The organism is Hydrogenophaga sp. (assembly GCF_018780075.1).
GTDB lineage: Bacteria > Pseudomonadota > Gammaproteobacteria > Burkholderiales > Burkholderiaceae_C > Hydrogenophaga.
In genome coordinates this window covers 1-41612 of record NZ_JADMKB010000071.1, presented here as the reverse complement: position 1 = coordinate 41612, position 41612 = coordinate 1, and the positions used below count along the sequence as shown (strand labels likewise).

Sequence of the window (41612 nt, the reverse complement as noted above, 5' to 3'; positions counted from 1 at the left end):
TCCGGTTGAAGTGTTCCACCACGAAGTGGCTGGCGCTGGTCAGAACGAAATCGGCACCCGCTTCAGCACCTTGGTGCAGCGCGCCGACTGGACCATCCTGCAGAAATACGTGGTGCACAACGTCGCCAACGCCTACGGCAAGACCGCGACCTTCATGCCCAAGCCCTACGCCGGCGACAACGGTTCCGGCATGCACGTGCACCAGTCGGTCTGGAAAGACGGCAAGAACCTGTTCGCTGGCGACGGCTATGCCGGCCTGAGCGAATTCGCGCTGTACTACATCGGCGGCATCATCAAGCACGCCCGTGCCCTGAACGCCATCACCAACCCCGGCACGAACTCGTACAAGCGCCTGGTGCCCGGCTTCGAAGCCCCGGTGAAGCTGGCCTACTCGGCCAAGAACCGCTCGGCCTCGATCCGCATCCCTTACGTGCCGAACCCCAAGGGCCGTCGCGTGGAAGCCCGCTTCCCCGATCCCCTGATGAACCCCTACCTGGGTTTCGCCGCGCTGCTGATGGCCGGTCTGGACGGTGTGGAAAACAAGATCCACCCGGGCGAAGCCGCCACCAAGGACCTGTACCACCTGCCGCCGGAAGAAGACAAGTTGGTGCCCACCGTCTGCCACAGCCTCGACCAGGCGCTGGAGCATCTGGACAAGGACCGTGCTTTCCTGACCAAGGGTGGCGTGTTCACTGACTCCATGCTCGACGCCTACATCGAGCTGAAGATGGGCGAAGTCACCCGCGGCCGCATCGAAGTGGCCCCGGTCGAGTACGACATGTACTTCAGCCTGTGATGCACCGACCCGGCTCGGCCGGGTGGTGAAAATCACGAAAAGGGACGGCCCAAAGCCGTCCCTTTTTTCGTTTCTGCCCGGGTATTCTCCAGTGCCTGCCCGGGCACCGGAACCGCGGGGCACGTTTTCGGTCATACTGGAACGTGAACCGTCAAGCGCCCACTGGCGCATGGAGACTCTGCGTTGCTGAACATGACACCTGCTGCCTCGATTCGCTGGATCGCTCTGGCCACCACCTCTGCTTTTGTGCTGCCAGCGCTGGCTCAGGAGCGCATCTACCGGTGTGGCAACGAGTACACCAACAACGCGGTGGTGGCCAAAAGCCGCGGATGCAAGGTGATGGAAGGGGGCAACATCACCATTGTGCAAGGCACCGCGCCACAGGCCGGCGCCGCGCCCCGCACCAGCGCATCGCCCGCTGCGCCGCGAACGGCCCCCCGCAACGATTCCGCCGAGCAGCGTTCGCGCGACAGCGACGCGCGCCAGATCCTTGAATCCGAGCTGCGCAAAGCCGAAGACCGCCTGTCCCAATCCCAGAAGGCCTATGCCAACGGACAGCCGGAAAAAGAGGGCATCGAGTCGCGCAACCACCAGCGCTACCTCGATCGCGTGGCCGAACTCAAGGCCGCGGTGACGCGCGCCGAAAGCGATGTGAGCGGCCTGCGGCGAGAGCTGGGCCGGATGGGCGCTGTGCCTCCCGCCGGCCCGGGTGCCGCTGCGCCCGGCACACCGACCGCGCCCGAATCTGCCGCAAAATAGCGGCTTGAAAAACCCCAGCCCCAACCCCACTCCGTCTTCCGCCCGCGCACCGGCCCCGCCGGGCCACCCCGGCCTCCGCGCTGTGCCCGCCCACAGCCGTTTTCAGTCCCTCGATCTGCTCGCCACCCTGGTGGCGGTGGTGGCGTCCGACGGCGCCGTGCTGTACGCGAACGCCGCGCTGGAGGATGCGTTGGGCATGTCCCGCCGCAGCATCGCGGGTGCATTTCTGCAGGACTGTTTCACCGACCCGCAGCTGCTGCAGAACGCGCTGTCTGGTGCCCGTGGCAACGAGTTTGCGGCCCTGCGCTACGACGCCTGGCTCAAGCGTGTGACCCATGAGCCGCTGCCGGTGCACGTGGTCGTGGCGCAGACAGAAACGCTGGGCGAGGTCATCGTCGAGCTGCTGCCACTGGAGCAGCAGACACGGCAGGAGCGTGAGGAGCGGCTCATCGACCAGGCCCAGGCCAACAAGGAGCTGATCCGCAACCTCGCGCACGAGATCAAGAACCCGCTGGGGGGTATTCGTGGCGCAGCGCAGTTGCTCGAACTGGAGCTCGACAACAAGCAGCTGACCGAATACACGCAGGTGATCATCCACGAAGCCGATCGGCTGCAGTCGCTGGTGGACCGCCTGCTCGCGCCGCACCGCCGCCCGCACGTGGTCGGTGATGTGAACATCCACGAGGTGTGTGAGCGTGTGCGTTCCCTCATCGTGGCCGAGTTTCCGAAGGGGCTGCGCGTCGTTCGCGACTACGACACCTCGATTCCCGAGTTCCGTGGCGACCGCGAGCAGCTGATCCAGGCGGTGCTCAACATCGCGCACAACGCGGCACAGGCCCTGTCCGAGCGCATCGCCGCGGGCGACGCGCAGATCACCTTCAAGACCCGCGTCGGGCGACAGGTCACCTTCGGCAAGCAGCGCTATCGGCTGGCACTGGAATTGCATGTGATCGACAACGGGCCTGGCGTGCCCGACTCGATCAAGGACCGCATCTTTTTCCCGCTGGTGTCGGGGCGCGATGGCGGCTCAGGTCTGGGGCTCACACTGGCCCAGACCTTTGTGCAGCAACACCACGGATTGATCGAGTGTGAGAGCGCGCCTGGCCAGACGGATTTCAAACTGTTGATTCCGTTGCCTTGAAACCGAACGCCTCGATTGAGGAAGGGAAGACGCACACATGAAGCCCATCTGGATAGTGGATGACGACCAATCGATCCGCTTTGTGCTGGAGAAGGCGCTGCTGCGTGAAAACCTGCCCACCCGCAGTTTCATCAACCCCCAGGAAGTGCTCAAGGCGCTGGCCGAGACGCCCGAGCACGAAGGCCCGCAGGTGCTGGTGAGCGACATTCGCATGCCCGGCGGCTCCGGCCTCGATCTGCTGGAGAAGGTCAAGGAGAAGCTGCCCGGCCTGCCCGTGATCATCATGACGGCGTTCTCCGACCTGGACAGCGCGGTGTCGGCTTTTCAGGGCGGTGCGTTTGAATACCTGCCCAAGCCATTCGATCTGCCCAAGGCCATCGAGCTGATCCACCGCGCGGTTGAAGAGAGCCAGCGCGAAGAGGTCTCGCAAGAGTCGATCACCGATGCGCCCGAGATGCTGGGCCAGGCGCCCGCGATGCAGGATGTGTTCCGCGCCATCGGTCGGCTCTCGCAGAGCCAGGTCACGGTGCTGATCACCGGCGAGTCGGGGTCGGGCAAGGAGCTGGTGGCACGTGCCCTGCACAAACACTCGCCGCGCGCGGGCGGGCCGTTCGTGGCCATCAACACAGCGGCCATTCCGAAGGACCTGCTGGAGTCCGAGCTGTTCGGCCATGAGCGCGGCGCCTTCACCGGCGCGCAGACCATGCGCCGCGGCCGCTTCGAGCAGGCCGATGGCGGCACGCTGTTTCTCGACGAGATCGGCGACATGCCGTTCGATCTGCAGACGCGCCTGCTGCGTGTGCTGTCCGACGGGCACTTCTACCGTGTCGGTGGCCACAGCGCGGTGCGCGCCAACGTGCGCGTGATCGCCGCCACCCACCAGAACCTGGAACAGCGCGTCAAGGAAGGCGTGTTCCGCGAGGACTTGTTTCACCGTCTCAACGTGATCCGCCTGCGCCTGCCCGCGCTGCGCGAGCGCCGCGAAGATGTGCCCATGCTCACGCGTTTTTTCCTGCAGCAGAGCGCCAAACAACTGGGCGTGGAGCCCAAGCGCATCTCCGATGGTGCGCTGCGCCTGCTGAGCGGTTTCGACTTTCCTGGCAACGTGCGCCAGCTGGAAAACGTGTGCCACTGGCTGACCGTCATGGCCCCGGCCCAGGTGATCGAGCTCAAGGACCTGCCGCCAGAGGTGCTCGCAGGAGCCGGTGCGCTGTCGGACGCGCTGGTGGAGGCTCCAGCCCCACTGGACGTGCCCCTGGTCGCCGCGCTGCCTGAAGCCATGGGGATGCCCGCGGTGTCCCCGGCGGTGCTGTCACCGGTGGCACTGCCTCTCGTGGCCGAGGCGCCGCTCCCGCTGGTGTCGGCCTGGGAGAGTGGTCTTCAGGCCGAAGCGCGTTCGTTGCTGGAAGCGGGCCGCACCGATGTGTGGGACGTGCTCACCCGCCGCTTCGAGACCGGGCTCATTCTCACAGCGCTGGCCAACACCCGGGGGCGCCGCATCGAGGCGGCGCACAAGCTGGGCATCGGGCGCAACACCATCACGCGGAAGATCCAGGAATTGAATCTCGAGTGATTAACCCCACCCCCGCCGCGCTGCGCGCGACCCCCTCAAGGGGGCAACGCGGTGCGGCCCGGCGAAGCCGGTTCCGCCGCGTTCCCGGATGGTGCAGATCCTCTCCTTCTCGATCTATCTGTATATCAGTTCAGCGTCAACACCACCGGCGCGTGATCGCTGGGGCGTTCGTTCTTGCGCGGCAGCTTGTCCACTGCGCAGGCCGTGGCGCGTGACTTCAAGGCTTCGCTGACCAGGATGTGGTCGATGCGCAGACCGCGGTTGCGGCGGAACGCGAACTCGCGGTAGTCCCACCAGCTGTAGTTCTTCTCGGGCTGCGGGAACAGTCGCACCGAGTCGGTCAGGCCCAGACCGATCAGCGCCTGCAGGTGGTTGCGCTCTTCGGTCGTGCAGTGGATCGTCTCGCGCAGGCCCACCGGGTCCCACACGTCGAGGTCGTCGAAGGTGATGTTGTAGTCGCCCATGAGCACGAGTTGCGGGTGCGCCGCCAACTCGGCACGGACCCACTCGCGCAACGCATCGAGCCAGCGCATCTTGTAGACGAACTTGTCGCTGTCGGGGGCCTGGCCGTTGGGGAAATAGGCGCCGATCACGCGCACGCCAGCGACGGTGGCACACAGCACGCGCGCCTGCTCGTCGGTGAAGCCGGGGATGTTCCTGACCACGTCCTCGGCCGGTGCCTTGCTCAGCAGCGCCACGCCGTTGTAGGTCTTCTGCCCGAACCACTGCGCGTGGTAGCCGATGTCGGTGAAGGCCTGCACGGGAAACTTGTCGTCGGTCAGCTTGAGCTCCTGCAGCGCGAGCACATCCACCGGATTCAAGGCAAGCCAGTCGAGCACCTGCGGCAGGCGCACGGTGAGGGAGTTGATGTTCCAGGTCGCAAGGCGCATGGGTGTGTCGCAGGGAGTGAAGGGGTCGGAGCATTCTAGGTTTTCCGCCCTGTGGCCGCGCCATAAGACTCACTTAATCTGGCCTGCCCACCATGCATTCCCATGCCGGCCTCATCGGGTCGGCGCTCAAGGAATCCGGATGCAACTGGCCATCGCCGCCCCGAACCCGGGGCCCCTCCTGCCCCAGCCCGAAGGCGCTCCCGCCGCGACGCTCTTTGGCTGGCATTCGCCCGTCGATCCGGATCGGGCCGAGGTCGAGCGCTTCGTTCAGCGCGTGTATGCCCGCCACTTTGGCGCGCAGGTGCGGCATTTTGCGCCGCAGCTGGTCAGCCTGCGTGATCGGGTCAGCGGTGAGATCGTGGCCGCGGCCGGTTACCGGCAGGCCAGCGTGGCGCCCCTGTTTCTGGAGCGCTACCTGGACCGACCGGTCGAGCAGTGCCTGTCTCAGCCTGGCGCGCAAGCGCCGTCGAGAAACGGCATCTTCGAGGTCGGGCACCTGGCCGCGGAGCGTGCGGGGGAAGGGCGGCGCCTGATACTGCTGATGGCCCGGCACCTCGCCGAACACGGAGCGCAATGGGTGGTCAGCACCTTGACCGAAGAGCTGCGACACCTGTTCGTGCGTCTGGGCATCACGCCCCTGGCGCTCGGGCGTGCCGACGCGGCGGCGCTCGGCGGCGATGCGGGCGAGTGGGGCAGCTACTACGAACACCACCCGGTGGTGCTGGCTGGGCAGGTGCAGCACGCCCTGCGGCTGTTCGAACGGCGCCGGCCGGCGCAGGGGCTGGGCCTGTGATGCCGCTGCCCGATGCCATCGCCCTGAGCGACGGCGAGCGCCGCCTCACCTACGCCGAGATGCAGGACGGCGTGGACACGCTCGCCGAGCGCCTGCGCGCACAAGGCACCCGCGTGCTCGCCACGCTGATGGACAACGCCATGGCCTGGGTGGTCGCGGATCGCGCGGCCGAACAGGTGGGTGTCGTGCATGTGCCGCTGCCGGTGTTTTTCACGCCGCAGCAGATCGCTCACGCGCTGCGGGCGGCCGGCGTGGACAGCCTGCTCACGGTTCCCGCTCTCGCCCAGCACTGGCCCCAGGCTGAGGCTCTCGACTGGGACGTCGTGGGCACGTCGCTGTGCTGCCTGCGTCTGCCGGCCGCTGGTCTGCCCATGCCCGCGGGCACCGCCAAGCTCACCTTCACCTCCGGCACCACCGGCACCCCCAAGGGCGTGTGCCTGAGCGCTCAAGCCATGCAACGGGTGACCGACGGGCTGGTGCAGGCGCTGGAGCCGCTGGACATCCGGCGCCACCTGTGTGCTCTGCCCCTGGCCGTGCTGCTGGAGAACATCGCCGGTGTCATGGCGCCGCTCGCCCGAGGAGCCGAGTGCATCGTGCCGCCGCTGGCCGAGCTGGGGCTGACCGGTTCGTCCGGCTTCGACCCGGCCCGTTTTCACGCCGCGGTCGAACGCTTCCAGCCCCACAGCCTCATCCTGCTGCCGCAGATGCTGCGCGCCTGGACCGGCTGGCTGCTGCAGCAGGGCCTGCGGGCGCCCGCCTGCTTGCGCATGGTGGCGGTGGGTGGGGCTGCGGTGGGTGCACCGCTGGTGCTCGCCGCGCGCCAGGTGGGCATCCCGGCCCACGAGGGCTATGGCCTGTCAGAGGGCGCTTCGGTGCAGACGCTGAACCTGCCGGGAGCGGACCGCCCGGGCAGCGCGGGCAAGGCCTTGCCGCACGCGCGGCTGCGCTTGAACGCACGCGGTGAGATCGAGATCGCGGGCAGCCTGTTTTCGGGCTACCTGGGTGAAGCGATATCCCCCGGCGAATGGTGGCCCACCGGCGACCTGGGCGAGATCGATCCGGACGGCTTCGTTCACGTGCGGGGGCGCATCAAACACGTGTTGATCACCGCCTTCGGCCGCAACGTGTCGCCCGAGTGGGTGGAGACGGCGCTGCGCAGCGGTCCGACGCTGGCCCAGGCGGTGGTGTTCGGCGACGGCGAACCGGCGCTCAGCGCGGTGGTGTGGCCGCTGGCGGCGGCGGTGACCGACGCCCAGATCCAGGCCGGCGTCGACGCCGCCAACCAGACGCTGCCCGACTACGCGCAGGTGCGGCACTGGGTCCGCGCCCAGGCCGCGTTCTCCGCCGACACGGGGCTGGCCACGGCCAACGGCCGTCCGCAACGCAGCGCCATTCTTCACCGGCATGCCGAGGCACTCGGCATCGCTTCGGCCACGGCCGCTGCCCTCTGATTCCTTGACGAAAGAACCCCATGTCGTTTCATGCCCAACTGCTGCAACTCACCGAATCGTCCCGCATGGGGCTGCTCTCCGCGCCCATCATCCAGGGCTGTTTGCGCGGCGAGGTGTCGCTGCCGAGCTACGTCGCCTTCCTCACCGAGGCCTACCACCATGTGAAGCACACCGTGCCGCTGCTGCAGGCTTGCAAGGCCGCGCTGCCGCCACACCACGCCTGGCTCAACGACGCGATGGACGAGTACGTGGAAGAGGAGCGGGGCCACGAGGCGTGGATCCTCGACGACATCCGCGCCTGCGGCGGCGACGCTGAGGCGGTGCGGCTGGGTCAGCCCGGCCATGCCGCCGAGGTGATGGTCGCCTACGCCTACGACACCATCCACCGCCGCAACCCGCTCGGCTTCTTCGGCATGGTGCACGTGCTCGAAGGCACCAGCGTGTCGCTCGCGCTGCTCGCGGCCGACAACATCCAGAAGCCGCTGCACCTGCCCGACGCCGCGTTCAGCTACCTGCGCTCGCACGGCACGCTGGACCAGGAGCACACGGCGCACTTCCAGTTGCTCATGGACCAGATCGAAGACCTGCAGGACCAGCGCGACATCGTGCACGGCGCACGCGCCTTCTTCCGCCTGTACGGCGACGTGTTTCGTGGCCTGCCCTTGCCCCAGGCGCCGGTGGCGTCGCCCGCGCTGGCCCCGGCCGGGGTGGTGGCATGAAGGCCCCGCAAGCACGGGTGGTGCTCACCGGTGCCAGCGGGGGCATCGGTCACGCCAGCGCCGCGGCGCTGCTCAAGGCCGGCGCGACGGTGATGCTGGTGGGGCGCTCGGCCCCCCGGCTGGCCGAGCAGGCGCGGCAACTGGTGCGGGAGACGGGCGTCGACGCCTCGCGCGTCGAACACCGCCTGGCCGATCTCTCGCGGCCTGAAGACCTCGCCAGCCTGGCGGTGATGGCCGCGGGCTGGGGCGGCAACGTGCTGGTGCACAACGCCGGCCTGGCCTCGTTCGGTCACCTGCAGGACCTGCGCCCAGCGGACGTGCAGGCGGTGCTGCACACCAACCTGATCGCGCCCATGCTGCTGACGCAGAGCCTGCTGCCCCACCTGCTCGCGCAGGCGCGGGCGCAGGTGATCTGCGTGGGGTCCGCGCTGGGGGCCATCGGCCTGCCGGGTTACAGCGTGTACAGCGCCAGCAAGTTCGGTCTGCGCGGTTTTGCCCAGGCCTTGCGCCGCGAGCTGTGCGAGACCGCGGTCCAGGTCCAGTACCTCGGGCCGCGCAGCACGCGCACCGCCTTCAACAGCGAGGCGGTCGAGGCCTACAACCGCGCCACCGGTTCGGCGATGGACCGCCCCGAACAGGTGGCGCTGGAGCTGCTCGCCCTGATGGAGAGCGAGGCGGCCGAACGTTTTGTGGGCTACCCCGAGAAGCTGGCCGTGCGCCTCAACGGCCTGGCGCCGTCCTGGCTCGATGGCAGTTTCAAGAAGCACAGCCGCAGCCTGCCGCCGGCGGCGCCGGCGCTGCTGGCCCATTCCTGAACCGTTTTTTTGGAGAAGATGTCATGCGTTTTGTTTCTGCCACGAACCCCTCGTCCATCGGCGCCACGCGCCGCCGTGCCACCCAGTGCCTGCTGGCGGCCGCCGTGCTGGCGCTGAGCCCGGCGGTCCGGGCCGCGACCGCCGACGAAGCGGTGGTCGACCTGCAGCAGGCCTGGGAGATGATCAATTACAGGACGCCCGCCGCGGAGCGTGAGAAGAAGTTTGAGGCGCTCGCCGGCCGCGCGCACAAGGTCAGCGAGTCGTTCGCCGGCAAACCCGAACCCATGGTCTGGGAAGGCATCATCCTGAGCTCCTGGGCGGGCGAGAAGGGCGGTCTGGGTGCGCTCTCGCTGGTCAAGCAGGCGAAGGCGCTGTACGAAGCGGCGATCCGGATCGACGGCAACGCGCTGGACGGCTCGGCCTACAACAGCCTGGGCGTGCTGTACTACAAGGTGCCCGGCTGGCCGCTGGGTTTTGGTGACCAGGCGAAGGCGCGCGAGATGCTGCAGAAGGCGCTGGCGATCAATCCCCAGGGCATCGATCCCAACTATTTCTACGCCGACTTTCTTGTGCAGACCGAGGAGCCGCAGAAGGCCGTGGCCCATCTCGAAAAAGCCTTGCAGGCACCGGCCCGGGCCGGCCGTGCGGTGGCCGACGAAGGCCGCCGCACCGAGGTGCGCCAGCTGCTCGACAAGGTCAAGGGCAAGTAAGCCCCCGGCGGGCATCAAGCGCGACGCGCGAAACGGTGCGGCCAAGGGCACCGCCGGGCCGGCTTTGCCGGACGGCCAGTGCGCCTTGCAGGCCGCAGCCTCACCAGAGGCGAGGCTTCTTCGGGCCGTCCAAGCCTGCGCAGGCAGGCTTGGAGCCGCGGCCCTCAGCCCCCTTGAGGGGGACGCGCGGAGCGCGGCAGGGGTGGGTCAAATCACCTGTCGGCGGTACGTGACGAAAGCCAACGGCAGGCCGCTGGCGGCCACGAGGCTTTCGCGCGCGGTTTCTTGCCACTCCGCGCCCAGCGCGGGCGCGAAGGCATCACCGTCGAAGTCCCGAGCGATCTCGGTCACCACCACCGTGTTGGCCAGCGGCAGGGCCTGCGCGTAGATCTGCGCGCCGCCGATCACCCAGGCGTCGCTGCCGGGTGGGCACAGGGCGCGCGCCGCGTCCAGCGAATGCGCCACCGCGGCGCCTTCGGCGTGCCAGCGCGCATCGCGCGTGACCACGATGTTCGGCCGACCCGGCAGCGGGCGAAATTTCGCCGGCAGCGAGTCCCAGGTCTTGCGACCCATGATCACCGGGCAGCCCAGGGTGGTCCGCTTGAAGTGCGCGAGGTCTTCGGGCAGGTGCCAGGGCAGGGCGTTGTCCTTGCCGATCACGCCGTTGGCGGCCCGGGCGTAGATGAGGTTCAGGCGGGCGGGTGCGAGGTCGTTCATGGGCATGTGGGCGGGTCAGAGCCAGGGATGGCGGTGAATCCAGTGCTGGAGCAGTCGGGCCTGTTCGTCGGCACGGACCGCGTGTTCATTCTGGCCGATGTGCAGGTGGTTGCCCGCCGGCGGTGTGGGGCCGGGGACGGGCAAGCTGCCCGGCAGGGTGAAGAGGCGGTCGTGGATGCACACCGAGTGCCGCACCAGCGGCCAGACACGGTCGCGCAGGAACCACTGGTCGATGTTGGGCGTCTCCAGCATCGCGCTCTGGTAGGTGTTCAGCATGGCGGCCATCGAGGGCAGCACCCCGGCGACGCCCCCCCAGAGGCCGGCGAGCATCAGGTCGGTGTGGGACCACCAGTCGCGGATCACGTGGAAATGCGCGCCGCCGTCCAGCCACGCGTTGACCGCGCCGGCCTCGCGTTCGCTGAGCACCGAGTCCGCATCACGCGCGAGAAAGTAGCCCACGGCGGGATCGTTCGCCACCTGAAAGCGCCAGCACAGGCGCTGGCGCTGGCTCGCCGCAGCGCCGGTGTGTTTCACCACCTGGGCACCGAGCTGGTCCAGCAGCGCGAGGAAGCCCGCGGGCACGCTGTCGTCCACGTAGAAGCGCAGCGTCCATCCCGGGAAGAGGCCGGGCGCCACCAGCACGTTGCGCAGCGCGCCGCGCAGGTAGCGCGGCTGGGCGCCCCACAGGCTGAAGGCGATCACGTTGGGTTTGTCGCCGATGCGGCGCTGGCCTGCGCTGGCGCGCATCGCGGGCAGGTGCCAGCCGGGGTGCGGCGCCGCCGCTTCCACCGAGCGGCGGTCCTTGACCACGAGCGACCGCGTGCCGGCCGCGCGGGCTTCGTCCAGCCGGTTCAGGTGGCGCAGCTCGGCGGCGAGCATGTCGCAGGCCACCGGGTCGTCCGGGGTGTGGCGCAGCACGGCCTGCGCGGCCTCGACGGCCTTGTCGTGAAGGCCCATGCGGCCGTACAGAACGCTCAGGTTGCGCCGCGATTCAGTGCGATCCGGGTCCAGCTGGCAGGCCCGTTCCTGCATGCGCAGCGCACCCTGCAGGTCTTTGCCGAGCCAGAGGTAGTAGCTCAGCTGTTCGTGGTGGCGGGGCGAGGGCCCTTGTGGCTCGGTCGCCGTGTTGAGCAGGCCCACGAGGGTCTGGATCGCTGCGGTGGGCTGGCCCGCTTCCCAGAGCCGGTGGCCCTCGGTGCTCCAGCCCTCGGGCAGCCTCATACCGCCACCGGGGCCTTGATCGGTGGGTGGCACTCGTAACCCATCACCTCGAAGTCTTCGTACTGGTAGTCAAAGATCGACTCGGGGCGGCGCTTGATGTTCAGCGTCGGGTAGGCGAAGGGCGCGCGGCTCAGTTGCAGTTGCACCTGCTCGTGGTGGTTGTCGTAGATGTGGCAGTCGCCGCCGGTCCAGATGAACTCGCCCACGTCGAGATCGCACTGCTGCGCCACCATGTGGGTGAGCAGCGCGTAACTGGCGATGTTGAAGGGCACACCGAGAAAAATGTCGGCGCTGCGCTGGTAGAGCTGGCAGCTGAGCCGGCCGCGTTCGCCCGGGTTCTGGGGCGGCGCCACGTAGAACTGGAAGAAGGCGTGGCAGGGCATGAGCGCCATCTTCGAGAGCTCGGCCACGTTCCAGGCGCTCACGATGATGCGGCGCGAATCGGGGTTGTTCTTGAGGGTGTGGATCACGTCGGTGATCTGGTCGATGTGGCCGCCGTCGGGCGTGGGCCAGCTGCGCCACTGCACGCCGTAGACCGGGCCGAGGTCGCCGTCGGCGCGTGCCCATTCGTCCCAGATGGTGCAGCCGCGTTCCTGCAGCCACTTCACGTTGCTGTCGCCGCGCAGGAACCAGAGCAGCTCGACGATGATGGCCTTCAGGAACACCTTTTTGGTGGTCACCAGCGGGAAGCCTTCGTTGAGGTCGAAGCGCATCTGGTGGCCGAACACGCTCTTGGTGCCGGTGCCGGTGCGGTCGCCCTTGTCCACGCCGTTCTCAAAGACGTGGCGCATGAAATCTTCGTATTGCGAGCGCACGGGGCGCTGGGGGCGGTGGTCGGTCATGGGGCAACTTCGATGGGCAACGGGTGGGCCAGACCCGGATTGTGCCCGCTCTGCATCGCCCCTGCGCCAGGGTGGACCGGCGCGGGCCAGCCGACTACGATGCGGCCTCGCGACACCCGCCAACAGGAGCACCGCCATGCCTTCACTCACGCTCTACACCAACCCCCAGTCCCGTGGCCGCATCGCGCACTGGATGATGGAAGAACTGGGTGAACCCTACGAGACCGTCTGGCTCGACTACGGCACCCCCATGAAGGCGCCGGACTACCTGGCGATCAACCCCATGGGCAAGGTGCCGGCGCTGCGCCATGGCGACACGGTGGTGACCGAGGCTGCGGCCATCTGCGCCTACCTGGGTGACCGGTTCCCGGAAAAAGGCCTGATCCCGCCGCCTGGCTCGCTGGCCCGGGCCGACTACTTCCGCTGGTTGTTCTTCGCCGCCGGGCCGCTGGAGCAGGCCGCTGTGGCGCGCTCGCTCGGCTGGGAAGTGCCCGCGGGCCGCAGCGTGATGGTGGGCTTCGGCAGTTACGCCGACACGATGAACGCGCTGGAGCTCGGGCTGTCGAAGGGGCCGTATGTGTGCGGTGAACAGTTCACCGTGGCCGATGTCTACGTGGGGTCCAGCCTGGTCTGGGGCCTGATGTTCGGCACCATCGAGAAGCGGCCGGTGTTTGAGGCCTATGCCGCGCGGGTGCAGGCGCGGCCGGCCTGGCAGCGCTCGGCCCAGATCAACGAAGCACGCAGCAAACCCGTTTGAGATCGCACCGTCTCAGGTCAGCCGGTCGAGCGCCCGGGTCGTCCACAGCAGGGCGATCAGCAGCAGCACCACCACCGGCATCACCGCACCGAGCCCGACCCAGGTGGCCAGCAGGCCGAACGCGGCCGGGATGACCGAGCCGCCCGCATAGGCGGCCATCATCTGCCGGCCGATCACGGTGCGCGCCACGTCCGCCGGAAAACGCCGCGCGGCCTCGTGCATCAGCGAGGGAAACACCGGCGCGCAGCCCAGGCCCATGAGCACCAGGCCGGCCAGCGACAGCGCCGGGGGCAGGCCGGGCAGGGCGAACAGCGTGGCGCCGGCCAGGGCCAGCGCGACCCCCAGGCCCACCAGCCGCCGGTTGCCCAGGCGGTTCGAGACCAGGCCCACGCCGAAGCGCCCCGCGGTGATGGAGCCGAAATACACCGAGACCCAGAAGCCCGCCTGGGCCAGGCTGCTGCCCCGGTCGTTCACCAGGATGCTGGCGGCCCACAGGCCGGTGCCCATCTCGGCCGCCACGTAGAGCAGGAAACACAGCGGTGCCAGCCACAGGGCGCGGGGCGCAACCGGTTTGAACACCACCGGTGCCTCGCCCGTTGCCTCGGCGCCGTTCGGGTGGCCATGTTCGCGCCGCCAGAGCGGCAGCGTGGCCCAGAGCAGCGCGGCCAGCGTGAGCTGGGCCAGGCCGAGGGCGAGCACGCCACGGGTCCAGCCCCCCGGGCTGGCCAGCGCCAGGCCCATCACGGCCGGGCCGGTGGTGGCGCCCACGCCCCAGAAGCCGTGCAGCCAGTTCATGTGGCGCGACGAGTAGTGCGCCGCGACGAAGTGGTTCAGGCTGGCATCGACCGCGCCACCGCCCGCGCCCAGCGGAATGCCCAGCAGCACCAACCAGGCAAACGAGGGCGCGACGGAGAAACCCACCAGGGCCAGCGCGGTCATCAGGCAGCTGGCCGCGACCACCACGCCGGTGCCCACCCGCGCCACGACGCGCCCGGCGAAGCCCGCGCTGAGCGCGGCGCACACCGTCATGGTGATGGTCAGCACGCCCACGGCGGCCAGCGGCTGGCCCATGTCGGCCCGCATGGCGGGCCAGACCACGCCCATGACGGCGTCGGGCAGCCCCAGGCTGACGAAGGACACGTAGACGATGGCGAGCAGGAGCAGGTGGGCCAAGCAGCGGATCTCGGTGGGTGGAGGGGCCGGCGGGGGGCCGGCCCGGCTCAGCGCGTCAGCACGCGCCCGGGGTTCAGCAGGTTCTGCGGGTCCAGCGCCTGTTTGATGGAGCGCATCAGCGCCAGCGCCACCGGGTCTTTGTAGTGCGGCAGCTTGTCCACCTTGAGGCTGCCGATGCCGTGCTCGGCGCTGATCGAGCCCTCGAACCGCGCCACCGCGTCGAACACCAGGGTGTTCACGCGCGCTTCCTGCTCGCGCAGGAAGGCCTGGGGATCACCGTTTTCCGGCGCCTGCACGTTGTAGTGCAGGTTGCCGTCGCCCAGGTGGCCGAAGTTGACCAGGCGCACGCCGGGCATCTCGCGCTCCAGCAAGGCGTCGGTCTCTTCGCAGAACGCCGGGATGCGCGAGACCGGGATGCTGACGTCGTGTTTGATGTTCAGGCCTTCTTCGGCCTGCGCCAGCGGGATGCTCTCGCGGATGTGCCAGAGCGCGTGGGCCTGCTGCAGGCTCTCGGCGACCACGGCGTCGCTCACCACGTCCTGCTCGAACGCGGTTTCCAGCAGGCGCTCAAACTGCTCGCGGGCATGCGCTTCGGACTCGCTGTCGCTGTTTTCAAGCAGCACGCAATAGGGGCTGTGTTCCCAGAGCGGCACGCGCTGCTGCGGAAAATGTTTCGCCACCAGGCTCAGCGCGAACTGGCCCATGACCTCGAAGCCCGTGAGGCCTGCGCCGAGGTGCTGGTGCGCCAGACCGAGCAGGGTGACGGCCGACGCCAGGTCGGGCACGGCGGCCCAGGCCGTGAGCCGGGCGGCGGGCTCCGGGTAGAGCTTCATGGTGGCGGCGGTGATGATGCCCAGCGTGCCTTCGCTGCCCACGAACAGGTCGCGCAGGTCGTAGCCGGTGTTGTCCTTGCGCAGGCCCGAGAGGCCGTTCCAGACCTCGCCTTGCGCCGTCACCACCTCCAGCCCCAGGCAGAGGTCGCGCGCGTTGCCGTAGCGCACGACCTGCGTGCCGCCCGCGTTGGTGGCGAGGTTGCCACCGATGGTGCAGCTGCCCTCGGCCGCGAGCGACAGCGGGAACAGGAAGCCCGCTGTCTCGGCGGCGTCCTGCAGGTTCTGCAGCACGCAGCCCGCGTCCACCGTCATGGTGAGGTTGGCGCCGTCGATGGCGCGCACGCGGTTCATGCGCGTCAGCGAGAGCACGACCTGGGTGCCCGAGTCGTCGGGCACCGAGCCCACCACGAGGCCGGTGTTGCCGCCCTGCGGCACGATGGGCGCACCGGCCGCCACACAGGCCTTGACCACGGCCGCGACCTCGGCGGTGTTGCCCGGTCGCACCACGGCGAGCGCCCGTCCGCGCGAGCGTTTGCGCCAGTCCTGTTCCCAGGCGGCCAGGTCGGCGCCGGGGTCGTCGTGGGTCAGCACCTGGGCGGCGCCCACGATGTCTCGAAGGGAATGCAGCAGTTCGCTCATGGTCGGGCTTTGGGAGGGATCGGATCGCTGGCGTAGCCGGCCGCCGCGGCGCGCCTCGCCGTGTCGTCGGCCACGGCCGCCTTGCCGGCCGCGCGCAGGCGGGTGCGCACGTGCAGCGCGCAGGCCACGAAAAGCACCACGCACATCAGCACCTCGATGCCCGCGAGCGCGGCCGAGAGGCCGGTGTCGCTCCAGGCGCGCACCGCGCCTTCGGTGAAATACAGCCACACCAGCAGGCTCACCCAGCGGTAGGTGTACATGCGGTTTTTCAGCAGGCCCGCGAGCGGGATGGTGAGCGGCAGCACCTTGATCACCAGCCAGGAACCACCCGGGCGCAGCGGCGCCAGCCACAGTTCCCAGGCCAGGCCGAGCGCGATCAGGCCCAGCAGGCTGCCCACGGCGAGCGTGCGCGTCCAGCGCACGGCGGGGGAAAGGGGCGGCGAGGCGGGGGAGGGTGTCATGTCGGGGCGGGGGGAGATTCGGGGCACCAGGGCGCTTGCGCACGAAGGTGAGGGGCCCGGGGCACGGTTCTGGGATGATACCGGGATGACCCTGACCGACCGCTGGCGCCAACTGGAAACCCTGCTGGGCGAACTCTGGCGCGACACGCTGAATTTTCCCTGGCGCAACACCGCGCTCACGCTGCGCGAACGCTTCCGCGAAGACCAGCTGGGCGTGGCCGCGTCGAGCCTCACATTCACCACCACGATCTCGCTGGTGCCGCTGTTCACCGTGGCGCTGGCGATCTTCAGTGCCTTCCCCATGTTCGCGCGCCTGCAGACCACGCTGCAGCGCTGGCTGATCGAAAGCCTGGTGCCCGAGAACATCGCCAAGCAGGTGCTGAGCTACCTCAACCAGTTTGCGGCCAAGGCCGGGCAGATGGGCTGGGCCGGCGCGCTGATCCTGCTGGTGACGGCGCTGGCGCTGATCCTGACGATCGACCGCAAACTCAACGACATCTGGCGCGTGCGCCAGCCCCGGCCGCTGACGCAGCGCATCCTTGTTTACTGGGCGGTGCTCACGCTCGGGCCGCTGCTGCTCGCTGCCAGCCTGGCCGCGACTTCATACGCGGTGTCGGTGTCGAGCGACATGGTGTCGGGCCGTTCCGGGGGGCTGCGCCTGCTGCTCGACTCGCTGCAGTTCGCGCTGATGACCGGCGGCATGGCCGCGCTCTACCGCTTCGTGCCCAACACGCACGTGCGCTGGAGCCACGCGCTGGTGGGCGGGCTGTTCGTGGCCGGCGGCATCGAGCTGGCCAAGGGCGTGCTGACCTGGTACCTGGCCAAGGTACCCACCTACTCGGTGGTCTACGGCACCTTTGCCACGGTGCCGATCCTGCTGGTGTGGTTCTACGTGGCCTGGGTGATCGTGCTGCTGGGCGCGGTGGTGGCCGCCTACCTGCCCAGCCTGCTCTCGGGCATCGCGCGGCGCGGCAACTCCCCCGGCTGGCGCTTCCAGCTCGCGCTGGAAACGCTGGCGCAACTGCAGGCGCTGCGCGAGTCTCCGCAACGCGGCCTGAGCCTGCAAGCCCTGGCGCAGGCGCTGCGGGTGGACCCGCTGCACCTGGAAGAACCGGTGGGCGCCCTGGTCGCGCTCGACTGGCTGGGCCGGCTGGACGAAGCCGACGAGCGTTATGTGCTGCTGCAAGACCCGGTGAACCTGCCGCTGGCTCCGCTGGCGAAACGCCTGCTGCTGCCGCAGTCGGCCAGCACCGGGGCCTTCTGGGCGACCAGCGGCCTGGACACGATGACGGTGGCGCAGGCGCTGGAAGCGCCCTCCGTGCCCTGAACTTCAGCGGACGCTGAACGGCGCGCGCAGAAAGCCGCGAAAACGGGCCCGCCCGCCCCGGGTCGGCGCGGCGCTCAAGCTGAAATCCGGAAAGCGCTGCAGGAAGCGGCCGATGGCGATGCGGCCCTCCAGCCGCGCCAGGCTCAGACCCGCGCACTGGTGGATGCCGAAACCGAAGGCGAGGTGCTTGTTGCCCTCGCGTTGCAGGTCCAGCGCCTCGGGGTCGGCGTAGGGCATCGGGTCGCGGTTGGCCGCGCCGATGCACAGCGTGACCAGCGCACCGGCGGGCAGGTCCACGCCGCCCACCTGGGTGGCCACCAGCGCGCGCCGGTTGCCGAGCTGGTTGGACGATTCGAATCGCAGGCACTCGTCCACCGCCAGCGACAGCACCTGCTCTTCGGCGGCCGCGTCACCCGCCGTGGCCCGCAGGTCGGCCAGCAGCCGCGCGCGCGCCGCCGGGAACTCCTGCATCAAGATCAGGCCGTTGCCGATCAGGTTGGTGGTGGTTTCGTGGCCGGCGTTGAGCAGGAAGATGCAGTTCTGCAGCAGCTCGACCTCGCTGAGGCGGTCGCCACCGGTCTCGCCCTGGATCAGGCGCGTGAGCACGTCGCGCTCGGGGTCGCCCGGGGCCTTTCGGCGTTCAGCGACCAGACCGCGCAGGTAGGCCAGCATCTCGGTCACGCTGCGGTTGCCGGCGGCGTGCTGCTCCGGTGTGGGCACGGGTTCGAGCGCACCCAGGATGGCGAGCGACCAGTCGCGCAGCGGGCCGCGGTCGGCGTGCGGCACGCCCAGCAGGTTGCCGATGATTTCCACGGGAATGGCCGACGCGAAGTCCTCGATCAGGTCGCCGCCGCCCTGGGTGTCGATGCGGTCGAGCAGGCTGTCCACCAGCGTGATCAGGCCGGGCTCCATGTCGGCGATGGCGCGGCGCGTGAGGGCGCCCATGATGAGCTTGCGCACGCGGGTGTGCAGCGGCGGGTCGTTGAACACCAGGCTGGTGGTGTGGTGCTCGAAGAGCGGGGACTCGGCGCCGTATTTGGGCGCGAACTCCACGTGTTTGTCGGAGCTGAAGGTGGTGGCGTCTCGGTACACGCACACGAGGTCGGCGTGGCGCGTCAAAAAGTACGAGCCGTCGGGCATGCGCCGCACCGGCTCGGTCTCGCGCAGCAGCGCGTACACCGGGTAGGGGTTGGCCAGGAAGTCGACGGGCAGGGCGCGCAGGTCGAAGGTGGCGGCGATCTCGCGTGCGCGCCCGGGGCTCATGGCTGGAGTGATGATCTGTTCGTGCATGGTGCGGCCATTGTGGCCGCAGCGCCGGACAACGGCTGTCGTTCAGGCGCGCCGCAACAGGGGCGCGGCCGGCCCGGCGTCGGGTCGCTTCAGCATCTCGCCCGCGATCTCGCCGATGCGCGCCAGCGCCTGCATGCTGACAGGGTTCCAGGGGCCGGAGAAGTTCAGGCGCAGGCAATTCCGGTAGCGGTCAGTCGCAGTGAACAGTTCGCCCGGGCCGAAGGTGATGCCTTCGCTGGCGCAGCGTTTGAACAGCGCCATGCTGTGAATCACCGGGTCCAGCTCCAGCCAGAGCGTGTCGCCCGAGGGCGGGTTGCTCACCCGTGTGCCGGCAGGAAAGTGGTGGCCGATCAGGTGGCGGGCTTCGTGGCGGCGCTGGTGCATGTGGGCGGTGAGTCGCCGCAGGTGGGCCTCGTAGCTGCCCTGGGTCAGCAGATCGGCGAGCGCCTCTTCCAGCACCACATTGGTCGCCGCGCCTTGCAGCCTTTTGTGGGTGGCGATGGCGTCGCGCCAGCGGCCGGCCTCGACCCAGCCAAGGCGGATGCCCGGGGTGAGGGTCTTGGCAAACGAGCCGCAGACCATGACGTTGCCGTCGGTGTCCCAGGCTTTGGCGGCCTTGCGGCGTTCGTCGCCGGCCAGCAGGTCGTTGAACACCACGTCTTCGATCAGCGGCACGCGCCGCTGCGCCAGCAGCCGCACCAGCCGCTGCTTGGCGGCCAGCGGCATCACCGCGCCCAGCGGGTTGGACAACGTGGGCGCAGCCAGCACGGCCTTGATGGGCTGGGTGTCCAGCGCCAGCTCCAGCGCGGGCAACGAAAGACCGGTGGCCGGATGGGTGGGGATCTCCAGCACCCGCAGGCCCAGCGATTCGATCAGGTCGAGGTAGCCGAAGAAGGTGGGCGACTCCAGCGCCACCACGTCGCCCGGCTGCGTGACCGCGCGCAGGCACAGGCTCACAGCCTGGGTGCAGCTGGCGGTGATCACGATGTGGTTCGCGTCCAGCGAGCAGCCCAGGTGCAGGGCGCGCTGGGCCACCGCCTGGCGCAGCGCGGGCCGGCCGGCGTCGGCCTTGTTGTATTCGGTCAGGCTGCGGCGGTGCACGCGCGAGGCGCGGCCCACGGCCACGCGCAGGCGCCTGTCGTCAAACAGCTCGCTGCTCTGCGGCGAGAAACCACCGAAGCTGGCGCGGTCGCCGGGCTGGTGCAGCATGGCAAAGGCCTCGGAGCGGCTTTGCCGCTCCAGCAGGAAACTGCGCTGTGGCGGTGCGCTCAGGCTGGGCTGGGCGATGCGCTGGGCGCGTTTCACGAAGTAGCCGGCCTTGGGGCGCGCCTGCACCAGGCCCTGCTCTTCGAGCTGGCGGTAGGCCTGCATGGCGGTGGAGATGGACACGCCGCGCGTCAACGCCGTTTCGCGCACCGAGGGCAGGCGCTGGCCGGTCTTGAAGGTGCCGCCGTGGATCAGCTGCGCCAGCGCCTGCGCGATCTGCTGGTACAGCGGCAGGGTGGGGGGTGGTTCGGCCTTGGGTGCCGGACACAGCGCAAGGGTGGGTGGCGGGGCGGTCATGGCCTTTCCATGCTAACCGAGGGGCCGCGGTCCGGCGGCGCGGGTGGGGCGCGGCGACCGGTACAGATCGCCCCAAAACCGGGCACACAGATGGGGCCTGTGCCGCATCTGGTGGCGCGAACTGTGTGGTCTGTGTGTCTGTCGCGCCAGCGCCCGAAACGGAACAGTGGAACCTCATCCACAGGAGGCCCGCCATGCACCCCACCACCGCCCAGCCCACCCGTTTGTTGCCCCGCCAGACCCGCCTCATCCACGCCAGCCACGGCGTGCGGCTGCGGGTGGTCAGCGGCCGCCTCTGGCTGACGCAGCCGAACGTGGCGCAGGACCTGTTTCTCGGCCCCGGCGCCACCATCGATCTGCTGCAGGACTGGGTGGTGATCGGCGCGGACGCCGAGCCGCGCCGATCCGAGGACGAGCCATCGTGCTACAGCGAGTACCTGGTGACGCCGCTGGTGGCGCTCGCGCCCCGGCGCCATTGGGGTGCCGCCGTCTGGCGCGCGCTGCGCCGTTTGGCCGGTCGGGCCACGGCGACGACCCGCAGCGTGTGGGAGCGTTCGTTCGCCCGCTGAGCCTCACACGGGTTGGCCTTCAAACGCATCAATGCGTTGGTTTGCCTTGCCGTGCCAGAGCACGGTCTGCGGCTCCCGCCGTGTTCTGCGCTCGAATGCAAACCCGTCTCAGCGGCCCTGCAGGAAGTCCCGGATGGCAAACAGCGTGGCGTCCGGGGTTTCGGTCATCTGGTGGTGGCCGACCGGCAGGCTCACGACCCGCACCGCCCGGCCGGCCGCCTGCGCGGCCTTGATCAGACCCTGTGCGGCCTTGGGCGGTGTCATCTGGTCCTGGGCCCCGAGCAGGAACAGCACCGGGCCGGTGAGGGCCGCCATCGCGGCCTCGCCCCCCGTGTAGCTGTCGCAGGCCACGAAGCCCCGGTGAAACACGTTCACCTGGGTGTTGCTGGCCAGCACCCGTTGGCCCAGCGCCAGGCTGCTGCCGTAGACCCAGGTGCCCGGGCCGAGCGCCGAGGGCGGCGCGGCCAGCGTGCTGCGCGAGAACACGTTGACCATGGTCAGCGCCTTCAGGGGCTGATTCAGCGAAGCCTCGATCAGCGCGGGCGAGACCTTCATGGGGTAGGCCGTGCCCACCAGCACCAGGTGGCTCACGCGCTGCTTCAGCCGGGCAGCGGCCTCCATGGCGATCAGCGAGCCCCAGCTGTGGCCCACCAGCGCGGCGGTCTGCACACCCGCCGCGTCGAGCAGCGCGCCGATGAAGTCCGCCGCGGCTTCGACCGACGCTGGCGCTTCGCCGCCGCTCCGGCAATGACCCGGCAGGTCCACCGCCAGCACGTTGAAGCCGTGGTTCGCCAGGTAGCGGCTCTGCAGGGCCCAGACGCTGTGGTCGTGGACCACCCCATGGATGAACACCACGGTGGGTTTGGCGGCATCGAAGGCTTTGCCGCCGGTGTAGCAGTAGGTGGTTGCGCCGTTGACTTGGAGGTACATGGTCATGCCTCCCGCCGGGCCGCCCGAAGGGCGGCTTGCGCCCCCTCGGGGGGCTGCGAACACACGAAGTGATGAGCGTGGGGGTTCATGGTCATGCTCCTGCCTTTTCCGCGGCTTTCAGCGCGCGCTTCAGATCGTCGATCAGGTCGTCCGGGTCTTCCAGGCCGATGGACAGGCGGATCGTGCCGGGGCCGATGCCCGCGCCCGCCAGCGCCTCGTCGCTCATGCGGAAGTGGGTGGTGCTGGCCGGGTGGATCACCAGCGAGCGGCAGTCGCCCACGTTGGCCAGGTGGCTGAAGATTTTGAGCGCCTCGATGAAGACCTTGCCTTGTTCGCGCGAGCCTTTGATGTCGAAACTGAACACCGCCCCCGCGCCCTTGGCGCCATGCTTGAACAGCTTCTGCGCGAGCGCGTGGCTGGGGTGCGATTCGAGCAGCGGGTGGCCCACGCGGCCCACCAGCGGGTGGCTGGCGAGGAAGGCCACCACCTTCTCGGTGTTGCTCATGTGGCGCTCCATGCGCAGCGACAGCGTCTCCAGCCCCTGCAGGATCAGCCAGGCGCTGTGCGGCGAGAGGCAGGCACCGAAGTCGCGCAGGCCTTCGCGGCGCGCGCGCAGCAGGAAGGCGCCCACGGTGCTCTCTTCGCTGAAGGTCATGCCGTGGAAGCCGTCGTAGGGCTCGGTCAGCTCGGGAAATTTCCCCGAGGCGTCCCAGTCGAAGCTGCCGCCGTCCACCACCACGCCGCCGATCACGGTGCCGTGGCCGCTCAGGAACTTGGTGGCCGAGTGGTAGACCAGATCGGCACCCAGCTCGAACGGCTTGACGAGGTAAGGCGTCGTCAGGGTCGAGTCCACCAGCAGCGGCACGCCGGCCTCGTGCGCGATCTGCGACACGGTGGGCATGTCCAGCACGTCCAGGCCGGGGTTGCCCACGGTCTCACCGAAGAAGAGCTTGGTGTTGGGCCGCACGGCGGCGCGCCAGCCGTCGATGTCGCCCGGCTTCACGAAGGTGGTGTCTATGCCGAAGCGGCGCATCGTGTAGTGCAGCAGGTTCTGGCTGCCACCGTAGAGCGCGGTGCTGGCCACGATGTGCGAGCCCGCGCCCATGAGCGTGGCCACGCTGAGGTGCAGCGCGGCCTGGCCGCTGGCGGTGGCGATCGCGCCGACGCCGCCTTCGAGCGCGGCCATGCGCTGCTCGAACACCGCGTTGGTCGGGTTGCTGATGCGGCTGTACACGTGGCCCGCGCGCTCCAGGTTGAACAGGGCCGCTGCGTGGTCGCTGGATTCGAAGACGAACGAGGTGGTGAGGTGGATCGGCACGGCGCGCGCGCCGGTGGTGGGGTCGGGCGCGGCGCCCGCGTGCAGCGCGAGCGTGTCGAAGCCTGGATCTGAATAACCGGACATGGGGGTGGTCTCCTCGGGATGCCGTGCTGTGTCGCCAAGGGCTGGCGCGCAGTGGTTTTGAGCGGTATTGTGGGGGTATATTGCACGGACGCCAGCCTTGCTGGAGACACCACCAGAAACAGGAGATCAGACATGAAAGTCAGCGACATCCTTCGCGTCAAGGGCGGCACGCTCTACACCACCCACCCGCAAGAAACCCTGCACCGCGCGGTGGAAACCATGTCGCAGTTCGACATCGGGTCGCTGGCCGTGATGGAGCACGGCGAACTGGTGGGCATGCTGACTTTCCGCGAGATCATTCACACGCTGGCGCGCAACGGCGGCGCGTTGGGCGACAAGACCGTGCGCACGGTGATGGACGACCACCCCATGACCTGCACCCCCCAGACCGAGCTCGAGCAGGTGCGCCCCATGATGCTGGAGCGGCACACCCGCTACATGCCGGTCATGGACAACAAGATGCTGATGGGCGTGATCAGCTTCTACGACGTGGCCAAGGCCGTGGTGGACAGCCAGAACTTCGAGAACAAGATGCTCAAGGCCTACATCCGCGACTGGCCCGAAGAAGAAACCGGCAAGAACGAGCCGAACTTTCCCTGAGCCCGAAGACCCTCATGAAAAACGCCCCGCAAACCGGGGCGTTTTTCATGGCAGCGCCGTTCGCGTGAAATGCCTTCAACCCAGAACACCGCGGGGCTGGCTTCGCCAGACCGCTGGTGTTGCCCCCTGGGGGGTGACGCGCGCAGCGCGGCGCAGGGGGGGGTCACATCGAGCCATGGATCATGTCGCGCACCCGCGGATAAATCTGCTGGTTCCACCGGCGCCCGCTGAACACGCCGTAGTGGCCCACGCCGGTCTGGATGTGGTGGGTCTTGAGGTAGGGGCGCACGTTCGGGCACAGGTCCTGCGCGGCCACCGTCTGGCCCACCGAGCAGATGTCGTCACGCTCGCCCTCGACCGTCATCAGCGCGGTGCGGCGGATCGCCGCCGGGTTCACGGTGCGGCCCTGGTAGGTCAGCACGCCGCGCGGCAGGTCGTAGGTCTGGAACACCTTTTCCACGGTCTCCAGGTAGAACTCGGCCGGCAGGTCGTTGACCGCCAAGTATTCCTCGTAGAAGTCCTGGATGATCGCCGCTTCTTCCACCCGGCCGTGCTCCAGGTGCTCGTAGATGTTGCGGAACGACTGCTTGTGGCGCTCCGGGTTCATGCTGATGAAGGCCGAGAGCTGGACGAAGCCGGGGTAGACGCGGCGCATGAAGCCCGCGTGCGGAAGCGGCACGTGGCTGATCAGGTTCTTCTCGAACCAGTCGATGGGCTTGCTGGTGGCCAGCTTGTTGACCTCGGTCGGGTTGACCCGGCAGTCCACCGGGCCGGCCATGAGCGTGAGGCTGCGGGGCTGCGCCGGGTGGTCGTCTTCGGCCATGACGGCCGTGGCGGCGAGCGCGGCCACGCAGGGCTGGCACACCGCGATCATGTGGCAGCCTTCGCCCACGGCCGCCGTGAAGCGCATCAGGTAGCTGATGTAGTCGTCCAGACCGAAGCCGCCGTTCAGCAGCGAGACGTCGCGGGCGTTGTGCCAGTCGGTGATGTAGACGTCGTGGTCCTGCAGCAGGGTGCGCGCGGTTTCGCGCAGCAGCGTGGCGAAGTGGCCCGAGAGCGGCGCGGCGAGCAGGACCTTGGGTTGGTCGGGCAGGCCGGGGTCGTCCTTGCGAAAGCGCAGCAGGGTGCCGAAGGGCAGGGTGAGCACGGTCTCTTCAATCACCGGGATCTCGCGTTCGCCGACCATGACCGAGTGGATGTTGTACGGCGGGCGCGAGTGCGTCAGGCGCAGGCGCGAGAGCACGTCGCAGGCGGCGGCCACCTTGCGCACCATGGTGCGCTCGGTTTTCTGCAGCCACAGCGACGCGCTCAGGTGCTGCGCCGCGAGCCGCAGCGGGGAGACCAGGTCGGACTGAAATTGGTAAGCCTGATACAGCATGACGGTCTTTCCTGTGGGTGATACCGACTGCAGGCAAGGAATGGGCCAGCCGCGTGTGCACGACGGTGGTGCGGTCGCCGTGCACAAAGGTGGCACAGGGATTGCTCAACAGACCCTCAACGAGGAGTGTTCCATGGCCAAAGCGGTACTCACGATCAGCAGCAAAAACTACGGAGCCTGGGCCTTTCGCGGCTGGCTGATGGCCAAACTGGCCAGGCTGGAGTTCACCGAGCACATCATTTCGCCCGACGACCCCGCCATGAAGGCCGAGATGCTGCTGCTCTCGGCCTCCATGCGCGTGCCCTCGCTGGACCACGACGGCGTGCACGTGTGGGACACGCTCGCCATCGGCGAATACCTCAATGAAATCAAGCCCAAGGCCGGTCTGCTGCCGGCCGACCGCGCGGCGCGCGCGCACTGCCGCGCGATCTGCGGCGAGATGCACTCGGGTTTCTCGGCCCTGCGGTCCTCACTGCCCATGAACATCAAGGCGCACTTCCCGGGCTTCAAGCTCTGGTCGCGGGCCCAGACCGACATCGACCGCATCGAGATCATCTGGCAGGAATGCCTGGCGAAATACGGCGGCCCGTTCCTGTTTGGGGCCAAACCCTGCATCGCCGACGCGATGTTCGCGCCGGTGGTCATGCGCTTCATCACCTACGACGTGCCGCTGGACGAGGGCTGCGTCGCCTACTGCGATGCCATCACGGCGCTGCCGGCGGTGAAAGAGTGGGTGGCGGCGGCTGAGGAGGAGCCTGACGAGATCGACGAGCTCGACGCGGAGTTCTGAAAGGCGGGCACGGCCCGCCTTTCAGAACGGTCACTCAAGCCCAGGGCGTGGGCGGAGGAATCTCGCACACCGGGTCCACCGGCACCGATTTGAAATCCGCCGGGGAGACGATCTCCAGGTACTCCATGTCGGGTGAGTAGTCGAACAGGTAGTGGCGGATGCCCGGGCGCTGGTGCACCACGTCGCCGGCTTCCACCAGGGTCACCTGGTCTTCGTACATGAACTTGGCCCAGCCCTTGGTCATGATCACGATCTGGAAGTCGGCCTCGTGGATGTGCCAGCCCGTGCCGCCGTCGGGGGGCAGGTTGGCCTTCACCAGGTGCGCGACCACCTGGCCGTGTGTGGCGGCGGCGATGCCCAGGTCGCGGTAGAGGAAGAAGTCGCGCAGGCCGCCGCGAATGAACTCGGTTTCGCCGGGTTTGACGTGGGAGAAAAGGGTGCCTGTTTTGTCCAGCATGGTGCGCTCCTTTCGGGTTTGGGGCAGCGGGATGGCTGCACCCTCACCGATGCACGAAGCGTTCCATGCGCCGGGCACCCGGCGCGCCCGGTTTACGGACGGGCGATGCGGATGCGGGTGGTGGTGTTCTGGTTGGCGTCGTACACGAGCGCGGTTCCGGAAACACCGCTGACCGTGAAATCCGTGAAGCCCACCTTGGCCCTGGACAGCGCGCTGCTGCCCAGGCGGCAGTTGCCGGCGCTGCCGGTGACGCAGGAGGTGCTGCCACCCGGCGCAAACGAGCCGGTCACGGTGGCGCCCGAGACCGGGCTGCCCTGCAGGTCGCGGATGCTGACCTGGGCGTAGGCGACCCAGTTGTTGCGGCCCGATAGGGCCGAGCTGCCCGCGATGGACGCCACCGACACGGTGCGGATCACCGGTGCCTGCGGCGCGCCGGCGGCCAGCGAGAACACCAGCCGGTTGGGCGAACCGGTACCGGCCGTGCCGACCTTGTTCAGCGAGGCGTTGTCGGCCAGGAAGCGGGACACCATGTCGGGGGTGCTGGCCGGGTTGGCGGCCAGGGCCAGCGCAGCCACCCCCGCGACATGCGGCGAGGCCATCGAGGTGCCGCTGATGGTCTGCGTCGCGGCGGTGCCGGTGTACCAGGCCGAGGTGATGGACGAGCCGGGCGCGAAGATGTCCAGGCAACTGCCGAAATTGGAATAGCTGGCCCGGGCGTCGGCGCTGGTGGTCGCGCCCACGGTGATGGCCGAGGGCTCGGAGGCGGGTGAATAGTTGCAGGCATCGGCGTTCGAATTGCCCGCGGCCACCACCATGGTGACGCCCTTGCCGACGGCCGCAGCCACCGCCGCGTTCAGCGAGCTGGACTTGGCGCCGCCGAGCGACATGTTGGCCACGGCCGGGCGCATGGCCGTCTGGGCCGCCACCCAGTCGATGCCGGCGATGACGCCGCTCCAGGTGCCGCTGCCGCTGCAGTCGAGCACCCGCACCGGGACCAGGGTCGCGCCTTTGGCCACCCCCCACTGGCCGCCGCCGACGGTGCCGGCCACGTGGGTGCCGTGGCCGTTGCAGTCGGTGCTGCCGCGGCCGTCGCTGATGAAGCCGGTGCCGGCCTGCACCCGTCCGCCGAAGTCCTGATGGCTCGCCAGAATGCCGGTGTCCAGCACGAAGGCGTACACGCCGGCGCCCTGGTACTGGTAGAGGTACTGGCTGCTCAGCGGGCGGTCGACCTGGTCGATGCGGTCCAGGCCCCAGGTGGCGCTGTTCTGGGCCAGCGCCGGGCTGGTCAGCGTCTCGGTCATCGACACCGTGGCATCGGACTCGACATAGGCCACGTTGGGGTTTTTCTGCAGGGCTGCCACGGCCGCGCTGGCGGCCCGGGCGGGCAGGCGCAGCGAAAAACCCCTGATGGTGTGGCTGTAGCCATGCAGGTACTGACCGCCCAGTTGGGTCGCCAGCTGGCGTCCAAGGCCCGGGGCGTCGCTGACCTTGTCCTTGAAGACGACGATGTACTGGCCCGCGATGGCGCGCGAGGGCTGCGTGCCGGCCACTGGCTGGGCCAGCGCGACCGGCAGGGTGAGGGACAGCAGGGCGGAGACAAGCAGGGTGCGTGGGGTCATGGTGTCTGGGCTGAGCAATGGTGGCGGTGGAACGAAGGGCCGCAAAGCCCCTGAGGCCTTTTCGGCAGGCGCCAGCAGAACTTGAGGCCACAAGGGCACAGGAAGGTGCCTCGGCGATAATCCGATGCATGAGCGGCAACACCTTCGGCACCCTGTTTTGCGTCACCAACTTCGGTGAATCCCACGGCCCGGCCATCGGCTGCGTGATCGACGGCTGCCCGCCCGGCATGCCGCTGACCGAGGCCGACATCCAGTTCGATCTGGACCGCCGCCGGCCCGGCACCAGCAAGTTCGTGACCCAGCGCAACGAGCCCGATGCGGTCGAGATTCTCAGCGGCGTGTACGAAGGCCAGACCACCGGCACGCCGATTGCCCTGCTGATCCGCAACACCGACCAGCGCAGCAAGGACTACGGCAACATCCTGCAGACCTTCCGCCCGGGCCACGCCGACTACACCTACTGGCAGAAGTTCGGCATCCGCGACCCGCGCGGCGGTGGCCGCAGCTCGGCCCGCCTGACCGCGCCCACCGTGGCCGCCGGCGCCGTGGCCAAGAAGTGGCTGAAAGACAAGTACGGCACCACCTTCCACGCCTGCATGACGCAGGTGGGCGACGTGGCGGTTGGTTTCGAGAGCTGGGAGCACGTGCCCCACAACCCGTTCTTCGCACCGGTGGCCGACGTGTCGGCCATCGAAACCTTCATGAACGAACTGCGCAAGAGCGGCGACTCCTGCGGCGCGCGCCTGCGCGTGGTGGCGAAGAACATGCCGGTGGGCCTGGGCCAGCCGCTGTACGACAAGCTCGACGCCGACATCGCCTACGCCATGATGGGCCTGAACGCCGTTAAGGGCGTGGAGATCGGTGCCGGTTTTGCGAGCGTGACCGACCGGGGCAGCACGCATGGCGACTCGCTCACCCCCGAAGGTTTTGTGGGCAACAAGTCGGGCGGTGTGCTCGGCGGCATCAGCACCGGGCAGGACCTGGACGTGTCCATCGCCATCAAGCCCACCAGCTCCATCCTGGTGCCGCGCGATTCGATCGACGTGGCGGGCGCGCCGACAGAGGTGATCACCAAGGGCCGCCACGACCCCTGCGTCGGCATCCGCGCCGCGCCCATCATGGAAGCGCTGCTCGCGCTGGTGGTGATGGACCACGCGCTGCGCCACCGCGCGCAGTGCGGCGATGTGAAGGTCGAGACACCGGACATCGCTGCCGCATCGCGCGCGTGATGGCTTTTCCGTTCGGGCTGAGCCTGTCGAAGCCCTCGCGAGCCCTTCGACACGCTCAGGGCGAACGGGGTTGGCTGTGAGCCAGAGAAAACAGCTTCTGCCTTTCGCCGCCCTGTCCGCGAGCTACTTCGCCCACATCGGCTTCTTCAACCCCTACCTGCCGCTCTGGCTGAAGGAGCTGGGCTTCGGCCTGATCGCGATCAGCGTGCTGACCTCGGTGCAGTCGGCCACGCGCCTGTTCGCGCCCTACGCCTGGGGCACGCTGTCGGACCGCACGGGCGAGCGCGTGAAGCTGCTGCGCTACGGCGCCACGGTGGCGCTGCTGCTGTCCGTCGGGCTGTGGTTCCCGCTCGGGGGCGTGGCGCTGTTCATCGTGCTGCTGCTCATGTTCACCCACACCAGCGCCATGATGCCCATGAGCGAGGCCGCCCTGGCCCACCTGGTGAGCCAGGGCGGCGCGTTTGACGCGAAGCGCTATGGCCGCGTGCGGCTCTGGGGCTCGCTGGGGTTCCTCTTCACCGTGATGGTGGCGGGCTGGTGGTTCGAGCGCTTCGGCATGGGGCACTTCCCGGCCTGGACGCTGGTCACGCTGATCGCGGTGGTGGTGAGCGTCTGGTCGCTGCCCGACCACAAGGAGGCCGTGTACCACGACGAGGACCACCCGACGGTCTGGCCGCTGCTGCGCCAGCCACCGGTGCGCTGGTTCTTCGCGGCGGTGTTCTTCCACGTGCTCGCGCACATCTTCATCTACGTCTTCTTCTCGCTCTACCTCGACAGCCTGGGCTACAGCAAGACCGTGATCGGCCTGCTGTGGGCGGTGTCGGTGCTGATCGAGATCGGCTGGTTCTTCAGCCAGGGGCGCTGGCTGCCGCTGCTTTCGCTCACCGGCTGGCTGGTGCTCGCGTCCGCCCTCATGGTGCTGCGCATGGGGCTCACCGCCGGGTTGCCGCTGCTGTGGCCGCTGCTGCTGGCCGCGCAGGCGCTGCACGCCATCACCTTCGCCGCGCACCACACGGTGTGCATCGCCTTGCTCTCGCACCACTTCCCGGGCCGGCTGCGCGGGCGCGGGCAGGCGCTCTACACCGTGGTGGGCTACGGCTTTCCGGGGGTGATCGGCGGGCTGGGCGGCGGGGTGCTGAGTTCGGCCTTCGGCCTGGCCAGCGTGTTCTGGCTCTCGGCCGTCTGCGCGCTGGTGGCGACCGGCTGCGCGTTGCGGCTGCGCGCGCTGGCGCACCACGCCCCCTGAGCTGAGCGCCCCCACGGGGCCGGCGCTCAGCCGCGCATCTTGCGCAGCAGCAGCTCCTTCATCACCTGGATCGGGGCCTCGCGCCCGCGTCCGCGCCGCGTGGCCAGCATGAACTGCGATTGGTAGCCGAACGCGGCGGGCAGCAGCACGCGCAGCCGGGCCTGGTCCACCCAGGGCTGGGCGTAGTGCTCGGGCAGGTAGCCGACGTAACCACCCGAGAGGATCAGGATCAGCTGGGCCTCCATGCTTTCCACCGTGGCCACGCTGTGCTTGAAGCCGTGGCGGCCCAGTTCGGTCTGGCTCCAGTAGCTGCGGCGCACCATGTTGAGGTCCGACACCAGCGCTTCCGGGATCTGCCGCTGGCCGTACATCGGGTGGCGGTCGCTGCAATAGAGCCACTGCTGTTCCCGGTAGAGCGGCTGGAACACCAGGCCCGGCGGGCGCGTGGGGAAAAAGCCCATCGCCAGGTCCAGCTCGTTGTTCAGCACCCCCTCCTGCAGCTCGTAGGGGCTCTTCACGAACAGGCTCAGGTGCACCGCCGGGTAGCGCTGGCAGAACACCCCGATGGCGTCGGGCAGGGGCAGGGTGGGGTCGGTCACGGTGGAGTCCAGCACCCCGAGCTTGAGGGTGCCCTGCAGATCGCCCTTGAGCGACGCGGCGTAGGCGCCGAAGCCGTCGAGCTCACCCAGCAGCCGCTGGGTTTCGGTCAGCAGGCGTTCGCCCCGTTCCGTGAGCGAAAAGCCGCCGCGCCCGCGCTCGCAGAGCTTGAAGCCGAGCCGGGTCTCCAGCTGCCCCATGTAGGTGCTGATGGCCGAGGTGGTGAGGTTGAGTTCCTGCTGGGCCTTGGCAAAACCCTGGTGGCGCGCGACGCACACAAAGATGCGCAGCAGCTTGAAATCGGGCGGGGTGGACATGGGGCTGGATTGGTTGTGATTTTTCTGAACTGAGTATTTGGTTCTGAGCATTTGTCGTGCCAGCGCCCGGTTCAAGAATGCGGTCAACGCCATGTGATGCCCCCGCCATGAACCCCATCGACCTGCCCCCGTCCCTGAACCAGCCACAAGGTGGCAACGAGATGCCACGCTTCGCCGGGCGCGGCACCATGCTGCGGCTGCCGTCGGCCGACGACCCGGCGGACCTGGACGTGGCCTTCATCGGCGTGCCGCTGGACATCGGCACCTCGCTGCGCGCCGGCACCCGTTTCGGGCCGCGCAGCATCCGCAACGAGTCGGTGATGATCCGGCCTTACAACATGGCCACGGGCGCGGCGCCGTTCGACGCCCTGCAGGTGGCCGACCTGGGCGACGTGCCCATCAACACCTACAACCTGCTGGCCTCGGTTCAGATCATCCAGGCCTATTACGAGCGCCTGCTGCCGCACCGCGTGGTGCCGCTGACGCTGGGTGGCGACCACACGATCACGCTGCCCATCCTGCGCGCGCTGGTCAAGAAGCACGGCCCGGTGGGGTTGATCCATGTGGACGCCCACACCGACACCAACGATCACATGTTCGGCGAGAAGATCGCCCACGGCACCACCTTCCGCCGCGCGGTGGAAGAGGGCCTGCTGGACTGCCGGCGCGTGGTGCAGATCGGTCAGCGCGCCCAGGGCTACACCAGCGGCGACTTCCAGTGGGGCGTGGACCAGGGCTTTCGCCTGTTCACCGCCGAGCAGTGCTGGCACCGCTCGCTCGCGCCGCTCATGGACGAGGTGCGCCAGATCGTGGCCGGCGGCCCGGTCTACCTGAGCTTCGACATCGACGGCATCGACCCCGCCTGGGCGCCCGGCACCGGCACGCCCGAGGTGGGCGGCCTCACCAGCATCCAGGCGCTGGAGATCGTGCGCGGCTGCCGCGGCCTGCCGCTGATCGGTGGCGATCTGGTCGAGGTCTCTCCGCCCTACGACGTCAGCGGCAACACGGCGCAGCTGGCCGCCAACCTGCTCTACGAAATGCTCTGCGTGCTGCCGGGTGTTCCGCACCGATGACACCCCCCTGCGCGGCTGCGCCGCTTCCCCCCGCTCTGGCGCGCCTGCGGCGCTGGGCAGGGGGACGGCACCTGAGGCCCGGCGAAGCCGGTTCCTCGGTGCCCCTGGTCGAAGACATCGCTGGCATCCACCTCTGAAACACCGACATGACCTCTGAACACCGATTCCCCCAGCCGCAGGACGCCGCCCAGGTGCCGCGTTACGCCGGCCTGCCCACCTTCATGCGCCTGCCCATGGTCGACCCGGATCGGTTGGACGCGGTCGACATCGGCCTGATCGGCGTGCCCTGGGACGCCGGCACCACCAACCGCGCCGGCGCGCGCCACGGCCCGCGCGAGGTGCGCAACCAGTCGTCGCTCATGCGCAAGGTGCACCACGTCAGCCGCATCGCGCCCTACGACCTGGCGCGGGTCGCCGACCTGGGCGACGTGGCCCTGCCGCCCATGGACCTGATGCTCGGCCTGGACCTGATCGACGCCTTCTACCGCCGGGTGCACGCGGCTGGCGTGCGTCCACTCTCGGTGGGTGGCGACCACCTGGTCACGCTGCCGGTGTTCCGCGGCATCGCCCACGGCGGCGCGGTCGGCATGGTGCATTTCGACGCCCACTCCGACACCAACGACAGCTATTTCGGCGGCCAGCGCTACACCCACGGCACGCCGTTCCGCCGCGCGGTGGAAGAGGGCCTTCTCGACCCGAAGCGCACGGTGCAGATCGGCGTGCGTGGCTCGGTCTATGACCCGGCCGACCTGGACTTCGCCCAGGCCGTGGGCATTCGCGTGATCCAGATGGAAGAGGTCGCCGCCCGCAGCAACGAGGACCTGCTGGCCGAGGCGCGCGCCATCGTCGGCGACGCGCCCACCTACATCAGCTTCGACGTTGACTGCCTCGACCCCTGCTACGCCCCCGGCACCGGCACGCCCGAGATTGGCGGCATGAGCACGCTGCAGGCCCAGCACCTGGTGCGCGGCCTGCAGGGGCTGAACCTGATCGGCGCCGACGTGGTGGAGGTGAGCCCGCCCTTCGACGTGGGCGGGGTCACCGCGCTGGTGGGCGCCACCATGGCCTTCGAGTTGCTGTGCCTGCTGGCCGATGCGCACGCCCGGCTCGGCCGCCTGCCCGCGGCCCGGAGCGCCGCATGAGGCTGGACCTGTTCCGTTCCCTCTGGGGCTGGCAGGGCGACTGGGCCCGCTGCGCGGCCGAGCTGCGCCAGATCGGCTGCGTGGGGGTGGAGGCGCGCCTGCCGACCGACCCCTACGCCCAGCGCGCGCTGCGCCAGAGCCTGCAGCAGGAAGACCTGGCCTACATCGCCGTGGTGTTCACCGGCGGTGACGTGGTGCCGCACCAGGGCTGGACGCTGGCGCAGCACTGGGACCGGCTGGAGCGCTCCATCGCCGCGGCGCAGGCCGTGGGCGCACGCTTTCTCAACGTGCTGCCCGGCAACGACCGCTGGCCGCTGGCCCAGCAGGTGGCGTTCTTTGGCCGCGCGCAGGCTCTGGCCGACGCGGCCGGGGTGGTGTGCAGCTTTGAAATCCACCGCGCCACCTCGCTCTACAGCCCCTGGGTCACGCTGGACGTGATCGCCCAGCTGCCGCAGCTGCGCTTCACCGCCGACATCAGCCACTGGGTGGTGGTGTGCGAACGCCTGCTGGACGACCCAGCCGACGACCTCACGCCCTTCATTGAGCGCGTGCATCACGTGCAGGCGCGCGTGGGCTACGACCAGGGGCCGCAAGTGCCGCACCCGGCCGCGCCCGAGTACGCGCGCAGCCTGGCGTTTCACCAGAGCGTATGGGAGCGGGTCTGGGCCGCGCAGCGGGCCCGCGGCCAGGCGGTGACCACGCTCACGCCCGAGTTCGGCCCCGACGGCTACACGCACCTGCTGCCCTTCACCCAGGCGCCCGTCGCCGACGTCTGGTCGCTCAACCAGTGGATGACCCGCACCGAGGCCGAGCACTTCGCGCGCTGGCAGTCGTCCACCGCCACCGCTTCTTCACCTGCTTCTTCTTGACCGGGTTCCCGCCATGCCCTCGACCGCCAACTTCGACTCCCTGCCCATCATCGACATCCGTGGCCTGTTCAGCGAACAGCTGGCCGACCGCCAGGCCGTGGCCGAGCAACTGGGCCACGCCGCGCGCCACGTCGGCTTTTTCTACGTCAAGGGCCACGGCATCCCGGCCGCCCACATTGAAGGCCTGCGCCGTGCCGCCCGCCAGCTGTTCGCGCAGGACCTGGCCTGGAAGATGGGCCACCACATCGGCCTCGGCCGGGGCCACAAGGGCTTCGTGCCCGAGGGCGAAGAGATCTACGGCACCGGCAAGCCCGACCACAAGGAGGCCTACGACATCGGCTTCGAGGCGGCCGATGACCACCCCTTCGTGGTGGCCGGCCAGCCCCTGATCGGTGGCAACAAGTGGCCAGAGCTGCCGGGCTTCCGCAACGACGTGGCGACCTACTACGCCAGCATCTTCGCGCTCGGCCGCCAGCTCATGGGCGGCTTCGCCCTGGCCCTGGGCCAGCCCGAGGACGCGTTCGACCCCTACGTGACCTGCCCGCCGTCCAAGCTGCGCCTGATCCACTACCCGGTGGACGCGGCGGCCGAAGACACGCCCGGCATCGGCGCCCACACCGACTACGAGTGTTTCACCCTGCTGCTGGCCGACCAGGCCGGGCTGGAGGTGCTCAACGACCAGGGCACCTGGGTCGATGCGCCGCCGCTCACCGCCGACGGCGAAGAGCTGTACGTCATCAACGTGGGCGACATGCTGGAGGTGATGAGCGCCGGCGCCTTCGTCGCCACCACCCACCGCGTGCGCAAGGTGCGGCACGAGCGCTACTCGTTCCCGCTGTTCTTCGCCTGCGACTACGCCACCCGCATCCAGCCACTGCCGGCCTTCGACCCGGACGGCAGCAAGGCCGCGCAGTACGAGTCCATCACCATCGGCGAACACATGTGGAGCATGGCCCTGCAGACCTACCGCTACCTGCGCGAGAAGGTGGCCCGCGGCGAACTGCAGCTGCCCGCCCACGCCCGCGGCACCACCAGCTTCGGCCAGTTCAAGACCCTGGCCAGTGCACCGGCCGATGCGGCCACCGCGCCCTGATCCGATCCCGTTTCCCATTCCGCGTTCCCTGCCTTCCCTTGTCTGTTCCCTTCCTCACAGGAGTCCTTGCCATGTCCCCACTGACCCGTTCCATCTCCCGCACCGCGCTGGCCACCCTGGTCGGTGTCGGCTGCCTCGCCGGCGCCCAGGCGCAGACCATGGCGCCCGGCGTGCTCAAGGTCGGCCTGGAAGCCACCTACCCGCCCTTCGAGTCCTACGACGGCGACAAGATCGTCGGCTTCGACCCCGACCTCACCGCGCTGCTGACGCGCGAGATGAAGCTCAAGCCCGCGCTGACCGACACCAAGTTCGTCGGCCTGATCCCCGGCCTGGCCGCCGGTCAGCACGACGCCGTGGTCTCCGGCCTCTACGTCACGCCCGAGCGCCTGGCCCAGGCCGATGCGATCCCCTACGCCAGCACCGGTGCCCTGATCATGGTGGCCAAGGACAGCAAGGCCCAGCCCAAGACCGAGAAGGACCTGTGCGGCCTGAAGGTGGGCCTGCAGGCCGGCACCTCCTGGGTCAAGCTGCTCAAGACCCTGTCCGACGAGCACTGCAAGACCGCCGGCAAGGGCGCCATCACGGTGATGGAGTTCCCGACCGCCCCCGAGGTCTCGCAGGCCATGATGTCGCGCAACGTCGACGCCCAGCTGGAGATCGCGGGCGCCGCCAAGATGATCGTGGAGAAGACCAAGGGCCGCGTGGCGATCAGCTCGCCCGACCTGGTCTACCCGCAGACCCTGGGCATCTACGTCAAGAAGGGCAACACGGCGCTCAGGCAGTCGTTCGAGACCGCGATGGCCGCGATCCGCAAGACCGGCGAATACGACGCGCTGATCAAGAAGTACGAGCTCACGCCCGTCAAGTAAGCCGCCGCTTCGCCACGCCTGAGGACGCCGCCCATGGAACTGGACTGGACCTACTTCTTCTCCCTCTTCTCCATGGGGGCGTTCTACCGGGCCAGTGCGATGGTGATCGCGCTGGGCTCGCTCTCCTGGCTGTTCGGGCTGGTGCTGGGTTTCGGCCTGGCGCAGGCCGACGCCTCGCGCCTGCCCTGGCTGCGCTGGCCGGCACGCGCCTACATCTGGTTCTTCCGCAGCGTGCCGCTGCTGGTGCTGCTGGTGTTCGTCTACAACCTGCCGCAGATCTTCCCGGCCACCGGGGTGGTGCTGGGCATCCCGTTCCTCGCCGGCCTGGTCGGCATGGTGATGACCGAGGCCGCGTACATGGCCGAGATCCACCGCGGCGGCCTGCTGTCGGTGGTCAAGGGCCAGCGCGAGGCGGCCCATGCGCTGGGCCTGGGCTGGTTCGCCACCCAGGTGCGCATCGTGCTGCCGCAGGCCTTCCGCATCGCGCTGCCCTCGCTCATCAACGAATTCGTCACCATCATCAAGCTCACCTCCCTGGTGTCGGTGATCTCCCTGCCCGAGCTGCTGCTGACCGGCCAGCGGCTGTACACGCAGAACTTCCTCATCCTCGAAACCCTGCTCGCCGTGGCGGTGTATTACGTGGCCATCGTCACCGTGTTCGGCGCCGTGCTCGGTGCGCTGGAACGCCGGCTCGACCTGGCCCGCCGCCAGCCCGAGGCGCTGGCCGAACCGGCGCTGGCCGGCCTGCGCCAGGGCCTGGGCAGCGCCCCGGTGGTCGCGCCCGCCGTGCGCGGCCACGGGGCGCCGCCGGCGCTGGAACTGCAGAACATCCACAAGGCCTACGGCTCGCACGCCGTGCTCAAAGGCGTGAACCTGACGGTGGGCGCAGGCGACGTGATCAGCATCATCGGCCCCTCGGGCTCGGGCAAGACCTCGCTGATCCGCACCGTCAACGCCCTCGAGCGCCTGGACCGTGGCGAGATCGTGCTGTTTGGCGAGAGCTATCTGCAGGGCGCTGCGCCGCAGGACGCGGCGCGCGTGCGCCAGGGCATCCGCCGCATCGGCATGGTGTTCCAGGGCTTCAACCTGTTCCCGCACCTCACGGTGCAGCAGAACATCCTGCTGGCGCCCGGTCTGCACGGGCAGGGCAGCGCGGCCGATCAGCACGCCACCGCGTTGCGCCTGCTCGACAAGGTCGGCCTGCTGGCCCACCTGCACAAGTACCCGCACCAGCTCTCGGGCGGGCAGCAGCAGCGCGTGGCGATTGCGCGCGCGCTGGCCTTGCGGCCGGACGTGATGCTGTTCGACGAACCGACCTCGGCGCTCGACCCCGAGCTGGTGGGCGACGTGCTCAAGGTCATCCAGGACCTGGCGGCCGAGGGCATGACCATGCTCATCGTCACGCACGAGATGGAGTTCGCGCTGCAGATCTCCGACCGCATCGTGTTCATGGAAAACGGCCTGCTGCAGGTGGACGTGACGCCCGAGCGCCTGCGCCAGAGCGACAGCGCCGACGAAGCGGTCGAGCGCGTGCGCCGCTTCATGCAACTGACCCCCTGAACCCGGAGAACCCATGCCCGCTGCCACCCTGCGCGCCGCCGACGAAAAAACCCTGCGCCGCGACCTCGCCGCCGCCTACCGCCTGGCCGCCCGCTTCGGCTGGGACGACACGCTCTACACCCACTTCTCCGTGCGCCTGCCCGGCGCGGGCGAGCGCTTCCTGCTCAATCCCTTCGGGCTGATGTTCAACGAGGTCTGCGCGAGCGACCTGATCGTGGTGGACCTGGAGGGGCACATCGTGAATGGCGACGCCCGCTACAACCCGGCCGGCTTTACCATCCACAGCGCGGTGCACATGGCGCGCGACGACGCGCACTGCGTCATCCACACCCACACGCTGGCCGGCATGGCCGTGGCCGCCTGCGAGCAGGGCCTGCTGCAGCTCAACCAGATCTCGGCCGAGTTCTACCAGTCGGTGGGCTACCACCCCTACGAGGGCGTGGCCTTCAACCACGAGGAGCGTGCGCGCATCCAGGCCGCGCTGGGCGACCACATGGCGCTGATCCTGCGGCACCACGGGCTGCTCAGCGTCGGCCCCACGGTGGCCGATGCCTTCTGCATCATGTTCTACCTCAACCGCGCCTGCGAGATCCAGCTCGCGGCTGCGCAGCTGGCCGGCCTGGCCGGACCGGTGACGCGCATCGCGCCCGCCGTCAGCGCCCATGCGCGCCAGCAGTTTCGGCGCGTGGAGCACGAACGCGCGCTGGTGTGGGCCGCCTGGTTGCGCGAACTGGACCGGGTGGACCCGGGCTACCAGCGTTGAGCGCCGCGCCCACGCTGCTGCTCTGCAGCGAGACCGACGACCTGGGCGATCTGCGGCCGGCCTTCGAGCAGGCGGCGGCCGAGCGGTGCCCCGGCCTGCGCGTGGCGCTCTGGCCTGAAGTGGCCGCCGGGGCGGCCGAGGTGGTGGCGCTGGCGAGCTGGTTCGCGCCGCTGGGCCTGCCCGCCGCGCTGCCCGGCCTGCGCCTGATCGCCTCCATCGGCGCCGGGGCCGAACACGTGCTGCGCGACCCGGGCCTGCCCGCCGGTGTTCCCGTCACCCGCATCGTCGACGAGCAGCAGGCGCGCGGCATGGCCGAGTTCGTGCTCTGGGCCGCGCTGTACTACCACCGCGGGCTGGACCGGGTGCAGCAACAGCAGCCACGCGGTGTCTGGCGCATGCCGCCGCAGCGGCCTGCGGCGCAGACCCGCGTGGGCGTGATGGGCCTGGGCACCATGGGCGCCGAGGTGGCGCGTTGCCTCGCCGGGCACGGGTTCGAGGTGCACGGCTGGTCGCGCCGCGGGCACGCCATCGAGGGCGTGCGCACCTGGGCCGGCGATGTGCAGCTGGAGGACTTCCTGCGCCCGCTGGACATCGTGGTCTCGCTGCTGCCCCTGACCGAACACACGCGCGGCCTGTGCAATGCGCGCTGGTTTGCCCGCCTCAAGCCCGGCGCGGCCTTCATCAACTGCGGGCGCGGCGAACAGGTGGTGCTGCCCGACCTGCTGGAAGCGCTGGAGCGGGGGCAGCTGGGTGGCGCGGTGCTCGACGTGTTCGAACACGAGCCACTGCCGCCGGTGCACCCGCTGTGGCACACGCCGCGCCTGCTGGTGACGCCCCACATGGCCTCGTCGGTGTCGCCCGAGGCCATGGCCCGGCAGATCGTGGGCGACACGGCGCGCGTGCTGGCCGGGCTGGCCCCGGTGCACGCTGTCGACCGGGCACGGGGGTATTGAAGGGACCACCCCCGCCGCGCTGCGCGCGACCCCCTGGGGCTGAGGGCCGCGGCTCCCAGCCTGCCTGCGCAGGCTTGGACGGCCCCAAGAAGCCTCGTCTCTGGCGAGGCTGCGGCCTGCAAGGCGCACTGGCCGTCTGGCGGAGCCGGCCCGGCAGTGCCCTTGGTGGCACTGCTTCATGCGTCGGGGTCGCGCTCCGGCACCGGGTTACAGCAGGGGCCTCAGGCCTCTTGCGGCTTCCTGCAGCACGGGCAGCACGCGCTTGGTGGCGTCTTCGCTGCTCTCCTGGTTGATCGGCATGGTGATGCTGATCGCGCCGTGCACCTCGTTGTTGCGGTCGAGCAGGGGCACGGCGATGCCCCGGTAGTTCAACTCCAGCTGCTGTTCCGACAGCACCCAGCCCTGGCGCCGGTGGCGCTGGAGTTCGCCGCGCAGCTGGTCCTTGCTGGAAATGGTGAACGAGGTGAAGGCGCGCAGCGTGTGCCGCTCCAGCCAGGTGTCCGAGCTGTCTTCGCCCTGGGCCGAGAGAATCGCCATGCCCGCGGCCGTCACCTGCGCCGGCACGCGCGAGCCCAGCATGTAGCCCGCGTTCATGTGGCGCTGCGCGCCGCTGCGCGCGATGTACACCGTGTCGTCGCCATCGATCACGCCGAGGTACGCGATCTCTTGCGTGCCACCCGCGATGCGCTGCAGGTAGGGCTGCACCAGCCGGGGCAGCCGGGCCGATTCGAGGTAGGCGTGGCCCAGCCGCAGGATGCGCGGCGTGAGCCAGAACAGCTTGCCGTCGCTGCCCACGTAGCCCAGGTGCGCGAGCGTCAGCAGGTAGCGGCGCGCGGCGGTGCGCGTGAGGCCGCAGCGCGCGCCGGCCTGGCTGGCCGTCAGGCGAGGGTGCTGGTCGTCGAAGGCCTCGATCACCGCCAGGCCTTTTTCCAGGCCGGCGATCCAGTCGCGTTTTTCGAGCGGGGTCTGGCCGGGGGCGGGGGTCGCGAGTGACACGGCGGGGTCTTTCATGGGGCGCAGGGGAAAAGGGGGTGAGCGGGTCTCGAAAACCCTGATATCGTGCGATCAGCATGTGATCGCGTGCGATTATCGACCGGTTCCAGTCTCGCGTTCCCGTCCCCGGCCGGCCGAAACCTCTACAGTGCACGCAGTGCATTTCCGGGCCCGCCGCGCCGGCACCGCCCGCCCCACGGAGACCATTCATGAGTGACCTGCTGCTCAACACCCCCGACACCCGCGAACCCCTGCAAGCCTCGTTCAGCGACGCCGCCAACCCGCTGGGCCTGGACGGCATCGAGTTCATCGAATACGCCACCACCAAGCCACAGGCGCTGGGCCAGGTGCTGGAGATGATGGGCTTCCGCCCGGTGGCGCGACACCGCTCGCGCGAGGTGCTGCTGTACCGCCAGGGCGAACTCAACATCGTCGTCAACGCCCACCCCAGCGACGCACAGGGTGCGGGCCACGGCAGCGACGTGCCCTCGATCTCGGCCATGGCACTGCGTGTGCGCGATGCGCGCGCCGCCTACCACTACGTGCTGGAGCGTGGCGCCTGGGCGGTGCCCACGCACGCCGAGGTGATGGAGCTGAACATTCCCGCCATCCACGGCGCGGGCGGCAGCCGCATCTATTTCGTGGACCGCTACAAGGAGTTCTCGATCTACGACGTGGACTTCGTGCCCATCC

General features: G+C 69.2%; 39 protein-coding genes and 2 pseudogenes. 25 read left to right on the top strand and 16 right to left on the bottom strand.

Annotated features, from left to right (window positions below; genetic code table 11):
* The 4 genes and pseudogenes from glnA to ntrC form a co-directional block, all read left to right on the top strand.
* A pseudogene (gene glnA / locus IV088_RS13790) lies at positions 1–796 on the top strand (glutamine synthetase); the annotation flags it as partial.
* A gap of 192 nt (positions 797–988) precedes the next feature.
* Entirely contained in the window at positions 989–1555 is a 567-nt protein-coding gene (locus IV088_RS13785) for a hypothetical protein (protein ID WP_291102943.1), read from the top strand.
* 115 nt (positions 1556–1670) lie between these two features.
* On the top strand, positions 1671–2696 hold the full coding sequence (gene glnL / locus IV088_RS13780) for a nitrogen regulation protein NR(II) (protein WP_291102945.1): 1026 nt from the start codon (positions 1671–1673) through the stop codon (positions 2694–2696).
* Between the two features lie 37 nt (positions 2697–2733).
* Positions 2734–4269: a nitrogen regulation protein NR(I) gene (gene ntrC, locus IV088_RS13775; protein ID WP_291102941.1), complete on the top strand. Its 1536-nt coding sequence runs from the start codon at positions 2734–2736 to the stop codon at positions 4267–4269.
* Positions 4270–4394: 125 nt separating this feature from the next.
* On the opposite strand, the gene xth is transcribed toward ntrC, so the two are convergent.
* Positions 4395–5159 carry an exodeoxyribonuclease III gene (gene xth, locus IV088_RS13770; protein ID WP_291102938.1) on the bottom strand — a complete coding sequence of 255 codons (765 nt, stop codon included), beginning with the start codon at positions 5157–5159 and terminating at the stop codon, positions 4395–4397.
* 139 nt (positions 5160–5298) lie between these two features.
* On the opposite strand from xth, the gene IV088_RS13765 reads away from it, so the two are divergent.
* Genes IV088_RS13765 through IV088_RS13745 form a run of 5 tightly spaced genes read left to right on the top strand, consistent with a single transcriptional unit; the run spans position 5299 to position 9647 of the window.
* Positions 5299–5952, top strand: coding sequence for a thermostable hemolysin (locus IV088_RS13765; RefSeq protein WP_291102936.1), 654 nt, complete (start codon positions 5299–5301; stop codon positions 5950–5952).
* Positions 5952–7403, top strand: a complete 1452-nt coding sequence (locus IV088_RS13760) for an AMP-binding protein (RefSeq protein WP_291102934.1) — start codon at positions 5952–5954, stop codon at positions 7401–7403. The genes IV088_RS13765 and IV088_RS13760 overlap by 1 nt, the downstream gene beginning before the upstream one ends.
* Positions 7404–7423: 20 nt before the next feature.
* On the top strand, positions 7424–8122 hold the full coding sequence (locus tag IV088_RS13755) for an iron-containing redox enzyme family protein (RefSeq protein WP_291102931.1): 699 nt from the start codon (positions 7424–7426) through the stop codon (positions 8120–8122).
* Positions 8119–8937 (top strand): SDR family oxidoreductase, encoded by an 819-nt coding sequence (locus IV088_RS13750; RefSeq protein ID WP_291102928.1) that lies wholly within the window; start codon positions 8119–8121, stop codon positions 8935–8937. The genes IV088_RS13755 and IV088_RS13750 overlap by 4 nt, the downstream gene beginning before the upstream one ends.
* 23 nt (positions 8938–8960) lie before the next feature.
* Positions 8961–9647 carry a tetratricopeptide repeat protein gene (locus IV088_RS13745; protein ID WP_291102926.1) on the top strand — a complete coding sequence of 229 codons (687 nt, stop codon included), beginning with the start codon at positions 8961–8963 and terminating at the stop codon, positions 9645–9647.
* Between the two features lie 207 nt (positions 9648–9854).
* On the opposite strand, the gene IV088_RS13740 is transcribed toward IV088_RS13745, so the two are convergent.
* Genes IV088_RS13740 through IV088_RS13730 form a run of 3 tightly spaced genes read right to left on the bottom strand, consistent with a single transcriptional unit; the run spans position 9855 to position 12427 of the window.
* Positions 9855–10364, bottom strand: a complete 510-nt coding sequence (locus IV088_RS13740) for a dihydrofolate reductase (protein ID WP_291102924.1) — start codon at positions 10362–10364, stop codon at positions 9855–9857.
* Between the two features lie 15 nt (positions 10365–10379).
* On the bottom strand, positions 10380–11585 hold the full coding sequence (locus IV088_RS13735; protein WP_291102922.1) for a tetratricopeptide repeat protein: 1206 nt from the start codon (positions 11583–11585) through the stop codon (positions 10380–10382).
* Positions 11582–12427, bottom strand: a complete 846-nt coding sequence (locus IV088_RS13730) for a thymidylate synthase (protein ID WP_291102920.1) — start codon at positions 12425–12427, stop codon at positions 11582–11584. Before IV088_RS13730 ends, IV088_RS13735 begins: the two co-directional genes overlap by 4 nt.
* Before the next feature lie 136 nt (positions 12428–12563).
* Here IV088_RS13730 and IV088_RS13725 point away from each other — a divergent pair, with 136 nt between their 5' ends.
* The gene (locus IV088_RS13725; RefSeq protein ID WP_291102918.1) at positions 12564–13184 is read left to right on the top strand and encodes a glutathione S-transferase family protein; all 621 of its coding nucleotides are present in this window, start codon (positions 12564–12566) and stop codon (positions 13182–13184) included.
* Between the two features lie 12 nt (positions 13185–13196).
* On the opposite strand, the gene IV088_RS13720 is transcribed toward IV088_RS13725, so the two are convergent.
* From IV088_RS13720 to IV088_RS13710, 3 genes are read right to left on the bottom strand one after another with little or no spacing between them, the layout of a single operon-like run.
* Positions 13197–14357: a sugar MFS transporter gene (locus IV088_RS13720; RefSeq protein ID WP_291102916.1), complete on the bottom strand. Its 1161-nt coding sequence runs from the start codon at positions 14355–14357 to the stop codon at positions 13197–13199.
* A 47-nt stretch (positions 14358–14404) separates the two neighbouring features.
* The gene (locus IV088_RS13715) at positions 14405–15829 is read right to left on the bottom strand and encodes an FAD-binding oxidoreductase (RefSeq protein ID WP_291102913.1); all 1425 of its coding nucleotides are present in this window, start codon (positions 15827–15829) and stop codon (positions 14405–14407) included.
* The gene (locus IV088_RS13710) at positions 15826–16290 is read right to left on the bottom strand and encodes a DUF2069 domain-containing protein (RefSeq protein ID WP_291102910.1); all 465 of its coding nucleotides are present in this window, start codon (positions 16288–16290) and stop codon (positions 15826–15828) included. The genes IV088_RS13715 and IV088_RS13710 overlap by 4 nt, the downstream gene beginning before the upstream one ends.
* Before the next feature lie 85 nt (positions 16291–16375).
* Here IV088_RS13710 and IV088_RS13705 point away from each other — a divergent pair, with 85 nt between their 5' ends.
* Entirely contained in the window at positions 16376–17617 is a 1242-nt protein-coding gene (locus IV088_RS13705; RefSeq protein ID WP_291102908.1) for a YihY family inner membrane protein, read from the top strand.
* A 3-nt stretch (positions 17618–17620) separates the two neighbouring features.
* Here the strand turns inward: IV088_RS13705 and IV088_RS13700 are convergent, their stop codons facing one another.
* The gene (locus IV088_RS13700) at positions 17621–18907 is read right to left on the bottom strand and encodes a cytochrome P450 (RefSeq protein WP_291102903.1); all 1287 of its coding nucleotides are present in this window, start codon (positions 18905–18907) and stop codon (positions 17621–17623) included.
* 42 nt (positions 18908–18949) lie between these two features.
* A complete protein-coding gene (locus IV088_RS13695) occupies positions 18950–20470 on the bottom strand; it encodes a PLP-dependent aminotransferase family protein (protein ID WP_291102901.1) in 1521 nt (506 codons plus the stop codon).
* A 194-nt stretch (positions 20471–20664) separates the two neighbouring features.
* Between IV088_RS13695 and IV088_RS13690 the strand changes: the two genes are divergently transcribed.
* Complete coding sequence (locus tag IV088_RS13690; RefSeq protein WP_291102898.1) at positions 20665–21039, top strand: DUF2917 domain-containing protein; 375 nt, start codon at positions 20665–20667, stop codon at positions 21037–21039.
* A 108-nt stretch (positions 21040–21147) separates the two neighbouring features.
* Here IV088_RS13690 and IV088_RS13685 read toward each other — a convergent pair whose 3' ends face one another.
* On the bottom strand, positions 21148–21969 hold the full coding sequence (locus IV088_RS13685) for an alpha/beta hydrolase (RefSeq protein ID WP_291102896.1): 822 nt from the start codon (positions 21967–21969) through the stop codon (positions 21148–21150).
* A gap of 91 nt (positions 21970–22060) precedes the next feature.
* Positions 22061–23371 carry an O-acetylhomoserine aminocarboxypropyltransferase gene (locus IV088_RS13680; RefSeq protein WP_291102893.1) on the bottom strand — a complete coding sequence of 437 codons (1311 nt, stop codon included), beginning with the start codon at positions 23369–23371 and terminating at the stop codon, positions 22061–22063.
* 132 nt (positions 23372–23503) lie between these two features.
* On the opposite strand from IV088_RS13680, the gene IV088_RS13675 reads away from it, so the two are divergent.
* Positions 23504–23971 (top strand): CBS domain-containing protein, encoded by a 468-nt coding sequence (locus IV088_RS13675; RefSeq protein WP_291102888.1) that lies wholly within the window; start codon positions 23504–23506, stop codon positions 23969–23971.
* 163 nt (positions 23972–24134) lie between these two features.
* Here the strand turns inward: IV088_RS13675 and IV088_RS13670 are convergent, their stop codons facing one another.
* A complete protein-coding gene (locus IV088_RS13670) occupies positions 24135–25349 on the bottom strand; it encodes a polyhydroxyalkanoate depolymerase (protein WP_291102885.1) in 1215 nt (404 codons plus the stop codon).
* A 133-nt stretch (positions 25350–25482) separates the two neighbouring features.
* On the opposite strand from IV088_RS13670, the gene IV088_RS13665 reads away from it, so the two are divergent.
* Positions 25483–26139 (top strand): glutathione S-transferase, encoded by a 657-nt coding sequence (locus IV088_RS13665; RefSeq protein WP_291102882.1) that lies wholly within the window; start codon positions 25483–25485, stop codon positions 26137–26139.
* Positions 26140–26173: 34 nt separating this feature from the next.
* Here IV088_RS13665 and IV088_RS13660 read toward each other — a convergent pair whose 3' ends face one another.
* Together IV088_RS13660 and IV088_RS13655 are read right to left on the bottom strand one after the other, a co-directional pair.
* Complete coding sequence (locus tag IV088_RS13660) at positions 26174–26596, bottom strand: cupin domain-containing protein (protein WP_291102879.1); 423 nt, start codon at positions 26594–26596, stop codon at positions 26174–26176.
* Positions 26597–26688: 92 nt separating this feature from the next.
* Positions 26689–28215 (bottom strand): S8 family peptidase, encoded by a 1527-nt coding sequence (locus IV088_RS13655; RefSeq protein ID WP_291102877.1) that lies wholly within the window; start codon positions 28213–28215, stop codon positions 26689–26691.
* 128 nt (positions 28216–28343) lie between these two features.
* Here IV088_RS13655 and aroC point away from each other — a divergent pair, with 128 nt between their 5' ends.
* Together aroC and IV088_RS13645 are read left to right on the top strand one after the other, a co-directional pair.
* Positions 28344–29444, top strand: coding sequence for a chorismate synthase (aroC, locus tag IV088_RS13650; RefSeq protein WP_291102874.1), 1101 nt, complete (start codon positions 28344–28346; stop codon positions 29442–29444).
* A 76-nt stretch (positions 29445–29520) separates the two neighbouring features.
* Positions 29521–30690 (top strand): MFS transporter, encoded by a 1170-nt coding sequence (locus IV088_RS13645; protein ID WP_291102871.1) that lies wholly within the window; start codon positions 29521–29523, stop codon positions 30688–30690.
* A gap of 26 nt (positions 30691–30716) precedes the next feature.
* Here the strand turns inward: IV088_RS13645 and IV088_RS13640 are convergent, their stop codons facing one another.
* Entirely contained in the window at positions 30717–31604 is an 888-nt protein-coding gene (locus IV088_RS13640) for a LysR family transcriptional regulator (protein WP_291102868.1), read from the bottom strand.
* A gap of 107 nt (positions 31605–31711) precedes the next feature.
* Here IV088_RS13640 and speB (IV088_RS13635) point away from each other — a divergent pair, with 107 nt between their 5' ends.
* The 8 genes from speB (IV088_RS13635) (at position 31712) to IV088_RS13600 (ending at position 39926) form a co-directional block, all read left to right on the top strand.
* Positions 31712–32677, top strand: a complete 966-nt coding sequence (gene speB / locus IV088_RS13635) for an agmatinase (protein ID WP_291102865.1) — start codon at positions 31712–31714, stop codon at positions 32675–32677.
* 146 nt (positions 32678–32823) lie between these two features.
* Positions 32824–33819 carry an agmatinase gene (speB, locus tag IV088_RS13630; protein WP_291102862.1) on the top strand — a complete coding sequence of 332 codons (996 nt, stop codon included), beginning with the start codon at positions 32824–32826 and terminating at the stop codon, positions 33817–33819.
* The gene (locus tag IV088_RS13625) at positions 33816–34688 is read left to right on the top strand and encodes a TIM barrel protein (RefSeq protein WP_291102859.1); all 873 of its coding nucleotides are present in this window, start codon (positions 33816–33818) and stop codon (positions 34686–34688) included. Before speB (IV088_RS13630) ends, IV088_RS13625 begins: the two co-directional genes overlap by 4 nt.
* A gap of 13 nt (positions 34689–34701) precedes the next feature.
* Complete coding sequence (locus IV088_RS13620) at positions 34702–35781, top strand: 2-oxoglutarate and iron-dependent oxygenase domain-containing protein (RefSeq protein ID WP_291102856.1); 1080 nt, start codon at positions 34702–34704, stop codon at positions 35779–35781.
* Positions 35782–35852: 71 nt separating this feature from the next.
* Positions 35853–36650 (top strand): ABC transporter substrate-binding protein, encoded by a 798-nt coding sequence (locus IV088_RS13615; RefSeq protein ID WP_291102853.1) that lies wholly within the window; start codon positions 35853–35855, stop codon positions 36648–36650.
* 33 nt (positions 36651–36683) lie between these two features.
* Positions 36684–38210: an amino acid ABC transporter permease/ATP-binding protein gene (locus tag IV088_RS13610; protein ID WP_291102850.1), complete on the top strand. Its 1527-nt coding sequence runs from the start codon at positions 36684–36686 to the stop codon at positions 38208–38210.
* Between the two features lie 13 nt (positions 38211–38223).
* On the top strand, positions 38224–38973 hold the full coding sequence (locus IV088_RS13605) for a class II aldolase/adducin family protein (protein WP_291102847.1): 750 nt from the start codon (positions 38224–38226) through the stop codon (positions 38971–38973).
* The gene (locus tag IV088_RS13600; protein ID WP_291102844.1) at positions 38970–39926 is read left to right on the top strand and encodes a glyoxylate/hydroxypyruvate reductase A; all 957 of its coding nucleotides are present in this window, start codon (positions 38970–38972) and stop codon (positions 39924–39926) included. Before IV088_RS13605 ends, IV088_RS13600 begins: the two co-directional genes overlap by 4 nt.
* Positions 39927–40133: 207 nt before the next feature.
* Here the strand turns inward: IV088_RS13600 and IV088_RS13595 are convergent, their stop codons facing one another.
* Positions 40134–40937 carry an IclR family transcriptional regulator C-terminal domain-containing protein gene (locus tag IV088_RS13595; protein ID WP_291102841.1) on the bottom strand — a complete coding sequence of 268 codons (804 nt, stop codon included), beginning with the start codon at positions 40935–40937 and terminating at the stop codon, positions 40134–40136.
* Between the two features lie 191 nt (positions 40938–41128).
* Here IV088_RS13595 and IV088_RS13590 point away from each other — a divergent pair.
* Positions 41129–41612: pseudogene (locus tag IV088_RS13590) on the top strand (4-hydroxyphenylpyruvate dioxygenase); the annotation flags it as partial.

Excerpts from the sequence above, each read along its gene's own strand:
- IV088_RS13740 (WP_291102924.1), bottom strand. The coding sequence starts at position 10,364 with ATGAACGACCTCGCACCCGCCCGCCTGAACCTCATCTACGCCCGGGCC.
- IV088_RS13670 (WP_291102885.1), bottom strand. The coding sequence starts at position 25,349 with ATGCTGTATCAGGCTTACCAATTTCAGTCCGACCTGGTCTCCCCGCTG.
- IV088_RS13620 (WP_291102856.1), top strand. The coding sequence starts at position 34,702 with ATGCCCTCGACCGCCAACTTCGACTCCCTGCCCATCATCGACATCCGT.
- IV088_RS13750 (WP_291102928.1), top strand. The coding sequence starts at position 8,119 with ATGAAGGCCCCGCAAGCACGGGTGGTGCTCACCGGTGCCAGCGGGGGC.
- IV088_RS13680 (WP_291102893.1), bottom strand. The coding sequence starts at position 23,371 with ATGTCCGGTTATTCAGATCCAGGCTTCGACACGCTCGCGCTGCACGCG.
- IV088_RS13755 (WP_291102931.1), top strand. The coding sequence starts at position 7,424 with ATGTCGTTTCATGCCCAACTGCTGCAACTCACCGAATCGTCCCGCATG.
- IV088_RS13675 (WP_291102888.1), top strand. The coding sequence starts at position 23,504 with ATGAAAGTCAGCGACATCCTTCGCGTCAAGGGCGGCACGCTCTACACC.
- IV088_RS13725 (WP_291102918.1), top strand. The coding sequence starts at position 12,564 with ATGCCTTCACTCACGCTCTACACCAACCCCCAGTCCCGTGGCCGCATC.
- IV088_RS13745 (WP_291102926.1), top strand. The coding sequence starts at position 8,961 with ATGCGTTTTGTTTCTGCCACGAACCCCTCGTCCATCGGCGCCACGCGC.
- IV088_RS13760 (WP_291102934.1), top strand. The coding sequence starts at position 5,952 with ATGCCGCTGCCCGATGCCATCGCCCTGAGCGACGGCGAGCGCCGCCTC.
- IV088_RS13735 (WP_291102922.1), bottom strand. The coding sequence starts at position 11,585 with ATGAGGCTGCCCGAGGGCTGGAGCACCGAGGGCCACCGGCTCTGGGAA.
- IV088_RS13695 (WP_291102901.1), bottom strand. The coding sequence starts at position 20,470 with ATGACCGCCCCGCCACCCACCCTTGCGCTGTGTCCGGCACCCAAGGCC.
- IV088_RS13685 (WP_291102896.1), bottom strand. The coding sequence starts at position 21,969 with ATGTACCTCCAAGTCAACGGCGCAACCACCTACTGCTACACCGGCGGC.
- IV088_RS13700 (WP_291102903.1), bottom strand. The coding sequence starts at position 18,907 with ATGCACGAACAGATCATCACTCCAGCCATGAGCCCCGGGCGCGCACGC.
- IV088_RS13705 (WP_291102908.1), top strand. The coding sequence starts at position 16,376 with ATGACCCTGACCGACCGCTGGCGCCAACTGGAAACCCTGCTGGGCGAA.
- IV088_RS13730 (WP_291102920.1), bottom strand. The coding sequence starts at position 12,427 with ATGACCGACCACCGCCCCCAGCGCCCCGTGCGCTCGCAATACGAAGAT.
- IV088_RS13660 (WP_291102879.1), bottom strand. The coding sequence starts at position 26,596 with ATGCTGGACAAAACAGGCACCCTTTTCTCCCACGTCAAACCCGGCGAA.
- IV088_RS13765 (WP_291102936.1), top strand. The coding sequence starts at position 5,299 with ATGCAACTGGCCATCGCCGCCCCGAACCCGGGGCCCCTCCTGCCCCAG.
- IV088_RS13785 (WP_291102943.1), top strand. The coding sequence starts at position 989 with ATGACACCTGCTGCCTCGATTCGCTGGATCGCTCTGGCCACCACCTCT.
- IV088_RS13615 (WP_291102853.1), top strand. The coding sequence starts at position 35,853 with ATGTCCCCACTGACCCGTTCCATCTCCCGCACCGCGCTGGCCACCCTG.
- aroC (WP_291102874.1), top strand. The coding sequence starts at position 28,344 with ATGAGCGGCAACACCTTCGGCACCCTGTTTTGCGTCACCAACTTCGGT.
- speB (WP_291102865.1), top strand. The coding sequence starts at position 31,712 with ATGAACCCCATCGACCTGCCCCCGTCCCTGAACCAGCCACAAGGTGGC.
- speB (WP_291102862.1), top strand. The coding sequence starts at position 32,824 with ATGACCTCTGAACACCGATTCCCCCAGCCGCAGGACGCCGCCCAGGTG.
- IV088_RS13710 (WP_291102910.1), bottom strand. The coding sequence starts at position 16,290 with ATGACACCCTCCCCCGCCTCGCCGCCCCTTTCCCCCGCCGTGCGCTGG.
- IV088_RS13605 (WP_291102847.1), top strand. The coding sequence starts at position 38,224 with ATGCCCGCTGCCACCCTGCGCGCCGCCGACGAAAAAACCCTGCGCCGC.
- IV088_RS13665 (WP_291102882.1), top strand. The coding sequence starts at position 25,483 with ATGGCCAAAGCGGTACTCACGATCAGCAGCAAAAACTACGGAGCCTGG.
- IV088_RS13690 (WP_291102898.1), top strand. The coding sequence starts at position 20,665 with ATGCACCCCACCACCGCCCAGCCCACCCGTTTGTTGCCCCGCCAGACC.
- ntrC (WP_291102941.1), top strand. The coding sequence starts at position 2,734 with ATGAAGCCCATCTGGATAGTGGATGACGACCAATCGATCCGCTTTGTG.
- IV088_RS13610 (WP_291102850.1), top strand. The coding sequence starts at position 36,684 with ATGGAACTGGACTGGACCTACTTCTTCTCCCTCTTCTCCATGGGGGCG.
- IV088_RS13595 (WP_291102841.1), bottom strand. The coding sequence starts at position 40,937 with ATGAAAGACCCCGCCGTGTCACTCGCGACCCCCGCCCCCGGCCAGACC.
- xth (WP_291102938.1), bottom strand. The coding sequence starts at position 5,159 with ATGCGCCTTGCGACCTGGAACATCAACTCCCTCACCGTGCGCCTGCCG.
- IV088_RS13655 (WP_291102877.1), bottom strand. The coding sequence starts at position 28,215 with ATGACCCCACGCACCCTGCTTGTCTCCGCCCTGCTGTCCCTCACCCTG.
- IV088_RS13715 (WP_291102913.1), bottom strand. The coding sequence starts at position 15,829 with ATGAGCGAACTGCTGCATTCCCTTCGAGACATCGTGGGCGCCGCCCAG.
- IV088_RS13640 (WP_291102868.1), bottom strand. The coding sequence starts at position 31,604 with ATGTCCACCCCGCCCGATTTCAAGCTGCTGCGCATCTTTGTGTGCGTC.
- IV088_RS13625 (WP_291102859.1), top strand. The coding sequence starts at position 33,816 with ATGAGGCTGGACCTGTTCCGTTCCCTCTGGGGCTGGCAGGGCGACTGG.